Origin of the sequence: Asaia siamensis (assembly GCF_014635085.1) — a bacterium.
GTDB lineage: Bacteria > Pseudomonadota > Alphaproteobacteria > Acetobacterales > Acetobacteraceae > Asaia > Asaia siamensis.
The window spans coordinates 57,672-115,342 of record NZ_BMCH01000009.1 but is presented as its reverse complement, the minus strand read 5'-3'; the positions used below and the strand labels follow the sequence as shown (position 1 = coordinate 115,342).

50 protein-coding genes (2 of these 50 cut by a window edge) are annotated in these 57,671 nt (G+C 58.3%); 28 read left to right on the top strand and 22 right to left on the bottom strand.

All coding sequences use genetic code 11. The annotated features are described in order from the left end of the window. The 4 genes from IEV53_RS14185 to IEV53_RS14175 all read left to right on the top strand — a co-directional run. On the top strand, positions 1-239 hold the final stretch of the coding sequence (locus IEV53_RS14185) for an ATP-binding protein (protein WP_229719916.1). Its footprint begins 1,669 nt before the window's first position; 239 of the gene's 1,908 nt are visible here — the last part of the coding sequence; its start codon lies beyond the left edge, outside the window; it ends in the stop codon at positions 237-239. A 6-nt stretch (positions 240-245) separates the two neighbouring features. Next, complete coding sequence (locus IEV53_RS14840; RefSeq protein WP_229719915.1) at positions 246-464, top strand: KTSC domain-containing protein; 219 nt, start codon at positions 246-248, stop codon at positions 462-464. Position 465: 1 nt separating this feature from the next. Beyond that, positions 466-1,503: a hypothetical protein gene (locus IEV53_RS14180; protein WP_188427486.1), complete on the top strand. Its 1,038-nt coding sequence runs from the start codon at positions 466-468 to the stop codon at positions 1,501-1,503. A 425-nt stretch (positions 1,504-1,928) separates the two neighbouring features. Beyond that, entirely contained in the window at positions 1,929-2,552 is a 624-nt protein-coding gene (locus tag IEV53_RS14175; protein ID WP_188427485.1) for a hypothetical protein, read from the top strand. On the opposite strand, the gene IEV53_RS14170 is transcribed toward IEV53_RS14175, so the two are convergent. From IEV53_RS14170 to IEV53_RS14160, 3 genes are all read right to left on the bottom strand, one after another. After that, complete coding sequence (locus tag IEV53_RS14170; protein ID WP_229719914.1) at positions 2,521-3,180, bottom strand: IS5 family transposase; 660 nt, start codon at positions 3,178-3,180, stop codon at positions 2,521-2,523. The two genes, IEV53_RS14175 and IEV53_RS14170, sit on opposite strands and share 32 nt — an antisense overlap. Continuing rightward, positions 3,117-3,317, bottom strand: coding sequence for a transposase (locus IEV53_RS14165; protein ID WP_229719919.1), 201 nt, complete (start codon positions 3,315-3,317; stop codon positions 3,117-3,119). Before IEV53_RS14165 ends, IEV53_RS14170 begins: the two co-directional genes overlap by 64 nt. A 610-nt stretch (positions 3,318-3,927) precedes the next feature. Beyond that, positions 3,928-4,539: a hypothetical protein gene (locus IEV53_RS14160; RefSeq protein ID WP_188427482.1), complete on the bottom strand. Its 612-nt coding sequence runs from the start codon at positions 4,537-4,539 to the stop codon at positions 3,928-3,930. A gap of 38 nt (positions 4,540-4,577) precedes the next feature. On the opposite strand from IEV53_RS14160, the gene IEV53_RS14155 reads away from it, so the two are divergent. Both IEV53_RS14155 and IEV53_RS14980 read left to right on the top strand, forming a co-directional pair. After that, positions 4,578-4,907 (top strand): DUF6691 family protein, encoded by a 330-nt coding sequence (locus IEV53_RS14155; RefSeq protein ID WP_188427481.1) that lies wholly within the window; start codon positions 4,578-4,580, stop codon positions 4,905-4,907. Then, positions 4,858-4,983: a DUF6691 family protein gene (locus IEV53_RS14980; RefSeq protein WP_371869892.1), complete on the top strand. Its 126-nt coding sequence runs from the start codon at positions 4,858-4,860 to the stop codon at positions 4,981-4,983. Before IEV53_RS14155 ends, IEV53_RS14980 begins: the two co-directional genes overlap by 50 nt. Positions 4,984-5,197: 214 nt before the next feature. Here IEV53_RS14980 and IEV53_RS14150 read toward each other — a convergent pair whose 3' ends face one another. The 4 genes from IEV53_RS14150 to IEV53_RS14135 all read right to left on the bottom strand — a co-directional run bounded on the left by IEV53_RS14150 (position 5,198) and on the right by IEV53_RS14135 (position 12,024). Beyond that, entirely contained in the window at positions 5,198-7,528 is a 2,331-nt protein-coding gene (locus IEV53_RS14150; RefSeq protein WP_188427480.1) for a beta strand repeat-containing protein, read from the bottom strand. Between the two features lie 892 nt (positions 7,529-8,420). Beyond that, the gene (infC, locus tag IEV53_RS14145) at positions 8,421-8,942 is read right to left on the bottom strand and encodes a translation initiation factor IF-3 (protein ID WP_025885897.1); all 522 of its coding nucleotides are present in this window, start codon (positions 8,940-8,942) and stop codon (positions 8,421-8,423) included. 196 nt (positions 8,943-9,138) lie between these two features. Then, complete coding sequence (gene thrS, locus IEV53_RS14140; RefSeq protein ID WP_188427479.1) at positions 9,139-11,073, bottom strand: threonine--tRNA ligase; 1,935 nt, start codon at positions 11,071-11,073, stop codon at positions 9,139-9,141. 39 nt (positions 11,074-11,112) lie between these two features. Beyond that, positions 11,113-12,024, bottom strand: a complete 912-nt coding sequence (locus IEV53_RS14135; protein WP_188427478.1) for a glycosyltransferase family 9 protein — start codon at positions 12,022-12,024, stop codon at positions 11,113-11,115. A 69-nt stretch (positions 12,025-12,093) separates the two neighbouring features. Between IEV53_RS14135 and rbsK the strand changes: the two genes are divergently transcribed. After that, positions 12,094-13,059: a ribokinase gene (rbsK, locus tag IEV53_RS14130; protein ID WP_188427477.1), complete on the top strand. Its 966-nt coding sequence runs from the start codon at positions 12,094-12,096 to the stop codon at positions 13,057-13,059. 53 nt (positions 13,060-13,112) lie between these two features. On the opposite strand, the gene IEV53_RS14125 is transcribed toward rbsK, so the two are convergent. Then, positions 13,113-13,940: a tetratricopeptide repeat protein gene (locus tag IEV53_RS14125; protein WP_229719913.1), complete on the bottom strand. Its 828-nt coding sequence runs from the start codon at positions 13,938-13,940 to the stop codon at positions 13,113-13,115. A 17-nt stretch (positions 13,941-13,957) separates the two neighbouring features. On the opposite strand from IEV53_RS14125, the gene IEV53_RS14120 reads away from it, so the two are divergent. Then, positions 13,958-14,812, top strand: coding sequence for a Rossmann-fold NAD(P)-binding domain-containing protein (locus IEV53_RS14120; RefSeq protein WP_188427475.1), 855 nt, complete (start codon positions 13,958-13,960; stop codon positions 14,810-14,812). A gap of 110 nt (positions 14,813-14,922) precedes the next feature. Next, positions 14,923-16,059 (top strand): hypothetical protein, encoded by a 1,137-nt coding sequence (locus IEV53_RS14115; RefSeq protein ID WP_229719912.1) that lies wholly within the window; start codon positions 14,923-14,925, stop codon positions 16,057-16,059. 46 nt (positions 16,060-16,105) lie between these two features. Here IEV53_RS14115 and IEV53_RS14110 read toward each other — a convergent pair whose 3' ends face one another. Genes IEV53_RS14110 through IEV53_RS14100 form a run of 3 tightly spaced genes read right to left on the bottom strand, consistent with a single transcriptional unit; the run spans position 16,106 to position 20,305 of the window. After that, on the bottom strand, positions 16,106-17,605 hold the full coding sequence (locus IEV53_RS14110) for an efflux transporter outer membrane subunit (protein ID WP_188427474.1): 1,500 nt from the start codon (positions 17,603-17,605) through the stop codon (positions 16,106-16,108). A gap of 5 nt (positions 17,606-17,610) precedes the next feature. Next, positions 17,611-18,687 carry an HlyD family secretion protein gene (locus IEV53_RS14105; RefSeq protein ID WP_188427473.1) on the bottom strand — a complete coding sequence of 359 codons (1,077 nt, stop codon included), beginning with the start codon at positions 18,685-18,687 and terminating at the stop codon, positions 17,611-17,613. Between the two features lie 13 nt (positions 18,688-18,700). Beyond that, positions 18,701-20,305, bottom strand: coding sequence for an MFS transporter (locus IEV53_RS14100; RefSeq protein ID WP_195805470.1), 1,605 nt, complete (start codon positions 20,303-20,305; stop codon positions 18,701-18,703). Between the two features lie 141 nt (positions 20,306-20,446). Here IEV53_RS14100 and IEV53_RS14095 point away from each other — a divergent pair, with 141 nt between their 5' ends. The 9 genes from IEV53_RS14095 to IEV53_RS14055 all read left to right on the top strand — a co-directional run bounded on the left by IEV53_RS14095 (position 20,447) and on the right by IEV53_RS14055 (position 29,031). Continuing rightward, positions 20,447-21,403, top strand: a complete 957-nt coding sequence (locus tag IEV53_RS14095) for a LysR family transcriptional regulator (RefSeq protein ID WP_188427472.1) — start codon at positions 20,447-20,449, stop codon at positions 21,401-21,403. A gap of 186 nt (positions 21,404-21,589) precedes the next feature. Further along, the gene (locus tag IEV53_RS14090) at positions 21,590-21,973 is read left to right on the top strand and encodes a glycerol dehydrogenase (protein ID WP_188427471.1); all 384 of its coding nucleotides are present in this window, start codon (positions 21,590-21,592) and stop codon (positions 21,971-21,973) included. Further along, positions 21,973-24,174, top strand: a complete 2,202-nt coding sequence (locus IEV53_RS14085; protein WP_188427470.1) for a pyrroloquinoline quinone-dependent dehydrogenase — start codon at positions 21,973-21,975, stop codon at positions 24,172-24,174. The genes IEV53_RS14090 and IEV53_RS14085 overlap by 1 nt, the downstream gene beginning before the upstream one ends. A 126-nt stretch (positions 24,175-24,300) precedes the next feature. After that, positions 24,301-25,482, top strand: coding sequence for a glycosyltransferase family 4 protein (locus tag IEV53_RS14080; protein ID WP_188427469.1), 1,182 nt, complete (start codon positions 24,301-24,303; stop codon positions 25,480-25,482). Beyond that, positions 25,479-25,667 (top strand): hypothetical protein, encoded by a 189-nt coding sequence (locus IEV53_RS14075; protein WP_188427468.1) that lies wholly within the window; start codon positions 25,479-25,481, stop codon positions 25,665-25,667. The genes IEV53_RS14080 and IEV53_RS14075 overlap by 4 nt, the downstream gene beginning before the upstream one ends. A 13-nt stretch (positions 25,668-25,680) precedes the next feature. Further along, positions 25,681-25,974 carry a putative quinol monooxygenase gene (locus IEV53_RS14070; RefSeq protein WP_188427467.1) on the top strand — a complete coding sequence of 98 codons (294 nt, stop codon included), beginning with the start codon at positions 25,681-25,683 and terminating at the stop codon, positions 25,972-25,974. An 82-nt stretch (positions 25,975-26,056) separates the two neighbouring features. Next, on the top strand, positions 26,057-26,608 hold the full coding sequence (gene dcd / locus IEV53_RS14065) for a dCTP deaminase (RefSeq protein ID WP_025841649.1): 552 nt from the start codon (positions 26,057-26,059) through the stop codon (positions 26,606-26,608). Between the two features lie 264 nt (positions 26,609-26,872). After that, positions 26,873-27,514 carry a gluconate 2-dehydrogenase subunit 3 family protein gene (locus IEV53_RS14060; RefSeq protein WP_188427466.1) on the top strand — a complete coding sequence of 214 codons (642 nt, stop codon included), beginning with the start codon at positions 26,873-26,875 and terminating at the stop codon, positions 27,512-27,514. Further along, a complete protein-coding gene (locus IEV53_RS14055) occupies positions 27,511-29,031 on the top strand; it encodes a GMC family oxidoreductase (RefSeq protein ID WP_188427465.1) in 1,521 nt (506 codons plus the stop codon). Before IEV53_RS14060 ends, IEV53_RS14055 begins: the two co-directional genes overlap by 4 nt. A 159-nt stretch (positions 29,032-29,190) precedes the next feature. Here IEV53_RS14055 and murA read toward each other — a convergent pair whose 3' ends face one another. Continuing rightward, positions 29,191-30,453: a UDP-N-acetylglucosamine 1-carboxyvinyltransferase gene (gene murA / locus IEV53_RS14050; RefSeq protein WP_188427464.1), complete on the bottom strand. Its 1,263-nt coding sequence runs from the start codon at positions 30,451-30,453 to the stop codon at positions 29,191-29,193. A 108-nt stretch (positions 30,454-30,561) separates the two neighbouring features. Continuing rightward, positions 30,562-31,173: a Crp/Fnr family transcriptional regulator gene (locus tag IEV53_RS14045; RefSeq protein WP_229719911.1), complete on the bottom strand. Its 612-nt coding sequence runs from the start codon at positions 31,171-31,173 to the stop codon at positions 30,562-30,564. 291 nt (positions 31,174-31,464) lie between these two features. Here IEV53_RS14045 and IEV53_RS14040 point away from each other — a divergent pair, with 291 nt between their 5' ends. From IEV53_RS14040 to IEV53_RS14010, 7 genes are all read left to right on the top strand, one after another. After that, complete coding sequence (locus IEV53_RS14040; protein WP_188427462.1) at positions 31,465-32,268, top strand: OmpW/AlkL family protein; 804 nt, start codon at positions 31,465-31,467, stop codon at positions 32,266-32,268. Positions 32,269-32,458: 190 nt separating this feature from the next. Then, on the top strand, positions 32,459-34,876 hold the full coding sequence (locus tag IEV53_RS14035) for a TonB-dependent receptor (protein WP_188427461.1): 2,418 nt from the start codon (positions 32,459-32,461) through the stop codon (positions 34,874-34,876). A gap of 143 nt (positions 34,877-35,019) precedes the next feature. Next, positions 35,020-36,132 (top strand): glycerophosphodiester phosphodiesterase family protein, encoded by a 1,113-nt coding sequence (locus IEV53_RS14030; protein WP_371869890.1) that lies wholly within the window; start codon positions 35,020-35,022, stop codon positions 36,130-36,132. Between the two features lie 82 nt (positions 36,133-36,214). After that, a complete protein-coding gene (locus IEV53_RS14025; protein WP_188427459.1) occupies positions 36,215-36,889 on the top strand; it encodes an HAD-IA family hydrolase in 675 nt (224 codons plus the stop codon). Positions 36,890-36,899: 10 nt separating this feature from the next. Continuing rightward, positions 36,900-37,298 (top strand): NUDIX hydrolase, encoded by a 399-nt coding sequence (locus IEV53_RS14020; RefSeq protein ID WP_188427458.1) that lies wholly within the window; start codon positions 36,900-36,902, stop codon positions 37,296-37,298. A 76-nt stretch (positions 37,299-37,374) separates the two neighbouring features. Next, positions 37,375-39,243 (top strand): molecular chaperone HtpG, encoded by a 1,869-nt coding sequence (gene htpG / locus IEV53_RS14015; RefSeq protein WP_188427457.1) that lies wholly within the window; start codon positions 37,375-37,377, stop codon positions 39,241-39,243. Positions 39,244-39,448: 205 nt separating this feature from the next. Then, positions 39,449-40,759 carry a serine hydrolase domain-containing protein gene (locus tag IEV53_RS14010; protein ID WP_188427456.1) on the top strand — a complete coding sequence of 437 codons (1,311 nt, stop codon included), beginning with the start codon at positions 39,449-39,451 and terminating at the stop codon, positions 40,757-40,759. Positions 40,760-40,803: 44 nt separating this feature from the next. Here IEV53_RS14010 and IEV53_RS14005 read toward each other — a convergent pair whose 3' ends face one another. From IEV53_RS14005 to IEV53_RS13990, 4 genes are read right to left on the bottom strand one after another with little or no spacing between them, the layout of a single operon-like run. Next, a complete protein-coding gene (locus IEV53_RS14005) occupies positions 40,804-42,354 on the bottom strand; it encodes a PepSY-associated TM helix domain-containing protein (RefSeq protein ID WP_188427455.1) in 1,551 nt (516 codons plus the stop codon). Beyond that, the gene (locus IEV53_RS14000; protein WP_188427454.1) at positions 42,351-42,659 is read right to left on the bottom strand and encodes a hypothetical protein; all 309 of its coding nucleotides are present in this window, start codon (positions 42,657-42,659) and stop codon (positions 42,351-42,353) included. The genes IEV53_RS14005 and IEV53_RS14000 overlap by 4 nt, the downstream gene beginning before the upstream one ends. Further along, positions 42,656-42,940, bottom strand: coding sequence for a hypothetical protein (locus tag IEV53_RS13995; RefSeq protein WP_188427453.1), 285 nt, complete (start codon positions 42,938-42,940; stop codon positions 42,656-42,658). Before IEV53_RS13995 ends, IEV53_RS14000 begins: the two co-directional genes overlap by 4 nt. Further along, positions 42,937-45,234: a TonB-dependent siderophore receptor gene (locus IEV53_RS13990; protein WP_188427452.1), complete on the bottom strand. Its 2,298-nt coding sequence runs from the start codon at positions 45,232-45,234 to the stop codon at positions 42,937-42,939. Before IEV53_RS13990 ends, IEV53_RS13995 begins: the two co-directional genes overlap by 4 nt. A 236-nt stretch (positions 45,235-45,470) precedes the next feature. On the opposite strand from IEV53_RS13990, the gene IEV53_RS13985 reads away from it, so the two are divergent. After that, positions 45,471-46,403, top strand: a complete 933-nt coding sequence (locus IEV53_RS13985; RefSeq protein WP_188427451.1) for a bifunctional helix-turn-helix transcriptional regulator/GNAT family N-acetyltransferase — start codon at positions 45,471-45,473, stop codon at positions 46,401-46,403. A 22-nt stretch (positions 46,404-46,425) separates the two neighbouring features. On the opposite strand, the gene IEV53_RS13980 is transcribed toward IEV53_RS13985, so the two are convergent. Then, a complete protein-coding gene (locus IEV53_RS13980) occupies positions 46,426-47,193 on the bottom strand; it encodes an N-acetylmuramoyl-L-alanine amidase-like domain-containing protein (RefSeq protein WP_188427450.1) in 768 nt (255 codons plus the stop codon). A 394-nt stretch (positions 47,194-47,587) separates the two neighbouring features. Here IEV53_RS13980 and IEV53_RS13975 point away from each other — a divergent pair, with 394 nt between their 5' ends. Continuing rightward, positions 47,588-50,239 carry a Hint domain-containing protein gene (locus IEV53_RS13975; RefSeq protein ID WP_188427449.1) on the top strand — a complete coding sequence of 884 codons (2,652 nt, stop codon included), beginning with the start codon at positions 47,588-47,590 and terminating at the stop codon, positions 50,237-50,239. Between the two features lie 205 nt (positions 50,240-50,444). Here IEV53_RS13975 and IEV53_RS13970 read toward each other — a convergent pair whose 3' ends face one another. From IEV53_RS13970 to IEV53_RS13955, 4 genes are read right to left on the bottom strand one after another with little or no spacing between them, the layout of a single operon-like run. Then, a complete protein-coding gene (locus IEV53_RS13970; protein WP_188427448.1) occupies positions 50,445-51,227 on the bottom strand; it encodes an L-iditol 2-dehydrogenase in 783 nt (260 codons plus the stop codon). Between the two features lie 25 nt (positions 51,228-51,252). Next, entirely contained in the window at positions 51,253-52,503 is a 1,251-nt protein-coding gene (locus tag IEV53_RS13965; RefSeq protein WP_188427447.1) for a D-tagatose-bisphosphate aldolase, class II, non-catalytic subunit, read from the bottom strand. Next, on the bottom strand, positions 52,500-53,495 hold the full coding sequence (locus IEV53_RS13960) for a tagatose kinase (RefSeq protein ID WP_229719910.1): 996 nt from the start codon (positions 53,493-53,495) through the stop codon (positions 52,500-52,502). The genes IEV53_RS13965 and IEV53_RS13960 overlap by 4 nt, the downstream gene beginning before the upstream one ends. 54 nt (positions 53,496-53,549) lie before the next feature. Then, positions 53,550-54,320, bottom strand: a complete 771-nt coding sequence (locus IEV53_RS13955) for a DeoR/GlpR family DNA-binding transcription regulator (RefSeq protein WP_188427446.1) — start codon at positions 54,318-54,320, stop codon at positions 53,550-53,552. Between the two features lie 683 nt (positions 54,321-55,003). On the opposite strand from IEV53_RS13955, the gene IEV53_RS13950 reads away from it, so the two are divergent. Continuing rightward, positions 55,004-57,671 carry the 5' portion of a Hint domain-containing protein gene (locus IEV53_RS13950; protein ID WP_188427445.1) on the top strand. Its footprint extends 29 nt past the window's final position, so 2,668 of the gene's 2,697 nt are visible here — the first part of the coding sequence; the start codon lies at positions 55,004-55,006; its stop codon lies off the right edge, out of view.

Here is a 57,671-nt window from a genome sequence, read left to right as displayed (position 1 = left end):
AGGCGATCATTCTTGGCGAAGCGGTCCGATTGCCAATGCGCACGATGATCCAAGCCCCGCCTCGAGACCGTCGCCCTGACAGCCAGGATCCGCTTATTTGCGACGAAGCCGCGCCGGACGATTCGATGACGCCTGGCGGCTGGAATCTTCAGACCCATATTGCCGCAGACTATCGCTATTTCGTCGAGAACTGGCTGCAGCAAAACCCCGTATCCTCCCCCCCTCTAAAGAAGGAATGATCATCTATGGCATGGCAAGATTTCGCGCCCTTCACCTCTTCAAATATCGCGGCGATCCGCTACGACGAGGACCAGTTGCTGCTCGAAGTCGAGTTTCTCAACAGCACCCGCTATCATTATTACGAGGTTCCGGTGCATATCGCACAAGCCTTCGACCAAGCGCCGTCAAAGGGTAGTTTTCTAGCCTCAACGGTCAAAGGTCATTATCGTTACGGTAGGGTTTAATATGCCACTTGTTAGCCTCGATCAGAAAAATGGTCGCGTTCAGTTCAGTGCCTTTGAGGTCGAAAACAAGATTTTGTTCGAGTTCTTCAGCAAGGTCGCCGTTGTCGATCGCGACGAGCAGCTCCACAAGGCGCTTTATATAGGCGTCCTGGCACTCATGGAGGACCGGCTCTCGAGCTTCCTCTCGCGGACAGCTAACGAATTGGGGACCGAGCTCGAGAGCCTGAAGCTCATCTTCGATATGAAGAAAGAGATTTTCTACCGGTCGGCAGTGAAGGGTGTGCTCGCCGAAGCTGATATTGCCGACTTCCTGTCGGAGTTTTTCGATCGCCAGAAGCTCGCCGACCGGATCGAGCTGACCGGCGACCGTGCCGGTGCGATCCGCCGAAACAAGACGGGCGACATCGTTTGCCATCTTGCCAACGAGAGCGGCAAACGGATCGTGATCGAATGCAAATTCGACAGGACCATCCGACTCGGCGACATCCAAACCAAGGATGTTTTCACCAAAAAAGCTGATACCGCCTGGAGTCAGCTAATCGAAGCGCAAGCCAATCGCGACGGGCAGGCCGGAATCATCGTCTTCGACGCTTCTCTGGTCGACAACAGCATCCTCTCCGCCGTTCAGGACCTGAAGTTCCTCCCAGGTATCGGCTTGATCGCGATCATTGATTCTCAGAAGGGCGATTACCGCAACCTCGCCATCGCTTATATGCTGGCGCGCGACATCGCGCTCAACGCGAAGACGCTGGAACTCGACACCGACGTCCTCAAGATCCTCGTGAACCGGCTGATCAAGGATGCGCGCGACATGGCGCTGGTAAAGCACCTCGTTACCGCCAATATCGACAATATGAAGCAGATCCTCGCGCAGATCGAGAAGGGGATCCTTCTTGCGGAATTCAATCAGCGCTACCTCATCAAGTTCCTTGCTGAGGGAACCCTGACCAAGGAAGACTTGCTCGCTTTTTACACAGGTGAAGAGGTCAAGGAGCGTTTCCGGCTCGTCGAACGCGAGATCGGCGACCTTTGCGCTTGAGGCGTCAAAATGTCGCCCCTGCGGACGGCAATCCCCCATGTTAGCGCAATGAACTTGCCAGTTAGCTCTCGGCTCCCGTCGGTCACCTCACGATGCCGGTTAGGCAAAAACACTGATCGTCGGCTCCTGCCAAGAACGGCCATTCGACCCAGCGCTCCGGAACGGCAGGATAGTCCTGAAATCTGTCTATCGCGGTTCGCTTGGTAATGTCGGCTTTCGGGCGATGGCCACAGCCGCTTGGATGTCTGACATGAAGGCGTAAGCCGACATACTGCTAGTCCTTCCAATAAGGACCGCGTAAATTCTTTATCACTGTCAGGAGACAGACGCTTTCCAACACGGATAATGACCAACTGCGACCGAATTGTGAGATTTCTGAATGTCCGGTTTTATCTTTCCAACGTTAAAAATTAATGGATCTTACAATGGAAAATAAAATAGAAAAACTAGGTAGATACGAAAAGAAAGAAATACTCGAGTTATTGAAAAGAGCATTAAAAAATGTAAGTGCTGATTATGTTTTGTTGGGACATCCAAGCGAATTAGATATTTTCGTTGAGCGAGTTTTCGCATACGAACTTTATCACCAAATGAGACTTTTGTTTCGGGACAAACACGGAGTTGTGAACGGAGAATATAGAAAATATTTGAAGCTAATTCCCGATATAGACAACAACAAAACATATATACCTGATTTAGTTGTTCATCAGCCGAGCACTTTGGATCGAAATTTTTTGGCTATTGAAATAAAAACCTCCCCTAGTCTCAATAGAAACGATTTAAAAAGGGACCTTGGAAAACTCGAATTTTATACGAGACCTCCTAAATTAGAAGGCCTTGGGTTTCAACTTGGAGTGATGTTGATAGTAAACTATGATATAGAGAAAGAAATAACCTGCGATAAATCTCTTAAAGACGAACTAAGAAGTTTCCTCGAAAAATACCCCAGAAATTCGATTTGGACACTTTCTTTTGAAAAAGAAAAAGACGGTATATTTGTTCCAATAGTAAAAACATTCATGAGTGATAGCCCAATACTTTGCAATTAGCGTTCGTGGATACAGCTAACCCAGCTGAAGCGATTGAGACGAAGCTGAGATAGGACTGTACGGTCTTGTCGTATCTGGTGACGAACCTCCGCCAGTTCTTGAGCCTGTTGAACATGCGCTCGATGCGGTTCTTCAGCTTGTAAGCGTGCCGATCATGACTGGCAGGGTTCCGCCTCCCACGTTTGGCCGGGATCACCGGACGGGCACCGGCATAGGCGATGTCGGCGGGGATCTGGCCGGCGTCGTAACCGCGATCCGCCAAGAGCTTGTCGAGACGCCCGCTGATCGCTTGGAACCGCGGTCCAGATCCCTGCTGATCATGAGCCTGTTCGGGCGTCAGGATGAAGGCGAGCGGTAGCACCCGGGCGTCGCAGCGGGCATGGCGTTTGGTTGTGAACCCTCCCCGTGATCGGCCGAGCCCCTCGGTCGGCCCAGCATCTTTTTTATCCTGGCAGCGCAGTGATGTTCCCGAACCAAGGTACCGTCGATTATGTCTGCCGACCGGTCGCGGCCAACCAGTTCCGCCAGCGTCTCCAGCAGCGCATTGAACACACCCTGCTCGACCTAGCAGCAATAGCGCCAGAATATAGTGTTCCACTTGCCGTAGCAGCTTGGAAGATGGCGCCATTGCGCGCCTGTCCGCGCCATCCACATCATACCGTCGAAGAACCGCCGATTGTCACCAACCGGACGGCAGCCACGCCCCGTCTCAACCGGCAGAAACAGGCCGATCAACGCCCACTCCGCACCCGTCGCCCCAATCATCTCGTCCAATGCCGCCTCCAAGTGGCAGCGTTGAATCAATCCCGCTCACCCACGTCAAGCTTTGTCCACGAGCGCTAGAGGCTTGTTATCGTATCTCTGTGGCAAGAATTCTGCACCAAGCAGATGCGCTCAGCATCGACGGAACAAATCGTTAGGTGACATATTGTCCTGCCTGCCATGAAGCGCCATTACACCAGCTCTGACGGCAAGTAAGCGGGCATTAGCAGGCTTATCTTATAACGCGCCTTCAGAAGCTCTTGGTGGGTATTTTATGTGGGACGAAGATTTACAAATTATATAAAACTTATTATTATCAATATGATAAGAAATATTCGCGGAGGACACTTTCTCCGCCAGTGCCTTTACAGTAAAAATTTTAGGTTCCCACTTTGTGGCACATCTCAGTGCTACCCTAGGGACCTCAGATTTTGCAGGCTCCCGGCATGATTAGACGGCATCACATATGGTATGTCCGCATTCGTGTCTCGGCTAACCAATGCCAGATTCCAGAAGAAAATATTCAATTTTTACAAAAATTACGTGTGTATAATAATCTTCTTTTTGTACTGATTAATATATGTTGGGGAAGATTTACTTCCCCGCTTTGGTCTCACTGAAGATTCAGAACGGTGGTTCCAAGCCCTGTAGCGCAACAATTCGGGTCACTGTCTTTTTTGAAATGGTAAGTGACCTTCACTTTTGATGCAGACAAGAATTTTACATCCTTATCTTCTGGTGCTGGAGCATCTGCATAAGGCTTCTGGAAGACCTTCACCAGCTTCCAGCCACCATAGTCCTTGAATTCCGCATACTGTCCAAGGTGAACAGTACCTTCTGTTGGAAAGCCAAAGACCCATGCAACAGCAGTAGTCTTGTCGGGGCCATAAAAGACCCTGTAATTCATTTCCCTGCCCTGACAACTTCCACCAGGGCTATCACACGGGATAATCTTACCCGCATCAATAGCGCTCTTCACGGCCCTATCCGCTGGACTATTGGTATCACCAGGAAGTGAGCCGGCAAAAGCCATAGCTGGCATAAGAGAAATAGTAAAAATAGCGAGGATTTTTCTCATTTTCGAATACCTCTGATTTTGCTCAAAGATTGCCCTGAAGCTTGTGTGCAGAATTGTTTCGAAGTCAATGTGCGGCACCTCATTGCGAACATCCCATCCCTCGCCTGCTTTCTCGCCACGGGGATGCTCACGGCCACGCTCTCCCATCTCCTCACAGGCAGCACACGACCATGAAGCTCATTCATTTGGCCAGCTTCGCCTGTGGCACGATTTTCAGCCTGGAACTTATTGAAGGGAAAATGATCGATCCGGCTTCTGTGGCGGCATTTCTGGATCTCCGAGGCGAGTGGAAACCCGCACTCGTTTTTGTTCTCGCTGGCGCGTTTGCTATGGCATTAGGCGGCGTTCAGATAAGCCGTTACATGAGGCGCCCCTTGCTGGATGCGCCGTTCCAGTTTCCGACGACAAAAACGATCGATCGCAACCTCATCATCGGCAGCATGCTGTTCGGACTGGGCTTGGGGTCTGGTCGGTTTCTGCCCCGGCCCTGCTGTCGCAGCCCTTCTGACAGGTAACGCGAAAGGGCTCGTTTTCCTGGCAGCGCTCCTTGCGGGAATGGCCGCATTTTCCCGATGGTCGCGACGGAGATGAGCACGACGCAACACATCGCTGCTTTCATAGCACGCCAGGACAAGAGCGCGGGTAGGCAAGGCGCATTTGCGCCTGAGAAGCTTTCTACAACAGCGCGATTGATTGTCTGCACGTAGAAAGCGGGGATACGATCATGCCCCCGCTTCCCCGCAAACCCAGCTACCTGTGGCCCCGCCAGGCCTGCGGGCTGGCGGGCTCTGTCTCAGCACATGGTTTAGCTGATAGTGAAATCAGACACCTTCAGATCGGTTACACCCAGGAATGTAATCTTGGCCGTACCATCAATCATGACCGACGTATTACCGCCAGACACGGTAGCAGTATTCAGAATATTCTGGGCCGCGGCGTCGCTGCTGGAAGGCTTGTAATTATACAGGAAGAACTTGTTATCTGCTGCCCGGAAGTCAGTGATCGTGAAACTGCCTGCCGTATGGTTGGCCAGCATACCAAACATATTGCCTGCGCCCGATCCACCAGTCACCGTTGCGGCAACCGTTGAGGACGAAACCCCCGTAAAGGCCGTTCCGAAATAGAACTGATCCGAAGCCGTTCCGCCAAGAACAGTCTGCTGGCCTGCGCCAGTCCAGGCAGAAAGCCCCCCTGCAACATTGCGCCCGTCGATCATCTGGTTGCCGGTTGTATAAGGCTGGTTCGCCGTGAAAAGCAGACGAGAAGCCGAGCTGAGGGTAGCCACCAATCCATCTGCGCCGAAAATCGTGCCGCTGCCCGCAGCAATCGAGGTCTGGCCCGTACCCGAGATGAAAGTCAGTGCCCCAGAGACGCTGATATTCTGATTGCTACCATGAACGACCTGCAGATTACCTGCAGCCGAGATGGTGTCGCCCTGCGTACCCGTCACCGTTGCCGAGCCGGAGCTCACATTCACGACTGACGACGTTCCGCCATAAACCGAACTGTTATCGCCAATTGTGATGTTATTGCCCGAAGAGAAATCCATGACAGCAGCATTGGTCTTCAGATTGGCAACCGAATTGCCTCCCTGCAGGGAGACTGTATCAATCGCGCCAGCTGCGCCGTAAATGGTGTCCGTGCCAACAGAGGTGACGAAGTTATTCGATCCACCGAGATAGATCACGTTGTTACCGGTGCCGCCCGTGATCGTATTGGTCCCGCTCGCACCGTAAATCGTATCGTTGCCTGAGCTCGTGGCGATGTTCCAGTTGCCAGTCGAGTTGGAGGCATTGAAGACGTTATTGCCCTGCGTACCTGCGTAGCTGCCTGAGCTGTTGCCCACCTTCACGGTCGAGCCATACTGATCAGCTGCAACGATATTCAGATAGCTGGCTGTGTTCTGGGTCGTATCGAGCGTGACCGCACCACCAAGTGTATTGCTGCTCGTCGAGGCAATCACGATATTCGAGTAGTTTCCGGAAACCCCGTAAGAGCCAGCCGTGTCCACGATCGCCTGAGACGCTTTCTGGGAAGACACGAAGCTGTTCGAACCCGTCGTCAGGATGGAATTGTCGAGAGACCCGGCAGCGATCAGTGACTGCAGGCTGGATGCATAGCTCTTGGCCATCGCACCGGCAGTATCCGAGGTCACATAGGGAACATAGACAGTGTTGTTGACACCTTTGACGACGAGATTGGGCATGCTGACCTCTGATTTTGTTGCTGTTGTGGTGCTGCCGGTGCCTTCTTCCGGCGTCATCGAGACGATGGGGGCGGTATTCGACTGATCGGCATAGCTGACCGTCTTCGAGGTATCGTAGGTAATGGTCGGGTCTTCGACGTTGTAATTTCCGGTCACGTCGGTCGAGAGACCGGTACCCGTTGACTCGACGCCGATATAGGTTCCACTCAGATACCAGTTACTCAGGTCCTGCAACTGGCTCGCCAGGCTGGGATATAAACCCACCATTGCCTTGATGGCTGCCATCAAACCCTGGTTCAGATCGATTGTGGTCTGGTACATGACCCCGTTATTCGAGGGATCATTGGGATTGATATAGGCTGCCTGCGAGCCCGAGACATTATAGATTGAACCACCGAGAGACTTGGGCAGGCTGACATAGGTCTGCGGAACACCCTTGTAATCGACGGTCTCAAACTGCAGGAACAGCCCGAAATTCATTGTCGCGCTGTGAAAATTAATCGTGAAATTGATACCAGCCTGATAGGTACCGGTCGTGCCTGAGTAGTTGCTGATACCCTGATTGAAAGTCGCGGTCAGCTGGTGATTGAAAGAGTATTGCCCGTCTACCGCCTTTACGGCCGAAAGCTGAACATCCAGCAGCTTCCCACCCTGTGCAGCGAGCTGATAGATGTAATGCCCATTATCCGGGTCACGAAATACGTTATAGCTCGTCTTGCCAGCTACCGAGGTGGAAGAGCCCTGGGTCCAGTGACCGACAGAATAACCGAAATTGTCGTCCCATACCTGGCTGTCGTCCCCGGCAGACGGATCAAGTGCCGTTGCACCGTTCCACTGGATAATAGCCCAGTCAGGCGAACTCCCCCCATCAAGATCGGACAATTCGTCATTATAAACGATGGCACCATTCACGACCTGCTGAGTATTCATGATAAGATTGGGGCCGTCTACACTAGGGTCAGTATAGACATCAGTCAGTGTCTGTTGGTTACTGGTGCTCATCGTTAATCCGACTTTCTATCAGCTATATGTGACATACACGCTTCAAACTCACGCTAGTTTGCTATTTGTGTCTTTAAAATACCTTAATTTGCAAACAAAATGATCACTGGAATGTGATGATAATTTACATGCCAATACAACAACGATATTTCAAAGATTTCTCAATACTATCTTGTATAGAAATAAGAGATTAAAGAGAAATTTCGAAAAAAACCTCACGCAAAAATGAATTTTGCGATTTTATTATGTATACCGCAGCCATAGTTGTTAAACTTCGTCAACAAATATCCCGACAACCGTCATCTGTAATAAACGATATGTGCTTTATCGACGACTATTTCGGATAACGCTCCGCCTCGGTCCTCATTTGCGGTGATTTCGACTAATTTTTAAATATTGATGAATGGTGACAAATAGGAAATTTTCGAAACTTTTTGAGGCGATTCGAAACGCTTCTTGCGCGTGGGGAGCCCCTCCGTCCTCAAAATGATATTTCTGCCGTCGGGAAATACGGAGTCCCGCCAGCGTCGGCTCGCGATCCCGCCCTCTTTCAGAAATATTTTGTCATAGTTCTGTTGCGATTCTGGAGACTTAGGTTACCTGCCAACCATAAGACCCGGCCAGCTCAGGAACGTTATCTGCACTACGCTGGCATCATCCTGGGTGATTTGAATATTGCCACCTTAAGCCCAGACGCTGGACAGGCCCGGGTTCACGGCATGACAAGGCGGTGCAAATACAACGAGCAGCATAAAAAAAACCCCGGCAGAGCCGGGGTTCTCATATGACGCGGCATTATACCGCAATCACATCGCCATAATCAGCGCGGTGCGAGCACCATGATCATCTGACGATTCTCGAGCTTGGGCATCTGCTCGACCTTGGCCTTCTCTTCCATCTCGACACGGATACGCTCCAGCATCTTGATTCCGAGTTCCTGATGAGCCATTTCGCGACCCTTGAAGCGCAAGGATACCTTCACCTTGTCGCCTTCGGCCAGGAAGGAGTTCATCGCGCGCAGTTTGACCTGGTAGTCATTTTCGTTGGTGCTAGGACGCACCTTGACTTCCTTGATCTCGATAACCTTCTGCTTCTTGCGCGCTTCGTTCTTCTTTTTCTGCTGTTCGTATTTGAACTTGCCGTAGTCGAGAATCTTGACGACCGGCGGCTCAGCCGTGGGGCTGATTTCCAGAAGGTCGAGTCCGACCGAATAGGCGCGTGCAAGAGCATCGCGCGTTGTCATGACGCCAGCCATTTCGCCGTCGGCGTCAATCAAGCGCACCTGAGGAACACGGATTTCCTCGTTAACTCGGGGCCCTTCACGGGTAGGTGCGGCCTGCATCGGTGGTCTAGCTATGGTCGTCTCCTGTCGACGTTTTCGAACAAACTTGCTGTCGGCACTTCAATACGCGCAAGGCCGGCAAAAATTTCATCACCTTAGCGTGACGAAATTAACGTCCTGTTTGCGGGAAGCCCGGTGCCCCGACATAGGCTCGAAACACCGGAATTGCAAGGTTTGCGCGCTCAGTCGTCGCAGGTCAGCCCTGCAGGCGGCGCATGTCCGGCGCCTGTGCCTCTTCTGTCAGTAGGGCAAGCGCCTCGTCGAGACCCAGGATCTCCTGCGCGGCTCCCCCCAGACGACGCAGCGCCACCTTGCCCTCTTCTGCCTCGCGACGTCCCACGACCAGGATCACCGGCACACGCGCCAGAGAGTGCTCACGGATCTTCGCATTGATCTTCTCATTGCGACCATCGACCTCGACCTGCAGCCCTGCTCGACGCAGCTTCTCGGCAACTTCCTGCGCGTAGGGCTCAGCATCGGTCACGATGCTGGCGACCACGACCTGGGTCGGGGCCAGCCAGAGCGGGAACTTGCCTGCAAACTGCTCGATCAGAATACCAATGAAGCGCTCGAAGCTGCCGAGGATGGCGCGATGCAGCATGACCGGGCGATGACGGGCGCTGTCTTCACCGATATAGGACGCATCCAGACGCTCAGGCAGAATGAAATCCACCTGAAGCGTGCCGCACTGCCAGTCACGGCCGATAGCGTCTGTCAGAACGAATTCCAGCTTCGGACCATAGAAAGCGCCCTCACCCGGATTGGTCTCGAACGCCACACCGGCAAGCGCACAGGCTTCCTTCAGAGCATTTTCAGACTTGTCCCATGTCGCATCATCGCCGGCGCGTGCGTCAGGACGATCCGAGAACTTCACGCGGAAATTCTCGAAGCCGAGATCGCGATAGACCTCGTCAAGCATCGCGACAAAGGTCGCCGTCTCCGCAGCAATCTGCTCTTCGGTGCAGAAGATATGCGCATCATCCTGCGTGAAGCCGCGCACGCGCATGATGCCATGCAGCGCGCCCGAGGGCTCATAGCGATGGCAGGCACCGAATTCCGCCATACGCAGCGGCAGTTCGCGATAGGAACGCAGGCCATGGCGGAAGATCTGCACATGGCACGGGCAGTTCATCGGCTTGAGGGCAAGCGTCTTGTCCTCATCCTCGACAGTCGCGATGAACATGTGCTCGCGATACTTGTCCCAATGCCCCGAGGCTTCCCAGAGCGCACGATCCACCAGCTGCGGCGTGCGGACTTCCTGATAGCCATGACGGGTCTGAATACGGCGCATATAGTCCTGCAGCACCGTATAAAGACGCCAGCCCTTGGCATGCCAGAAAATCTGGCCCACGGCTTCTTCCTGAATATGGAAGAGATCCATTTCGCGCCCGATGCGGCGATGGTCGCGCTTTTCGGCTTCCTCAAGCTGGTGCAGATACGCATCCAGCTCCTTCTGGTCGCGCCAGGCCGTGCCATAGATGCGCGTCAGCATGGGGTTGCGATGGTCGCCACGCCAATAGGCGCCCGCCACCTTCATGAGTTTAAACGCCGTACCGATATCGCCCGTGCCACGCATATGCGGGCCGCGGCAGAGATCGAGCCAGGCCCCCTGACGATAGATCGAGATGGTTTCGCTCTCAGGCAGATCGCGGATCAGTTCGGCCTTGAAGCGCTCACCCTTCTCTTCAAAGAAGGCGATGGCCGCATCGCGATCCCATTCCTCACGCTCGAATGGGGCATTTGCTGCAATGATTTCGCGCATCTTGCCTTCAATTGCCTCGAAATCCTCGGGCGTGAAAGGCTGATTGCGGAAAAAATCATAATAGAACCCGTCCTTGATCGACGGCCCGATCGTGACCTGCGTGCCGGGCCAGAGCGCCTGAACGGCCTCGGCCAGCACATGGGCGGTATCATGGCGGATCATCTCGAGAACGATATCGTCCTTGCGCGTGATGAAGCGGATGGCCGCATCTTCGGCGATTTCTGTCGACAGATCGACCAGCTTGCCGTCAAGGCTCATCGCAACGGCAGCACGCGCCAGACCGGGACCGATCGAAGCCGCGACTGCCGTGCCGGTCGTGGCACCGTCGAACGTACGGACGGAACCATCAGGCAGGGTAATGGCAGGCATGGACTTGCGCTCCTGGCGTAAGAAGTAAGTGAAGCTGCTCTAATGGCCCCAGTTCAGGCAAGCCGCAACCCTGGAAACGTCCAGATCACGCAGATCGTCCACCGCCAGAACGCGCATCTGCCCGGGCCGCACCCCGTTCGGAGCCGTCAGACGCGGGTTGCTCTCTGCCGAAAACAGCACGAGTGATGGACACCCCATTGCCCCTGCGAGATGCATCGGGCCGGTATCGTTACCGACGGCAAGCGAGGCGCGCGCCAGTATGCCGCCCAAGGCCAGAAGATCCGTCTTCCCCGTCAGATCGAGCGCGTCGGGAACCTGCTCCAGAATGGCCGCACCAAGAGGACGCTCGGCCTGCGTCCCTGCCACCACGATTGTCAGCCCCTGATCCTGCAGGGATCGCGCGAGCGTCGCATAATGCTGCACCGGCCATCGTTTTGCCGGGCGATGCGGCGCGGCCCCAGGCACGAGCACAGCATAGGGGCCAGCGATCTCAGGCCCTTCGCGACCCAGCCAGTCAAGATCGATGCCCGTCACGTCGGGCACGCCCAGACGGGCCAGTTGGTCGCGCTGTCGGGCGACACTGTGCATCGCATCGCGATAGGGATTGTCGTGGGGATAGGCCCCACCTCTGGCGATACCGCTCCAGCGTTTCTGCCCGGCAAGGAGGAAATAACGCGTCGTGCGGCCTGACGTCTGCAGATCGATCACGAGATCATGCCCGCGCAGCTGGTTTCTGAGACGCAGCAGGCCAGCCGGATTGCTCCAGCGCGGCCGTTCGTCGAGACTGACATGATCGAAATAGGGACTGGCCAAGGCCAGGGCCTCGAAAGGGGCCGTCGTCAGAAGGGTGATATCGGCTTCGGGCCAATGCGCCCTGATAGCCGCGAAGGGGGTCAGAGCCTGAATGAAATCTCCCAGCGCGCCGAGCTTGATCACGAGAATTCGAAGCATGGATAGATCCTAGCCGAGACCGTGTTGCGGTGATACGCCGGGTGTTTCTTGCAAGCCCGGAAAGCAGCCATGTCCGACAGGCCCTCTCATATTCTCTCTTTCGGCAGCGTCAATATCGACATTACGGCGCGCGCCGAGCGTATTCCTCATCCGGGCGAGACGGTTCATGCCGCCAGCTATGCCACGGGGCTGGGCGGCAAGGGTGCCAATCAGGCCGCCGCCGCCGCCCGTCTGGGTCAGGGATGCGGCCTGCGCGTCTATATGGCTGGCCGCACCGGCACCGACCAGTTCGGCACGCTGGCCCGCACATTGCTGACGCCCTTTGGCGTCGATCTCTCTGCACTCAGGGAAGATAAAGCCCACCCGACCGGCGTCGCGCTCATCACGGTCGATGCAAAGGCCGAGAATATCATCACCGTCGCCGGCGGCGCCAATATGGCGCTCGATCTGGGCGACGTTGAAACTCATAGGCCGCTCATCCAGACAGCCTCAGCACTGCTGCTTCAGCTCGAAATACCGCTCGACATCACCATCGCCGCAGCCGAAGAGGCGCGTCGTGCCGGAACACTGGTCATTCTCGACCCTGCTCCTGCGCCCGAGGCAGGATTGCCCGAGGCCCTATGGAACGCGCTCGATATCGTCACCCCAAACGAAACCGAGACCCGTCTTCTAACCGGCATCTATCCGGAAACGGAAAAGGAGGCAGCCAAAGCCGCCCTGAAGCTGCAGGAGCTGGGCGCAACCCATGCCCTGGTCAAGATGGGCGCACGCGGCGTGTATTATCGCAGTGGCTCGGAAGAGGGCTTCGTGCCGCCCTACAGGGTGAGAGCTATCGATACGGTCGCCGCAGGCGATTGCTTCAACGGCGGACTGGCGACGGCCCTGACGCTGGGTAAACCCTTCGCTGAGGCCGTTCGCTATGCGGCAGCCAGCGGCGCACTGGCCACAACGCGCTTGGGCGCAGCAGAATCGGCCCCGGAGTGGCAGGAAGTCGTCTCTCTCGTCACAACCGGCAGCATCTCAGATCACGGCTGAGCCCCCGTAAGGTGCGGCCTGCCCACTTCATCCGGCAGGCCGCACCGGCAGACTCAGTTCTGATCCGGGTCAGAATCCATGACGGCCTCGTCCTGACGGGCGAGATAGGCCGCATGGCCATCAGGCGAGAGCGCGATGACCTGATCCCAGTCATGTCGCGCTTCGGCATAGCGGGCGAGACGCGCCTCCAGAATACCGCGCTCTAGCAATGCCTCGATATTGTCATGCTCAAGCGCCAGCGCCTGATTTGCATCGGCCAGCCCCTTTTCGTTCTGGCCGAGCTGACGATAGGCAGCCGCCCGCATGACGAGCGCACGCACAAGAAACGGATCTGTTGCCCCGCCGGGCACGCCCGGTTCTGGTAAAGTGCCCAGAGCTGCGACACCCCCGGCAAAATCATTCTGCATCGACAGGCTGCGGGCCAGAAGCAGACGCAGGCCAAGGCGGGACGGATCACGTTTCAGCGCCAGCCGCGCAGCCCGCTCCGCCGCCTTGCCGTCACCGGCGAGGAGCCAGGCTCCCGCCTCCTGCTCGGCATAGCCGGCATCCTTTTCCGCTGCGTCAGCCTGCCCCTTCCGCTCATGAGCCGGAACCGCAGAAAGTGCCTGATATTCCAGCGCCGCATCACGATAGGCCCCCAACGCCAGATCTGCCTGGGCAAGACAATCATGGGCCTCGCGCCCGCCGCCATGACGCAGCCATTCCTGCGCCTGTTCCTGCACAAGGTCAGGGGTATCGGGCAAAGGGGCGATACATTGGGCAAGGCTTTGCGCAGGAGCATGAGCCAGAGCAGCTCCTGCCCACAGACTGCTTCCTATCGCCAGAGCACCAAAAGCATGTTTCATACGTTGTGATTGGCGCGGCAGCGCCTCAGCGGTCAAGCGGGAATGGAGCCTTCATGCCACCTCACCTCGTCATTCTCGGTCAGGGCTATTCGGCAAGCGCCGTTTCGACGCTTCTGCGTGCACAAGGCTGGACTGTCACAGGCACGAAACGCGCCCCTGAGGCAGAATCGGGGCTGAAGGCCTTCGATGCTGTCGAAACCGAATTACTCAGCGCTACGCATCTTCTGGTCAGCGCCCCGCCGGGCGAGGCGGGTGACCCGGCCCTGCTCCGCTACGGCGCGATTCTTGAAGAAGCCCCCCATCTGCGCTGGATTGGCTATTATTCAACCACGGGCGTCTATGGCGACAGGCAGGGCGCCCGCGTTGACGAGAACACGTCGGTAGCCCCCGGTCAGACGCGCAGCGCGGCACGGGTCAAGGCGGAACAGGACTGGCAATCCCTTGCTACCAGACGCGGACTGGCCTGCGATATCATGCGCCTGGGCGGCATCTACGGCCCCGGTCGGTCTGCATTCGATACGCTCCGTTCCGGAAAGGCGCGCCTCATCGACGCGCCCGATCATTTCTTCAGCCGCATTCACAGGGATGACATTGCCGAGGCGACGCTTGCCGCCATCGAAACAGCCCAGGGCTGTCGTATTCTGAATTTTGTGGATGACACCCCCAGCCCGCAGGCAGCCGTCTTCGAAGAAGCCGCACGCCTCAGCGGTGCAGCGCTGCCGCCCAGACTGACGCTCGAGGCCGCATGGGAAGAGATGAGCCCCATGGCCAGAAGTTTCTGGGCAGAGCGCCGTCTGGTCGAAAGCGTTCTGACAAAGCAACGCCTCAACAGGGAGTGGCGCTATCCCAGCTATCGCGAAGGACTCGCTGCCATTTTCGACAGCGAAGAAAATCGCTCGGCAGAGTGACGGCAGAAAGCCCATTTCGTCAGCGGCGCGTGAAGAAACCTTCAATGTGGGCTGGTCGCCCCGATCACGGATACGCTAAGGCTTGTGACTTGTGCCAAGCCTCGGGGGCCATGATCATTTCACGTTCCATTTTCTCGCCCCTGCGCGCCCTGTGCCTCGTGATGCTGCCCTGCATGGTCTCTGGCTGCATCACCATCGGACCCTCACGTCTTTCCCATGATCAGCTCGATTATTCCCGCGCCCTTGGCGAGGCGGAAAAACATGCGATGCTGCTCAATATCATCCGTATCCGCTATGCTGACCCGCCAACCTTTCTCGATACAACGCAGGTCATTGCCGGTTATCAGTTCAACCGGTCGGTCAATGGCGGCTTCAACGCCTTTCCTTCCGGCGTAGGCAGCTATCTGTTCGGCGGCAGTACGGCGACACTCCAGGAAAGCCCGACTTTCACCTATCAGCCCGAGACAGGGCAGCAATATGCCGAGAACGTCATCCGGCCGATCTCTCCCGTGGTCATCATGCCGCTCAGCCTTGGCGGCCTGCCGATCGACACCCTGCTGCGCCTGACGGCACAATCGATCGACGGTCTGTCAAATGTCCGCGCCCTTGGCGCGGGCCCGACCGGCGGCGGATCGGTACGCTTCTATCTGCTGCTGCACGATCTGCGTCAGCTGCAGATCCAGGGCGCCATGACGATCCGCATCTCGACCGATGCCCCCAAACCCTCCGGCGATCAGCCCCCCTCCGGCTCGGCAAACAAGCCCTCGGGTTCACAGCCTGAACACGCCTATCTTGTTCTGACGGCGACGTCAGACCCCGCGCTGACCACCATCCAGATGGAAGTGCGCCGCCTGCTGCATCTCGACGCGCATGCCGAGGAAGCCGAAATCGTTTACGGGCCCTATCCCAAGGTGCCCGGACAGATTGCCATCCTGACGCGTTCAATGTTCGCCATGCTGTCTCAGATCGCCTATGAAATGGAGGTGCCTGAAGACGATGTGAAAGAAGGCCGCACCCTGCCGACGATCAGTCCTGTCGGCATCGAGACGCGTCCCGATGTCGTGATTCATTCGGGCAAGACAGCCCCTGAGCATAATTACGACGCCGTCCATTATCGCGGGCGCTGGTACTGGATCAGCGATGACGATTTCCGCAGCAAACTCAGCTTCACCATGATGCAGATCCTGGCCGCCCTCGCCGCCACCAGTCATTCGCCCGGCGCCGTCATCACCATTCCGGCGGGTTGAACAGAAGCTGCAACGGCGCAGCGCGTATCGTAAGCGCCCAGTTCACCTAAGATCGGGTCCAGCCCCCACCCAAGGCCCGATACAGCCGCGCCATCGATACCGCCACCTCGGCCCGCGCATCCGAAAGCGCACTCCGGCTTTCGAGCAGTCCGTTCTGCGTAGTCAAGACGTTGAGAAAATCTCCCGCCCCCTGAGCATATTGCAGCTGCGCTACCTGAACGGCCGTCTCACTTTCGGTAACCGCTTCGCTCAATCGGTCGTGGCGCTCCTGTGCAGTGCCCAGATCCGCCATCGCATCATCAACTTCCTCCCAGGCATGAAGAACCGTTCGCTGAAGCGCGATCGCTGCCTCCTTCTCCTGCAGACGCCGCAAGGCGAGCTGTCCGGCCAGTTTCCCGCCCTCGAACAGCGGGATGGTCACTGTCGGGCCAAAACCGTATTGGCGCGACGCCCAAGAGCCAAGACCGCTGAACTGCAGCGCCTGAACATCCAGACTGCCCGATAGGGTGATGCGCGGGAAAAAATCGGCCATGGCCACGCCGATCGTTGCCGTCGCCGCATGCAAACGCTCCTGGGCGGCGCGTATATCCGGCCGTCTTTCGGCAAGCTGCGAAGGTAATCCTACCGGAATGGACGCCGGGAGCGGAGGAATGCTCCCATGGCCTGCAAGGCGCTGTGACAGGGCGCCCGGTTCGCGTGCCATCAGAAACGCCAGGGCATTGAGGAGATGCACCTCTTCGCGATGGAGCTGGGGCAGACGCGCCTCGAACCCGTGAAGCTGCCCACGCGCATAGGCGAGGTCGAGTTTTGTTGCCGTGCCCTGCGTCACGCGCAGAACAGTCAACTCGACACTATGATGGGCGATGTCGAGGCTTTGGTGCGTGATCTCGGTTTGCGCCTGCACATTGCGCAAGGCGATGTAATCCTGCGCGGTCTCGGCCATGAGCGAAACCAGCGTGTCACGCTGCATCTCCTGCATCGCTTTCATCGAGGCTGTTGCGGCTTCGACCTGACGGCGCACATGTCCCCACAGATCGACCTCCCAGGACGCACTGAGCCCATACTGGGGCAGGTTGAAGGCAGGATTTCCCTTCGGCCCGGCTGCGGCAGCGGGACCGAACCCCTGCGTTCCATCCGCTATCTGCGCCGGGTCACGGTCCGCTTCAGTGCCGAGCAGGCTCAGGATACCGTTCGTGCTGGCGCGTTCGCGGGCATAAGAGGCAGCGCCCTGCGCATGGGGCAGACGCGCTGCAGCCGCGATCCTGCGTTCGGCGCGGCTCTGTTCGAAATGGAGGGCCGCTTCCTTCAGGTCGAGATTGGCCGTCAGCACATCCTGTTCCAGCGCCGTCAAAACCGGGTCCTGATAGAGTTTCCACCATTGCGCCTCGACAGGCGCGGTTTCATCCGGATGGCTTTTCCGAGGCGTCACGCTCTCATGCCAGTGAGGCGACACCGCAGGGTCGTGCTTCTGGAAATCAGGCCCAACAGAACATCCGCCAAGGATCACAGGAAGGATCAGCCCAGCCGTGCGGGACAGGTGTTTCATACCCCTCACTCCCACACAAAGCGCGCGTCGGCGGCATGAGCGCCATCACGAGACGAGCCAGTATCGATCATGGCCTCGACAGACATGCCGACGCGTACACGCCGTGCCAGAGGCTGCCCGCCGTCAAAGACCAGCTTCACCGGCATCCGCTGCACCACCTTTGTGAAGTTTCCGGTCGCATTATCCGGCTGGATAAGCGCGAAGGCGACATTCGTCGCTGGCGCGACACTATCGACACGGGCATGGAGAACCTCACCCGGGAAACTGTCGACCCGTATCTCGGCTTTCTGGCCGGTCTGCACATGGGCCATCTGCGTTTCCTGGAAATTGGCGATCACATAGGCCTCGCGAACGGGCACGACAGCCAGAAGCCCTGTTCCGGGGTGGACATACATCCCGACACGAACGTCACGCGCTCCGACCACCCCGTCGACAGGGGCAGTAATGGTGCAATAGGTCAGGTTGAGCTCGGCTTGACGTACAAGGCTTTTCGTCTGGGTCAGCACACCTTGCGCACGCTCACTCTCTGCGGCGAGCACAGCAAGCCCGGCGCGATCGGCGTTCAGGGTTGCCTTGTCGCGAGCAAGCCGCGCAACCGCCTCGCGCTGACGATCCTCGGCCGCCTGCTGCTGCTCGATCGTACTGGCACCTCCGGCCGAAAGAGCGCGATAGCGTGCTGCATTCTGTCGAGCGAAGAGCAGGGCAGCCTCATCCGCCTCGATTGTCGAGAGAGCCGCGTCGATCGTGGCTGACTGACGCTGCTGCGCAGCTGCGAGATTGGCGATATCGGCTTCGGCTGCGCGGTTCTTTCCCTGAGCCGTATCCAGCGCCGTGCGATAATCGTCATCTTCTATATGTGCCAGCAGATCGCCCGCATGCACTTTCTGGTTGTCTGCAACAGGCACCCGGTCAATTCGCCCCGCGACCTTGGGTGCCACACGCGTGAAATCTGCGGTGATATAGGCATCATTGGTCGATTGATGACGACCATCACCGATAAAGAAACGATCAGCGCTCCAGGCCAGACCGGTCAGAACGAGCGCGGTGCATCCCGCAAGCAGAAGCGGTTTCTTGTAAGCCATCTGAATAATTCCGTTACTGTGCTGCGAGAGAAGAGGGCACGGCCTGCGGCGAAGGCGGCGCAGGCAAGGGGGAGCCACGATCGGCTGGTGCCTTGCCGGGGGGATAGACGCGCCCGGGGAGAATGGCCGTCAGCACGACGAAGGCGGCGCAGATCACGACCACGACAAGCAGGATATCGACCAGAGCAAGCACCAGAGCCTGGCCAGACAGCATTTCGTGCAGGCGACCGGCCATATCGGCGCCGTAAGGGTCATGAGCCATGCCGGGATGATCCAGCAGCATGGTCGAATGATATTGTTCGCGACGGCGCAGCAGAGTCGAGAACAAGGCGAATGCCAGTGCATTGGCCATACCCTTGAGCATATTGACCATGCCCGAAATGAACGGCCCGTCGCTCGGCCCGAGTGCGAGCGTGGCCAGCATCAGCACCGGAATGACCACCATGGGCTGACCGAAGATCTGAAGAGCCTGGATGAGATAGAAATTGTCGCGCACCCATTCGGATGTCAGACCCAGCCCGAGCCAGGCAGACAGCCCCAGAAGGGTCATGCCGATCCCGAGCACCCATCGACAGTCGACCCGACGCATGTTGCACAGCGCCGCAACCAGAGGCAGCACGACAAGCTGGGGCAAAGCGACGGTCAAGGCGACGGGAGCCGCCTGAACAGGGCGGTACCCCTTGATCTCTTCCAGAAACGTCGTCGTGACCTCATTCATCAGGGCGCAGACGATCAGCACCGCCACGAGTGCCAGCAGAGACATCGTGATATTGCGGCTCTTCCAGTATTGCAGACGAAAGAACGGACTGTGGTGATGCCATTCATGGATCAGAAACCCGAGAAAGAGGGCCCCGCCCCAAAACGTCAGATGGGTGATGAGAGGCGACCGAAACCAGTCGAGCCGGTCACCCTGATAAAGAACCGTCACGATGCAGAGGATTGAAGGCGCACCGATCAGAAATCCCCGCCAGTTGAAGCCACGAAAACGCGAGAGCTGAACCGGGTCCTGCGGCAGCCCCCATGCGATCATGACAAGCGCGAGTGCGCCGAGCGGCAATACCTCCCAGTAGAGCCAGTGCCAGCCAAGGCGTTCGAAAAGCAGGGCTTCGAAAGGTATGCCGAGATTGGGGCCAAAGGTCGCGCTCATCGCGTAACCGCCTATGCCGAAAACCTTGAGCGGCGGTGGGAGATATTTCAGCATGACCGTCATGAGAATGGGCGGCAGACAACCGGCGCTCAGCCCCTGCATGGCGCGCAGGATGCCGATCGAGACCATATCGGTCATGAAGGGAAGTGGAAGCGACAGCAAAGCCAGTGCCGCCGTCATGAACAGGGCAAATCGATAGATCGAAAAGGTCATGTAGAACCAGGGCGTGAAGGCCATCGCCGCAATGTTGCAGGCCTCATAGACCGAGATGAACCAGGTTCCTTCATCGTGACCCAGATGCATGGCCCCGCGCAGATCGGACAGACCCAGCTCCGTCACATGTTCATTGAATCCCGCGACATGCACAGCCAGCAGCATGCCCAGACATCCGGTGATTGTCCGAAGCCCGAACGGGGGTATGGCGGCAGGAGGTGGCGAGGTCTTTGCCTCCTGCCCTGTGGGTGCGCTCATGCGGGGGTATCCTTTCCGCATGGTCTCTAGCGTCGCCCTGCCGTGCCAATAACCCGCAATCCAGGTAAAAAACCCTTCCACCTGGCGTAAGGGTGCGGCAGATCTCTTGCATTCCGTGCAGCACATCCGGAGCCACACCTCATGACCAGAAATCTGCCTGCCAAACGTGGCTACTCGCTCGATCATCTCCGATGGCTTCAGGTTCTGCTTGAAGAAGAAAGCGTCACGCGTGCCGCGAAAAGGCTCAAGGTGAGCGAGGCTGCCACAAGTCGCCACCTTGCATCCTTGCGAACGCTTTTTGGCGACCCCTTGCTGGTCCTCTCGGGAAGGCAACTCGTCCCGACGCCTTTCGCTACTGATCTGCTGGGAAGGGTACAGACGGTTCTGGCTGAGGCGGAAGCACTTGTCAGCGCGCGCGCCCATCTAGATCTGTCACAGATTGCACCGCATTTCACGATCCGCGCGCGTGACCTCTTTATCGGGGCTTTTGGCAGCGCCATTGCGCAGAAACTTCGGGAAGCCTCTCCACGCTGTCAGGTCGTTTTTTCACCAGAAACAGAAGATTCGATCGGCGATGCACTCAGACGCGGCACGATAGATCTGTATATCGGCGCCACCCAGGATCTGCTGCCCGAAATCAAGAAACAGACCTTGTTCCAGACACGGTTCGAGGCGGTTGTCCGTGCCGGGCACCCGATTCTCGATCAGGAAATCACCCCACAGACTCTGGTTGCCTATGATCACATCAGCACCTCTCGCAAGGGGCGTGCACATGGACCTATCGATACCGTTCTCGCCGAAAGATATGGTCTTGAGAGACGGATTGCGCTGGTCGTACCCAGTGACTACGCCATGATCGAAACCATGCGCGAAACCGACATGATCCTGCCCTTGCCGGAGATCATCATTCGTCGCCTCCCTCTTGAAGGTATCGGGGCAAAGGCCTTTGCCTTTCCTTTTCCGCTTCCGGATCTGGTCAGTTTTCAGGCCTGGCACCCACGACTCGATAATGACCCCGTCCATCGCTGGCTCCGTGAAACCATCCTCTCGACGGTGCAGTCAGTGGTCAAAGCCCTGCGTGATCGACAGGGGACATGAAGGAGGTGGCCATACGGCTCGTTCTGCGAACACGAACCAGAAACTTCTTGCGAATAACCTCCAGACGATATCCTGTGATCGACAAACTGAGCATCTCATCAAACGTATCAGAGTTTTCACCGATATGTGTTGCTCTGTTCTGTTCGCGTTCAGGATAGGCTGCACACCCTGTCTCAAGGAGGATTCATGACGTCTCGTTCCAGACCCAGGCGCATTGGCGACTGGGCAACACTGGGCCTCGCCATCCTGATCGTTATTTTCGGTCTCATCTTTGTCGGTGGTGGCGGCTATCTTCTGAGCCTTGGCGGTTCTCCCTATTACCTGATCTGCGGCATCGTTCTGCTGGCATCGGGGGGGCTCATGGCCATGGGCCGTCTGCTTGGCGCCTATCTCTTCCTTCTTGCCTGGGCGGCAACGCTCGTCTGGACCATCTATGAAGCTGGTTTCGACTGGTGGGGCTGGCTGCCGCGCCTTTTCGGCCCGACGCTCATCGCCATTCTGGTCGTGCTCAGCCTGCCGGTTCTGCGTCGTCAGGATACGGTTCGTCCAGTTTCCCGTGGAGCCGTCTGATGCGTAAACCAGCCCTTCTGACCGCCACCATTCTGGGCGGCATGATTTCCGCCTCAATGGCTTTCGCGCAGATTCCGCCGTCCAACAGCACACCCGGCGAAGAAACGACTACTGCGGCCACGGCGCATAATGCCGGCGCAGGGCGCTTCGGTGGGCCGGCGCCCTCGGCCCCGCAGGCCCCCGGCGTCAATGCCGCCAATCTGCCCGACATCTCTGAGATCGGCATCAACGAGGTTCCGGCCGCTGTGCCGCAGATCGACGCGACACCTGCCCGCGAAGACTGGCCAGCCTACGGACGCGATTCCAGCCAGAACCGCTACTCGCCGCTCGACCAGCTGACACCCGAAAACGTTGGTCAGCTCAAGCGCGCCTTCGTCTATCATACGGGCAGCAAGCCCGGTCCGGGTCAGGCCAATAAATGGGCCGCCGAGACGACGCCGATCAAGGTAGGCAACTCGCTCTACATGTGTTCGGCCATGAACGACATGATGCGCATCGACGCTGCCACCGGCAAGGAAATCTGGCGTCATGATGCGGGTGTGAAATACCACTCCATTCCCTACACGGCTGCCTGCAAGGGCGTGACCTACTACACCTCCTCGACCGTTCCCGAGGGTCAGGCCTGCCATACGCGCATCATGGAAGCCACGCTCGACATGCGGCTGATCCAGGTCGATGCCGAAACCGGCAAGCCTTGCGAGGGCTTCGGTTTTGGCGGCCAGGTGAACCTGATGCAGGGCATGGGTGAGTCCGTACCGGGCTTCGTCTCCATGACGACCCCGCCTCCGGTCATCAACGGGATCGTCGTGGTCAATCATGAAGTCCTCGACGGTCAGCGTCGCTGGGCACCGTCCGGCGTGATCCGTGGCTATGACGCAGAAAGCGGCAAATTCGTATGGGCCTGGGACGTCAATAATCCCGACGATCATCACCAGCCCGAACCGGGCAAGTTCTACAGCCGCGGTACGCCCAACTCCTGGGCCGCCATGACCGGTGATAACGAACTGGGTCTGGTATACGTGCCAACAGGCAACTCGGCCGCCGACTATTACAGCGCCATGCGCACGGACAAGGAGAACGCCGTTTCCTCCTCGATCGTCGCGATTGACGTCAAGACAGGTGAGCCGCGCTGGGTCTTCCAGACAGCGCACAAGGATGTCTGGGATTATGACATCGGCTCGCAGGCCACCAAGTTCGACTATCACCACGAAGACGGCACGGTCACCCCGGCCCTGCTGGTGCCCACCAAGCGTGGACAGACCTTCGTGCTCGACCGCGCCACAGGCAAGCCGCTGCCGGAATTCCCGGTGGTCGAAAAGCCGGCTCCTGCCAGCACGATGTCTGACGACCCGCGCAGCCCGACCCAGCCCTGGTCGACCGCTTTCCCGCGTCTTGCCTTCCCTGATCTGAAGGAAAGCGACATGTGGGGCATGTCGCCCATCGACCAGCTCTATTGCCGCATCATGTTCCGCAAGGCGCGTTATGTGGGTGAGTTCACCCCGCCTGCCCTCGACAAGCCGAATATCGAATATCCCGGCTATAACGGCGGCAGTGACTGGGGCAGCATGGCCTATGACCCGGAATCGGGCATCGTCATCGCCAACTGGAACTCGACGCCGATGTATGACCAGCTCATCACCCGCAAGAAGGCGGATGCGCTGGGCCTCAAGCCGATCGACAACCCCAGCTACAACCCGGCTGGCGGCGGTGCAGAAGGCAACGGCGCTCAGGCCGACACGCCTTATGGCATCGTCGTGACCCCGTTCTGGAATCACTATACGGGCATGATGTGCAACAAGCCGCCTTACGGCATGATCGAAGCGATCGACATCAAGACCAAGAAGGTTCTGTGGTCACGTCCGCTCGGCACGGCACGCGCCAATGGTCCGTGGAACATGCCAACAGGTCTGCCGCTCAATATCGGCACACCCAATAATGGCGGTTCGGTCGTTACCAAGGGCGGTCTCGTTTTCGTCGCGGCAGCGACCGACAACCAGATCCGTGCCATCGATATCCGCACAGGCAAGGATGTCTGGTCTGACGTTCTGCCCGGCGGTGGCCAGGCCAACCCGATGACCTACGAAGTCAACGGCAAGCAGTACGTCGCCATCATGGCAGGCGGTCACCACTTCATGATGACCCCCGTGTCTGACCAGCTCGTGGTCTATGCTCTGCCTGATACGGCAGACCAGAAGCACTGAACCGCCAGGGGTCTTCCCCTTTGACGGTGCATATCGAAAAGGGTCGGGGGTTTTCCCCGGCCCTTTTTTGATGGCGTCCTCCCGTTTCCTCTCCCTGCGGCGCGCGCTTCATGCTACCGCCAGACCATGTCGCGTCTCTGCCCTCATATCCTTCAGGTTCTTCCGGCCCTCGGCACGGGAGGTATCGAGCAGGGCACCCTAGAGATGGCCGAGGCAATCATCGCCGCAGGAGGGCGGGCGCTGGTGGCAGGCGCCACAGGACCGCTCGTGCCGAAGCTGCTCTCCATCGGCGCCCGTCATATCGATCTGCCGCTCGGGCGGAAATCACCCTTTGCCATCTGGCGTCATGCAAAGGTGCTCGCCCAGCTCATCAGGGACGAACGCATCGATCTGGTCCATGCGCGTTCCCGTGCACCGGCATGGGCGGCGTGGCATGCCACACGGCGCACGGGCACCCCGCTCGTCACGACATGGCATGGTGTTCACAAGGCAGGCTTCCCCGGCAAGAAACGCTATAACGCCGTTCTGGCGCGCGGCAGACGTGTCATTGCCATCAGCACCTACATCGCTACCCGCCTGAGAGAGGAATATGGCGTGGGCGATGACCGGCTGCGCCTGATTCCACGCGGGGCCGACATGACCCGCTTCGACCCCGATATCGTCAATGGTGCACGGATTCAGGCTCTTGCAGAAAAATGGCAGGTGCCGCCGGGTACGCCGGTCATCATGCTTCCCGGTCGTCTGACACGATGGAAGGGGCAGCTTCTCCTGCTCAGGGCCATGGTTCATCTTCAGACGCAGCTTCCGGGACCTTGGCTCTGCGTTCTGGTTGGCCCGGCCGACCCCAAGGACAGCTATGTGCAGGAGGTCGAGGCCACCGCCATCCGGCTGGGCCTGCGCGAACGTCTGCGTTTTGCCGGGCTGTGTCAGGACATGCCCGCCGCTTATGCACTGGCCGATGTCGTTGCCGTACCGTCCCTGCGTCCCGAGCCTTTCGGGCGCGTAGTGATCGAGGCGCAGGCAATGGGGCGTCCCGTGGTGGTCTCGGCTCAGGGTGGTGCCATGGAGACGGTCATTCCCTTCCGCACCGGGCTTCTCGTGCCTCCTGACGATGCCACGGCACTGGCCGAGGCGCTGGCGCAGATCCTGACCCTGTCAGATGGCGCTCGCACCCTTCTGGCAGAGACCGCGCGCCATCACATTGCAGAAAACTACACCACCCGGCAGATGCAATCAGCCACACTCGCTGTCTATGATGAACTGCTCGGTGGCTGCCTGTCAGACCGCTTTCTGGGACTCACCTCATGACCACGCCGCCACGCACCACCCTGACCGAAAAGGCGCAAGCCGATCTGGAAAAGCGCCAGGCGCGTGAGGCCGCTGCCCTGCGTGCCAATCTGCTGCGTCGCAAGGCGCAGGTGCGCAATCGCGCGGTCAAGGCCCCCGAAGACCAGGAAGCACCGACAGGCCCCGGCCCGGCTTCATCCCCCTGAAAGGAACATGATCATGTCCAAGGTTCTTTATGCGACCATGCGCGCCCTGCCCGGCAAGCGCGAGGAAATTGCCCGACTGCTGACGTCTCTTGCCGATGACGTGCGCAACGAACCCGGCAATGAGCGTTTCGTCGTCTATACGCTCGAAGAAGATCCCGATTTCTTCCATGTCGAGGAAACCTATCGCGACGAAGACGCCTTCAAGGCCCATATGGGCATGGAACATGGCAAAATCTTCAATAATGCCATCAAGACCCTGGTCGAGGGCGGCGGCTCGAAGGTTGTCTTCCTGACCCATATCGCCTGATCATCCCTGGCGGTTTGCAGAGCCGTGGCGCTGGCGCTAGACCTGCAAACCCCGTTCTCCTCACCGTACTGGAAATCGCGCCATGCCCATCATGCCAGATAGCTGGATCCGTCAAATGGCCCAGGAAAAGGGCATGATCGAACCCTTCGTCGAGGCCCAGAAACGCGAAGGTGTCATTTCCTACGGCCTGTCTTCCTATGGCTATGACGCCCGCGTTGGCGAAGACTTCAAGATCTTCACCGATGTCGATAATGCCGTAGTCGACCCCAAGCAGTTCGCTGCCAACAGCTTCGTCACCCGCACAGGCGACATCACCATCCCGCCCAACAGCTTCGCTCTGGCTCATACGGTTGAATATTTCCGTATCCCGCGCGACGTCCTCGTGGTCTGCCTCGGTAAATCCACCTATGCGCGTTGCGGCATCATCGTGAATGTCACCCCGCTCGAACCCGAATGGGAAGGCCAGGTCACGATCGAGATCAGCAACACCACCAAACTGCCTGCACGCATCTATGCCAATGAGGGCATCTGCCAGTTTCTGTTCTTCCAGGGCGCCTCTCCCTGCGAGACCAGCTATGCCGACCGCGCCGGCAAATACATGAAGCAACTTGGCGTCACGACACCACGCCTCTGAAACCTGGTTGGCAGAGGGCCTTGCCCCTCTGCCTCTCCAAAAAGGCGCTGCCCCTTTTTCATTCCCTTGAGGAGTAAAGGAGCGACGGCGCGTTTGCTGGAGAGCGGGGGAGCGCGCACCCCCATTCGTCTGACAACGAACCCCCTTCCCAACGCCAAAGATGATTTTGAGAAGCATTCTCAATGACTTGCCGGAAGAGGTGCATTGGCAACTTTCGCCACTCCGGGCATGTTAGAGGCGTCATCACGGTTTTGGGAACGTACCATGAGCCAGACTTCTCTGCCCCCCGCCATCGACCCGGATTATCTGGCGCTGCTGGATTCCGATCGTATCTCGGGCCGCACCCGTCAGGTCATGGAGGAACGCGCCCAGACCAGCGACGCAGGCTACAAGCCGCGTCATCTCTCACAAATCGCCTATGACGTGCTCGGCGCCCTGTCGGCGCGCGTCCTTCCCCAGGCCGCCATCCTTCCGGATGCCACCATCAATATCGCTGCACGCATCGATTCAAGACTTGGATCGGCCGGAGATGGCTGGCGTTTTGCTTCCCTGCCACCAGATATAGAGGCCTATGAACTGGCACTGACCGGGATCGATACCGCAGCCAGGCAGCGTCATGGTGCCGGTTTCACCGGGCTCGACGCCGAATTGCAGGACAGTCTCGTCCACACGATGGCAGAAGGCGCCCTCAGCACGGAATCGCTCGATGCGACCCAGATGCGCGCCTGGTTTGCGGATCTGCGTGCGGATTGCGTGCAGATCTTCATCAGTCACCCGGCCGTCCAGGCGCAGCTCGGCATTGATGCCGTTTTCAATGGCGGCGATGGCGTATTCCAAGGCTTCTCCGCAATGGGAGAAGGCGTGAGCGAAGCGTGGGAACCCGAAGTCAAGGAGCGCGCCCGATGAACAGACGCCGCTTTGACGATCATGACGTGGTCGATGTCGTTGTTGTGGGAACAGGCGCCGGTGGCGCCCCACTTCTGGCCGAACTCGCCCGGTCCGGGCTGAAGGTGGTGGCGCTCGAGGCAGGCCCGCGCTTCGATCCGCGTCAGCACACGCCCGATGAGGCGACGGCCTCTGAAATCTACTGGCTGGAGGAACGCCTGTCTGGCGGAGCCAACCCGATGGCATTTGGCGGCAATAACAGCGGCACAGGCGTTGGCGGGTCGATGCTCCATTTCGGTGCCTTCATGCCGCGCATCGACGCGCGTGACATGCGCCTGCATACCGAAACAGGAAAAGGCGTGGACTGGCCTTTCGGTTATGAAACGCTGCTTCCCTATATCGAGCGTGTTGAACGTGAAATCGGAGTTTCCGGCCCCGAAAACTACCCGTGGGACCCCGAACGCCGCTATGCCTACCCGCCGCCGCAGCGCAATGGTGCCGCGCAGGCCATGGCCCGGGGGTGCAACGCGCTTGGTATTCGCAACGCCGATGGTCCGACCGCCCTCATCACCCGTGACTGGGGCAATCGCAAAGCCTGTGTCGGCTGTGGTGCCTGTCATCAGGGCTGCCGCAACGGCGCAAAATCCGGCACCGACGTTACCTATCTGCCGCTGGCCGTTTCTGCCGGGGCCGAAATCCGGCCGAACTGCTTCGTCCATGGTATCGAACGCGACAGCGCAGGTCGTGTGACAACGGTCGTCTATCGTGAGAACGGCGAAGACCGCAAGCAGCGCTGCGCTGCGCTCGTTCTTGCTGCCGGCGCGGTCGAAACAGCGCGTCTGCTGCTTCATACCGGGCTCGCCAACCGCAGCGGCCAGGTCGGGCGCAACTATATGGCGCATATCTCGACGCAGGTCTGGGGACGGTTCGACGAGGTCATCCGTCCCAACAAGGGCTATCCGTCGCTCACCATCACAGAAGACATGATGCGCCCCAAGGATGCCGATTTCGCAGGCGGCTATCTCATCCAGTCACTTGGCATGATGCCTCTGACATGGGCCACGGGCGTGGCACGAGGGCGTGGTCTCTGGGGCGAGGCCCTGACCAATTATCTGCGCGGCTATAACTATATGGCCGGGCTCGGTGCTCATGGCGACTGCCTGCCGAATGACAATAATCTTGTCACGCTGTCAGACGAGATCGGTCGTGCCGGTGTGCCCAAGCCAAAAATCACCTTCAGCTATGGCCCCAACGAACAGGCCATGCACGAGCATATGGCCCGCACCATGACCGCCATCTGGGAAGCAGCCGGGGCGAGGGATATCTGGGCCATGGACCGTGCCGCCCATATGATCGGCACCTGTCGTATGGGCACCGACCCTGATGACTCGGTCGTCGATCCGTTTGGTCGCAGCCACGATATCGATAATCTCTGGATCAGCGATCACTCGATCTTCCCGAGTGCTACGGCGGCCAATCCGGCACTGGCGATCATGGCTCTGAGCCTGCGCACGGCCCAAGCCATCAAGGCGAAATAAGGGGTTTCCGGAGGACGATGGCCCTCTGGCAGGGTATAGGGCCATCGCTTCCTTTTGAGCCTCGCGGGGCGCTGCCCCGCCCCTCGGAAAGGGGCGCGCCCCTTTCATCCCCTCTTTCGGAAAGCTCTTTCTTCTGATCAGAGAGACGGTCGAGCTTGGTTATTCGCTGATGCGCTCGATATCGGCGCCCACGGCGGAGAGCTTGCGATCAACGGCTTCATAGCCACGGTCGAGATGATAGATGCGGCTTAGTGTGGTCTCACCCTGCGCACCGAGACCCGCAATGATCAGCGAGAAAGATGCACGCAGGTCGGTTGCCATCACCGGCGCACCCGAGAGATGATCGACGCCACGGATAATGGCGGAAGAGCCATGCACATTGATGCGCGCGCCCATACGATTCAGCTCAGGCACATGCATGAAGCGGTTTTCGAAAATCGTCTCCGTCACCATTGAGGCGCCCTCCGCAACGGCAAGCATGGCCATAAACTGGGCCTGCATATCGGTCGGGAAGCCCGGATAGGGCTCGGTCATAATATCGACCCCCTTGAGCGGGCCATTACGACGCACACGAATGGCGTTTTCTTCCTCGAGCACTTCGACGCCCGCTTCCTCAAGCGTGCGCACCACGGCACCGAGATCGCGAACGCGGCCACCGATCAGGCGCAGATCACCGCCCGTGATACCCGCTGCGCAGGCATAGGTGCCGCATTCGATACGGTCGGCCATGATGGCGTGTTCGGCACCGGTCAGCGCCTCGACGCCATCGATCACCAGCGTACCGGTACCAGCACCAGCGATACGCGCGCCCATGCGGTTGAGGCACTCGACCAGATCGCTGATTTCCGGTTCGCGCGCGGCATTGACGATCTCCGTGCGCCCCTTGGCCAGCGTCGCCGCCATCAACAGGTTCTCGGTAGCCCCGACAGACGCGAAAGGCAGAAGGATGCGATCGCCCACCAGACCGCCAGGGGCACTGGCATTGATATAGCCGTTTTCGAGACGAATCTTGGCGCCGAGGGTTTCGAGGCCCTTCAGATGCAGATCGACCGGACGTGTGCCGATGGCACAGCCACCCGGCAGCGACACACGCGCCTCATGCGCACGCGCCAGAAGCGGGCCAAGCACCAGAATCGAGGCGCGCATTTTCGACACGATATCGTAAGGCGCTTCGACGGATGTGATAGGGCCACCGATCGACAGTGTGCGCCCTTCTGCATCCACCGGCTCAACCGCAATACCGTGCTGGCGCAAAAGCGTCTGCATGGTCTCGATATCGGCAATTTTCGGTACGTTGGAGAGAATGAGGCGTTCAGAGGTGAGAAGCCCCGCGACCATGAGCTTGAGACCGGCGTTCTTGGCGCCACCGATCACGATCTCGCCTTCAAGACGCCTGCCGCCACGTATAATGAAACGGTCCATGATCTGTCGCTCCTGAAGGATGAGGCTCTAACGGGAAAGTGTCTTCTCTCCCCCTTCATCATGGCGGCGTCAAGGCATCAATTGGGCAGGCGTCGCCTGGCTCGCAACTCAGCCACCACGGGCCAGAACTTCAAGCGCTGGCAGGTTGAGCAGGGTGATCTGCGTGACCTGGCTGATCGCTATCAGCTTTTCGCGCTGAAGCGCATTGAGCGTGCGGCTGACCGTCTCGATGGTCAGACCGAGATAATCGGCAATACCAGTACGACTCATCGGCAGATGAATGACGATTTCACGGGTGGGCGAGCGTTGATGCTGCTCCAAAAGAAAGCTGGCCAGACGCTCGCGTGCCGTCTTGCGCCCGAGCAGCATCATGCTTTTCTGCGCCTGAACCAGCTCACGCGAGGCTTCTTCCATCAGACGGTTCTCGAGATCGGGAAACTCGCGCCGCAGGAGAGCGAGGCCCGAACGGGAGAAGCGACAGAGCGAGAGCGAGCCCAGAGCTTCTGCGCTGAACGCATAGGTTGCGCCGCTGGCCAGCCCGAGAAAGTCACCCGCCTGAGCGAAGCCCATGATCTGACGCCGACCATCGGGCATCAGCGAGAAAAGCTTGGCGTGACCCGAGGTGACGATGAAGAAATCGCTCGCCGCTTCCCCTTCCTGAATGAACGTCTTGCCCGGCGAGACAGCAAGCCGATGAGAGTATTGAGCGAGTCGCGCCATGTGATCCGGATCGATCACGGAACAAATACTGCGTGATCGCGCTTCGCAATGGAGGCACTGCCCGCAACTGCCGCAAGATCCGAGCATGCTGATACTTTCCCTCGTCTGGGCATCCATGGCGAAAAACAGTCCTCTTTTTTATTCTTATTCTTGATTCGTTAACATTAAGTCATATACTGTTGCTAATTCCCCACGGTCATCAGCAACGTTGTCATGGCTTTGATATGGATCAAGGCGTCGCATCATAGCGCATGGTGAGTGAACGTCACTGTTTAATCACGGATGACGTCGATGAAGACCTCTTTCAAACTTTCAAGCGCTCTCCTGACCGGTTTCGTCGCTGCTGCTGTCGCAGCACCGGCCGCTCAGGCCCAGACGACCCCGGTCGTCAATACGCCGGTGACGACCAATATGGTTCTCGCCCCCCAGGCTCAGGCCATGGCTGCGCCCCATTCGTCGAGCGACGATTGTGGCCTGTTCAAGACCTGCTCCACCACCAAGATCGGTCTGGGCAAGGGCGACTTCATCGTCCGTCTGTCGGCTCTGGGCGTCATCCCGCAGGATCGTGACAGCAAGCTCTGGCTGAACGGTGCCGCCATTCCCGGCCGCGTCAAGACCACCAGCCAGGTCATGCCGGAACTCACCTTCGAGTATTTCTTTACCGATAACATCTCGATCGACCTGATCGCTGCCAGCACCCGCCACGAAGTGGCTGCCAAGGGCACGCCGCTCGGCAACATCGATGTCGGCAGTGCCTGGGCGCTTCCCCCCACCATCACGCTGGCCTGGCATTTCCGCCCTCACAAGCGCTTCAACCCCTATGTTGGCGTGGGCGCAACGCTTGCCTGGTTCCACAACGTGTCGCCCGCTGGCGGCCTGGTGCAGAAGCTCAATGTCGGCGTGACGGGTGGCCCGTCGGTCAATGTCGGTTTCGACTACCAGCTGGTCGGCAACTGGTTCTTCAACGTCGATGCCAAGCAGATGTTCATGCGCATGCATGCCTGGGCCAACGACCGTGGGTCGGGCGCCTTCATCAAGGCTCATGACTCGCTTGACCCGACGGTTGTCGGCGCCGGTATCGAATACCGCTTCTGATTTCTCCTCCCCGGGAACATTGGAATGGAAGAGGCTACCCGTCAGACGGGTGGCCTTTTTTTTGCGCGAAATTGCCGCCAGGCCCTGTAACAGGCCTGTCATACCCAAATCACCGAAGCTTCACACACCGTAACGAACTCTCCGAATAGGGTGCGCCGCGTTCGAGCCCGCCTTAAAGGAAAGTTTACTGATGAAGCTTCGCAAGCAGCGCCATGCCCTTACGCTGTCTCTCTTCTGCTCTCCCCTCGCTTTGCTGAGCGCAACCGCTCATGCCGCAGAAGCGAAGCTTCCCGTTCATCAGAATACGGCACCGGCCTCGCAGGTCCACGCCCAGAATGCCTCGCGCAAGGCAAAGGCTCTGGTTTCTACCGCACCGGCGGAAGAGGTCATCGCGACCGCACGCCGCACCCGCTCGGAGCAGAGCGTCGGCCACACGCAGCTTCAGCGTATCCTGCCGGGTGTAAGCCCGCTCAAGGCGCTGCAGATCCTGCCCGGCGTCGTCTTCAACAATGCCGATCCCTGGGGCAATAACGAGCAGAATTCCTCGCTTTTCATCCATGGCTTCAACCAGAACCAGCTGGGCTATACGCTTGACGGCATTCCGCTGGGTGACCAGGCCTACGGAAACTATAACGGCCTCTCACCGCAGCGCGCCGTGATCAGCGAAAACGTGGGCAATGCCACAGTGGCGACCGGCTCTGGCGCCCTCGGCACGGCCTCAACCTCCAATCTGGGCGGCACATTGCTGTTCTCCTCGCTCGACCCGAAGCAGAAGATGGGCGGTCAACTCGATCAGACGTTCGGCAGCTTCTCGACCTTCCGCACCTTTGCCCGTTTCGATACCGGCAATTTCGGTAACGGCAACTCGGCCTATATCTCATGGGCCCGTCAGGATGCCCGCGCCTGGGATTTTGCCGGTCATCAGGGCGGCAATCAGGTCAATGCAAAATTCGTGCACAAGGGCAGCAAGGACAAGATCACCTATTTCTTTGACTGGTCCGACAAGGTCGAACCCAATGAAGACGGGATCGTGCTACCCAACGGCTATGGCACCTATGTGCGCCCCTTCACCTATCCCGATTTCACCTACGCCAAATCCTATCTGAACTCGGCTGCCTACAAGAATGCCGGGCTGAATTATCGCAATTACTACTCAGCCGCCCAGCGTGAGGATTTCCTGACCTATCTGGGCTGGCAGCATGATTTCAACGCCAATCTGCATTGGGACAACAAGCTCTATTACCATCACAACCTTGGTGAGGGTGTGGTGGCGGGGCCGATCACGGCTGCCGGTCTGCCCACGCTGTTCAGTGCCTATTTCCCGAACCAGAGTGCCAGCCAGCTCAGCAACGTGTTCGGCGGGTCGGGCTATGCCACCCGCACGACGGAATATTGGGATAACCGTGGCGGCCTGCTCACGACGCTGCGTTACAAGCTGGGCCATCACGACCTTGAGGTCGGGGGCTGGTACGAGCGCAACAACAACACCCAGGCCCGTCGCTGGTATCCGCTGGATGCCAATAATCCGACGACGCCTTATGATCGCCAGCAGGATGCGCTGATCAAGCAGTACACCAACTATTTCTATACCAACACCTTCGTCACACATCTGCAGGACAGCTGGAAAGTCACGAAGAACTTCACGCTCTCGGCAGGCTTCAAATCCGAGCTGGTCTACACCAACGGCACGCTGCCTGTGGCTGGCAAGCCAGGCTCACTCTCACCTGCCACCGCCGTGACCGTGCCTGGCGGCACGATTGCCGCGGCCAAGCCGTTCCTGCCTTCATTCGGTGCCTTGTGGAACATCACGCCGAACGAGCAGTGGTTCGCCAATATCCAGGAAAACATGCGCTCCTATCAGAGCGCCGGTTACGGCAATGCCACCCCCTGGGGTGCCACAAGCCAGGCCGCTTTCGAGGATTTCAAGAAGAACGGCAAGGTCGAGACCTCATGGACCTATGAGACCGGCCTGCGTACCCATCACCATGTCAATCTTGGGCCGCTGACCGATATCTCGGCACAGGCCGAATATTACCACGTGCATTTCTCGAACCGTCTGGTCGCCATTGCCACCACGCAGTCGCTGTCTTCCATCATCGGTTCGGCCACGACGCTCGCCAATGTGGGCTCTGTCACGACAGACGGTATGGATTTCTCCTTCACCGCGCAGTTCGGGCCGCATTTCTCGCTCTATAACGGGCTGAGCTATAACAAGTCGGTCTATAACGACAATTACAACTCCGGCACGTCCACCATCCGCATTGCAGGCCGCAATGTGGCCGGTCAGCCTGACTGGACCGAGAAATTCGTCGCCACCACCAACTGGGGCAATTTCTACGGCCAGTTTATCGGTGATGTCATGGGCAAGCGCTACACGACCTACACCAATGATCTCTGGGCCTCGCCGACCGCGCAGTTCAGCATGAATGCGGGCTACACCATTCATGGTATCCCCCATATTCCGGCCTTGCGCGTTCAGGGTAATATCACCAACCTGACCAACACCAAGGGATGGTCCACGGTCAATGTGAACCAGGTTTCAAACCAGTTCACCGCCTTCCCCATCGCGCCGCGCATGTATTTCTTGACCCTTAGCGCCACCTGGTAATCCGGTTCGGACCCAAGGCGACATAAAGCCGGGACCACAAAACAGGAGCGCCATCTGCCACCCGGTCGGGCAGCATCGCTCCTGTCGTCACACCGCCTCTTCCCGGCCGGGTCATGACGGGGACAGGCTTCAGGAGAGCTGATTTGCTGTCACGTCGTCATACCCTGTTTCTCGGCCTCGCCGGGATCAGCGCCCCGAGCCTGACCACGAAAGGGTTCGCTGCTCCTTCCCTGGCACCGAAGCCGCTGGTCTTCGCGCATCGCGGCGCCTCCGCCCTGCGCCCCGAACACACGCTGGCCTCCTATGCCAAGGCGATAGAAGACGGTGCCGATTACATCGAGCCTGATCTGGTCATGACAAAGGACGGCGTGCTGATCGTGCGCCATGAGAGCAATATCGCCGATACCACCGATGTCGCTTCGCGCCCTGAATTTGCCACCCGCAAGCGCAGCTTGACCATTGATGGACAGAAAGAGACTGGCTGGTTCACCACCGATTTCACCCTGGCAGAACTCAAGACCCTGAGGGCAAAAGAGCGCCTGCCGCAGCTTCGCCCGCATAACACGCGCTATGACGGGCATTTCGATGTGCCGACCTTTGAAGAGGTCATCGATTTTGTCGCTGGTGAATCTGCCGCGCGCGGCAAGGTGTTCGGTCTTATTCCCGAAATCAAGAATTCCACCCATTTCCACAGCCTCGGTCTGGACCCGGAAACCGCGTTCCTGCGTACCATTGCGGCGCATGAATACACCCGTCAGGCCCCGCTGGAACTTCAGTCCTTCGAGACAACCAATCTGAAGGCGATCGGCGACAAGACGCGCGCGATCAACCCGCAGGCACGGGTCATGTTCCTGATGGGCGAGCCCGGCCAGACACCGCCCGATCTGCTGGGCAAGAGTGCCGCCCAAACCTTCGGCGACTTCATGAAGCCCGAAGGCCTGCGCGCCATACGCCGGTTTGCCGATGTCATCGGCCCATCCAATACGGATCTGATTCCGCGCAATCCGGACGGGTCCTGGGGCACCCCCACCACACTGATCACCAATGCGCATACGGCCGGATTGCTGGTTCATTCCTACACGGCGCGTCCGGAAAACTACTGTCTGCCCAAGGAATTGCGCGATGGTGGCGCGCTGAATGCCCGCAATCCGCAAGGCATGATTGCCGAAGTCAAACGCTATCTCGACATGGGGCTGGACGGATTCTTCACCGATGACCCGGCCCTCGGCCGTCTTGCCGTCGACACGGCGGGTTGATCTGAATCAAGCTTGTCTGCGTTACACAGGTCATGCAGGGTCTCCCACCCTGCTGACCCTGTTCTCATGACGGAGATGTCTTTTGGCCGAGCATGACCTTTTTCCCGGACGTTCCTTCGATGCCTTCCTGTTCGACATGGATGGCACGATCCTGACCTCGATTATCGCGGCAGAACGCGTCTGGACCCTCTGGGCACAGAAGCACGGTCTGGATGTTGCCAAATTCCTGCCTACCATCCATGGCGTGCAGACCATCGAAACCATTCGTCGCCAGAAACTGCCGGGTGTCGACCCGGCTGAGGAAGCGCACTGGATTACCAGTCGGGAGCTGGAAGACACCCATGGCATTGACCCCATTCCCGGCGCCACGGCTTTTCTGAACAGCCTGCCTGCAGATCGCTGGGCCATCGTCACCTCGGCCTCCCGCGATCTTGCGCTCAAGCGCATCCAGATTGCAGGCCTGCCCCTGCCGAAAATTCTTATCACGGCAGAAGACGCGCCAAACGGCAAACCCGCCCCGGACTGCTTCCTGCTTGGCGCGCAGCGTCTCGGTTTCGAAGCCAAGAACTGCGCCGTGTTCGAAGATGCGCCAGCCGGCATCAAGGCGGGTGAAGCCGCCAATGCCAGCGTGGTGGTGATTACCGCCACCCATACCCATGCAGTCGACGTCCCGCACCCGACCGTTCCGGGATATGAGGCCCTCAAGGCCCATCAGAACGAGGATGGCCGTCTGAGCATTCTTGGCGAGACAGTCTGACTGCCTGACAATGCCTGTGATCCATATTGCTGCCGCCCTGCTTCATGACGGGGCGGGGCACCTCCTTCTCGTGCGCAAGCAGGGCACTGCGGCCTTCATGCAGCCCGGCGGCAAGATCGAACCCGGTGAAACACCCTGTGCCGCCCTGCTTCGTGAACTTGACGAAGAACTTGGCCTTCAGGCCTCGGCAGAAGCCTGTCGCTTTCTGAAACGGATTGAGGCCCCGGCGGCGAATGAGCCCGGCCATACAGTACGGGCCGAACTCTTCGCCTTGCGCTGGACCGGCGCCATCAAGGTCGCCGCTGAAATTGCCGAAGCGCGCTGGGTCACGCCTGACGATGCCGTTTCGCTCTCCCTCGCGCCCCTGACGCGCGATTGCGTACTGCCCTTATGGCCCTGCCTCTCTTGAAAAAAGAGACGCGCATTTCTACTTCTCCCTGCAAATAGGCGTCGTTACGGCGCCATCACAGTCTCAAGGGATATCCATGACCGAAAACACAGAAAAAGATCAGGTCCAGGGCGCCGAAAAACATGAGTTCAGCGCAGAAGTCGGCCGTCTGCTCGATCTCGTCGTCCATGCCCTCTATTCCGAGCGCGAGATCTTCTTGCGTGAACTCGTGGCCAATGCTGCCGATGCTTCGGACAAGCGTCGTTTCGAGGCTCTGACCGACGCCGCCAAGGCCCTCCCCGCCGATGCCGCCATTCGCATCCACCCCGACAAGGATGCCCGTCTGCTGACCATCAGCGACAATGGCGCCGGCATGAGCCGTGAAGAGCTGGCAAGCAATCTGGGCACCATCGCGCGCTCGGGCACGCGCGCTTTTGGCGAGAAGCTGAACAGCGCCAAGCCTGAAGACCGCCCCAGCCTGATCGGCCAGTTCGGCGTCGGCTTCTATGCAGCGTTCATGGTGGCCGACAAGGTGGACGTGATTTCACGCCAGCCCGGTTCCGATCAGGCCTGGCAGTGGTCGTCTGACGGCAAGGGTGCCTATACGATCGCCCCTGCCACGCGCGAGCAGCCCGGCACAGACATCATTCTACATGTCAAAACCGATGCCGACGAATTTCTCGATGCCTGGCGTCTGCGCTCGATCATCCGCAAATGGGCCGATCATATTTCCTGGCCGATCACACTGCGTGAAGGTGAGGAAGACAAATCGGCCAATGAGGGCACGGCTCTGTGGCGCAAGTCGAAATCCGACATCACGCCCGAGCAGTACACCGAATTCTACCGTCACGTCGCCCATCAGTTCGACGAGCCCTATGCAACCCTGCACTGGAGCGCAGAAGGCACGACGGAATTCACGGCGCTCCTGTTCATTCCTGGTGCGCGCCCGTTCGACTTCATGGAGCAGTCGCGTGAGAGCAAGGTGCATCTGCATGTGCGCCGCATGTTCATCACCGATGACGCCGAGCTTCTGCCGGCCTGGCTGCGCTTTGTGAAAGGTGTTGTCGACACCGAAGACCTGCCGCTGAACGTCTCGCGTGAAATGTTGCAATCAACGCCGGTGCTGCAGCGCATTCGGAAGGCCGTGACCAAGCGCGTAATGACCGAAATCAAGAACCGCGCCAAGGACACGGAAAATGCCGAATCCTTCGGCACGTTCTGGGAAAATTTCGGCCCGATCATCAAGGAAGGCATCTGGGAGGATTCCGAGCACCGCCAGGAACTCGCCGCCCTGTCTCGCTTCCGCTCCACGGCGTCTGACGATCCGACTACGCTCGACGCCTATCTGACGCGCATGAAGCCGGGTCAGGAATCAATCTATTACCTGACGGGTGAAAATGCCGAGGCCCTGGCTGCTTCGCCGCAGCTCGAAGGCTTCCGTGCCCGTGGCATCGAAGTGCTGCTGCTCTCCGATCAGGTGGATGGCTTCTGGCCCGATCGTCTGTCTTCCTATGAAGACAAGACCCTGAAATCCATCAATCAGGCTCATGGCGATCTGGAGAAGTTCGAGGCTCCCACGCCGGAAGGCGAGGCTGCGGATCTCGAGAAGCTGATCCCGGCGCTCAAGGAGGCCCTTGGCGATGATGTGAAGGATGTACGCGGCACCGTGCGTCTGGTCGGCAGCGCCGTGGTCATCACGAGCGAGGGCGGTCCGGACCTGATGATGCAGCGCCTGATGCGTCGCTCAGGTCAGGGCATGCCGCCTTCTGCGCCGATCATGGAGATCAACCCGCACCATCCGCTCATCCGCGATCTGGCGGCCCGCGTTGAAAAGGGCGAAAGCGTTGCCGATTATGCACGCGTCCTGCTCGATGTGGCCCGTATCCAGGATGGCGAAACCCTGCCCGACGCCGCCGGCTTCGCGCAGCGCCTGACCGCCATGCTCACCAGCGGCATTACGGTCTGATATCAGATTACGCGTTACCGCCCCCGGAGAGCACAGTTTCTCCGGGGGCAATCTGCCCCGGCCCTGTGCGTAGGCGCGGCCTCCAGCCGGGCACCGATCTGATGAAATGGGCGTGACCTTGCCCCTTTGAGACTCACCCTTGTCGTCAATCGCGGTCAGAATTCCGCTGACCGTTTCGGCAAGAACAAGAAGGGTCTCTCATAAAATGCAGATCAGAACAGTCAGCCTTCTTTGCGCTCTCCTGCTTGGCAGCACTGCCGTAGCCAGAGCCAGTACCGCCGGTAAGGCGTGTCATAAACTCGGCCTCTCATCCTGTCCGACACCGGCCGACAAGACATTGCCTGCGGCCAAAGACATGCTCACCTGGGGACAGGCACAGCGGGTCATCGGATTTCGCAATGACTGGCGCATGTATGAAGGCGATGTCTTCAAAGCCGGCACGCCGTCACCTCTCCCCGTTGCCCTGCAGGATCTCTCGGCGCTTCACTACGAGGTCGACGCGAAACGCTACACGCTTGCGGATTATCTGAGCCGCAACAACGTCACCGGCCTGATGGTCATCAAGAACGGCCGGATCGTCTATCGCTATTATGGCAGCGGCAACACGCCAGACACGCTCTGGACCTCGCGTTCGCTTGGCAAATCCGTCGTCTCGACCCTGATCGGTACCGCCCTCAAACAGGGCCATATCCAGTCGCTCGATGACAGGGTGAGTCGCTATGACCCGCAATTCGAGCACACGGTATGGGGTAACATCACGATCCGCCAGTTGCTTCAGCATGTCTCGGGCGTCGCGTGGAACGAGGATTATACAAACCCGGCCTCCGATTTCTCACAGCTGACAGCCTGTGAGGCGGGCAAGGACCCCTATGCCTGCGTCACAACACTGGTGAACACGCCAGACCGCAAGCCGGTCGCGGCACCCGGTAACGAATGGTCCTATTCCTCAGGCGGCGCTTGGGTTCTGGGCGACGTTCTCGAAAAAGCGACAGGCAAGACCCTCGCACAAAACTTGCAGGACAACATCTGGCAGCCCTTCGGCATGACCCATGACGGCGTCTGGCACAGCTATTGCAAAGGCCAGCATGATGTGGGTGCCCACGGCTTCAACGCCACGCTGGAAGACTGGGGGAAGTTCGGGCTGTTCGTAATGAATGAGGGGGTTCTGCCCGACGGCCGCAGGATGCTGCCCAATTCATGGCTGAAAGAATGCAGCGACTGGACACGCGCGCTGCATTCGGTCACCCCGTCTCACCCCAATGGCACTTACGGCTTCGAGTGGTGGCACAACGATGTTCCAGCCACTGCCAGCCATGTCGCCCCCCGAAACGGCATGACTGCCGCCCGGACGCTCTGGGCCATTGGTATTTTCGGCCAGCTTATCGCGATCGACCCTGAACAGAAGCTGGTGATCGTCCAGTGGTCGACTTGGCCAGAGGCAGAACCCTCTTTCGCCAAACAACCGCTGGAGGCGTCCCTCATGTTCAACGCCATAGCCAACGGACTGCAGAAATGAAGTCTGCTTTCTCTCGGACAGCTTCTGGCCGAGAGAAAGGCTCGTCACGCTGCGCGCGACCGCTGACGCCGCAGGGCATGGCGGCATAGCGCGACGCCAAGAGCCAGTGAAACAAGGGCGACAGCCCAGCTGGTCGTCATGTCGCGTCCGCCATGCAGAAAAACGAGCACGGTCAGCAGCAGGTAAAAGACGCCACAGACCGCCAGAAGGGCCCGCTCCTTTATCTGCGGGATAAAGGCGCCAAAAACGAACAGCCAGAAAACGACCTGATACACCGTCATGGCGTGATGATCAGAGACCCAGCCCGGTCTGACGAGCGCCGTGTCGAGCAACATCGCAATACCGGCCATGCATCCTACGCAGCACCCGGCGGTCAAGCGGCCAAGGAACCACGTTCCGCGCGTATCGGTCTCAAGCCCGGTCGCCTTTTCCTTTCGTCGGCGGACCGCAATCCAGAGGCGGTTGCCCGTATAAAAGAGAAACGCCCCGGCAAAGCCGAGCACCAGATAGGCCCAGCGTATGGGTGCGCCACCATAACTGCCGAAATGCAGCGCGAAAAAGCTGGTAAGCGCCGCAAAGCCTCCCGGCTGGAACCCGGGCAGATAATCACGCCAGATCAGACGACCCGAATAAGGGTCCATGGTCGTAAAACCGCTGCTCGGTCCGCGCATGAGATGCGCGGGGTCATGGCCTGCAACACGCAGCATCATGGCGCCATTTGGATGCGTTGAATAATCGAGCGTATCGGGCTTGAAGCCGGGCGCCTCATGGGCAAGACGCGAAACGATTTCGGCCGGAGAAAGCGGCACAGCTCCCTCGGGCGGACGAGAGCCATGGGGCATTCCAGCCATGGCGCGGCCCGCATGTCCCCCCCGATGGGCGTCGCTCTGCTCATGGGCAAGAAATTCCGCCTGCAACGTAAAGATGACATCGTGGAAGGCAAACACCACGGAGGTCAGCGCCATGATGATATGAAACGGCAGTGAGCAGAAACCCAGCAGATTATGCAGGTCGAGCCATTTGCGGCGGACACTGCCCTCCAGCCTGACCGCGAAAAGCGCCCGAGCCAGAGCTGGCAGAAAAACCAGCGTGCCGGAAACAAGCGCCAGCGCATAACCGAGAGCGATGAAACCCATCACGATCATGGCGATCTCGTGAGGCAAAGGCAGCCCCATCTGCTGATGCAGCGTATCGATCAGCTGCGCCACTTCCGAGGGTTTGCGCTGCGCTGTCACAAGCCCACCCTGCTCATCGAGCGCGGCCATCATGACAGACTGCGCCCCATGGCCGTGACGCGATGCGGTCAATGGCCAGACCATGCGGGCGGGATGATCGGCATCGGGAGCGACCACGATCGTGTAATTTTTGCGGCTTTCGGGAAAAGCCTCGAACACCTTCTGCGCCAGCTCAGGCGTCCGGTCGAGCGATACCGCCACAGGAAGCGAGACACGCGGCGTCAGCCAGGATTCCAGTGCAGGCTCGAACATACTGATCGCGCCGGCATAAAACGCGATGAACAGGAAAAGCCCCGCCACGACGCCCACCCAGCTATGCAGCTCGCGATAGACGGTCACGATGTCGGCACGCAATTTCATGACCCACCTGCCGCGTCAAAGCCCGTAAGGAGCGTGTCGATCAGCCAGACAAGGCAGGCCAGCCAGCCAAACCCGAGCCATGCCCCCAGCCCCGTGCGGAACAGGAAACAGAGACTGAGACAAATCACCCAGAGCAGGGCTGCAAGCCACATCAGCCATTGCGCCGACTGCGTCATCGGATTGCCCGTGCTGCCACAGACATGACCGATCAGCACCATTATCCCCAGAGAGAAAATCGCACCGAGTATCAGACCCGCCAGAACCTTCGCGGGCCATTGCCGGTTATCGATGACGCGTTTTTTCATGAGGGGCGCCTTTTATGGATCGCAAGCGCCACGACCAGCGGAAACAGGCTCGTGACCGTCATCAGCGCGACAACGCTCATGAAAATCCCGACCAGAGGGCTCGTCGCTGCAGAAAAGGCCAGACAGGTAAGTACACTCAGCACTATGCCTCCTGTCACCCCAGGCCTGAATGGCAGGCGTCTGGGCAAGATCTGCTGCTGGTGCGACGCCAGATAAAACAGGACACCCGCCCCAGATGACAGCACCACACCCGTCAGAACGAAGAGCGGTGCGTGGCTCACCAGCGATACTCCAGACGCATCGTCAGGCTGCGGCCCTGACCGTAATAGCAGGCTGACACTGCAGTGCAGGTCGCAACGAAGCGCTTGTTCGCGATGTTGCGCATGTTGAGCGAGAAAGAGAGCCCGTCATAGCGTGGCCGCGCCACACCGAAATCATAGCGCAGGAACATGTCAAAAAGCGTGTAGCCGGGGATTGAGAGCGTATTGGCCGTATCGCCATAGGAATGGCCGGTATAACGCACACCACCGCCAAAACCGGCACCACGCATCGGACCATGAAGCAGACGCTGATCGACGAATAGCGACGCCATCCATTTCGGCGCGGCATTCATGTAATTGCCGACCTGCGACAGCGTGTTGGATTCCGTGATCTTGGCATCGCTGCGCGTGCCGGTGAAAATGACGGCCATATCCCAGGGCAGGGTCGCCCGGCCCTCAAGCTCGAGGCCACGTGCCCGCATTTCGCCCGTCTGCACTAGGCAGGTCGCGGTGCCGCACAGAACCCCGCTCGGGGCGGGCGTGGTCACATTGCGCTGCTTGATCTGATAGGCGCCGAAAGTGACATAGATATTCTTGCCGTACTGATAGCGCAGACCGGCTTCATACTGATCGCCCGTTGTCGGCTTGAAAGGCTTGTTATCAAGCGCGGTCGACGGATCGGAGACCTGAGGCTGGAACGAAGTCGCATAGCTGAAATAGGGGGCCAGACCGATTTTCGTGCGGTAGACCGCACCGGCCCGCCACGTAAACTTGTCATTGTTATTCTGATAACGCTTCTGGGTCAGGATATTGAGCGTGTTGTCACGCGCCCAATCCTCTCGCCCACCCACGGTAATATAGAGGTTCTGGATCTTGATCTGATCCTGAAAATAAATGCCGTTCTGCTGTGATTCAGTCGCACCATAGACCTGCGGTGCTAGTCCGGCCGAATAACCCGTCGTGCCACGCGCGACCGGATCGAAAATATTGAGCATGGGCAGCACGAGCGCTGAATTCACCAGATCGCGGGAGCTTTCCCAGTTCGTGTAAAAATAATCTGTGCCGACGAGCAGCGTATGGTGAACGATGCCTGTCTTTGCCTTCGCCTCAAGCTGGGTGTCAGTTGCGACGCCCTGTGACCGTCCACGCCCCTCAACCGCACGGCGATTGACGGTGTCATAAGGGACGCACCCCTTGATGGCGGCGGTACATTTGGTGAGCGTATCGCCCGAGAGCACGGTCGAACGATAGAGGTTATCGAGATAGGTATAACGCGTATTGTTCCGCAGCGTGAAAATGCGGCTGAAGCGATGCTCGAGGAACGAGCCTGCCAGCGCCTGCGTGCGGTCGAAATTATTCCAGTCCGGCTCGCCGATATTTGCATCATTGGCGATATAGCGCCCCTTCGACGGCACAAGCGTGCCAGTCATGGGCAGGAACTGGAAAGTCGAGCCGCCGGTATCGCGCTGATACTGCGCGAGAAGCGTCCAGCTCGAGCCGGGCGCATAGGCCCAGGTCAGGCTGGGCGAGACATAATAGCGGCCACTATTCACATCATTGACCTGCGTACCGCCGTAACGTGCCACCGCAACAATACGACCACGGACCGTTCCGGACTTGTTCAGCTTGCCGGAGACATCACCCGATGCCTGGCCCTGCCAGTTGCCAAGCTTGGTGTAGCCGATGGTTTGCAGGAAAAATTCGCCATGCGATTTTTCGGTCGGGCGCTTGGTTGTCAGATTGACGATACCCCCAGGCGCTGTCTGGCCGTAAAGCGCACCGGACGGCCCCTTGAGCACCTCGATCTGCTGCAGGGCAAAGGGGTCGAATGACGTACGTGTCCATTGCCCGCCCGAAGGCAGGCGCAGACCATCGACGAAGTTGTTGTTGGACGAAAATCCACCAGCACCGAAACCGCGTACCGACACTTCATCCACCCGATTATCGATGCCTGAAGGCTCTGCCTGCACACCCGCCATGTAGGAAAGCGCGTCGGCGATGGTCGGCGAGGCCCGCAATTCGATTTCTTCACGCGTAACGATCGAGATCGTCTGCGGAGAGTCGATGATGGGCGTACGTGTTTTCGTCGTTGCTCCTGCCTGCGAAAGCCCGGTAGCCGAAACGACAATTACCTCATCGGCCTTGTCCTTGTGCGCCTTGTCGCGCTTCGTTTCGGCCTGTTTTTGCCGATCCGTGTTTTTAAGCGCCGGTTTCTGCCGCAGGACAGAGTCCGGCTGGCTGTTTTCTGCCTGAGCGGCAGTCAGGGAAGAGGCACTTGCAGCGGCAAGGGCGACGAGACCGATTATCCTGCGCATCGCTTTAAATTTCACATCAAACTGTTCAAAACCCGCGCAGGACTTCTTTCAAATGCGATTCATTGTCAATTGCATACTACCTGAAGAGTCAGCTTTCGCTTTGAGGGTGCTACGCCAAAGCCACACCTCCCTGCCCAGTCCCGGCAAGGTGACGTGACACACCCCATGCGGCCGCCTAGAATCTGGTTGTACAAAACCCCGGAATGAAAGCGTCCCGCGAGAAGGAGGCAGGCAACATGAACGAGAAGATCGAGACCATCCGGCGGTTCAACCGGTTTTACGTTCAGCATGTCGGCGCAATCGATGCACATTTTCTCGGTTCGGAAGTGAATACGACCGAAGCGCGGTTGCTTTATGAAATCGCCCATCGCGCGCCGGTTCGCGCCACGACGCTGCAGGATATCCTGCAGATCGATCCAGGCTATCTCAGCCGCATGATCACGCGTTTCGTCCGCAACGATCTCGTCGAACGGGACAGTTCGGCCCATGATCGGCGCGCGCGCCCTGTTTCCCTCACCAACAGAGGGCGGGTACTCCTTGCCCAGCTCGAAGAGCGGATAAACAGTGCGCTCGCGCAGACCCTCAATGCCCTGCCCCCGATCGAACAGAATGATCTCGTGCACTCCCTTTCCCGCGCGCATCGTTTGCTGGCGCCTGTCAGCGAGGCCCGGTTCACCCTGCGCTTGGCAGGAGCGGGAGAACCAAGTCTGATTGCCTCACGACAATCGGCGCTCTATGCCGAAAGCCATGGCTGGGGACACAAGCTCGAATGCCTGATCGCCGAAACCGTTGCCAGCTACCTGCGCCATTTCAACCCCGATCGCGAAGCCTGCTGGGTGGCAGAACTCGACGGCGTGATGGCAGGGGCCGTCTTTCTGACCGATGAGAGCGGTGGCACGGCGCGGCTGCGCCTGCTGCATGTCGAGCCTTTTGCACGCAGGCGCGGCGTCGGTGACGCGCTGGTGCAGAACTGCCTCTCCTTCGCACGTGACAAGGGGTATGAGCGCGTCATTCTGTGGACCCATACCGTACTTGAAACGGCACGCCGCCTCTACGCACGAAACGGGTTTGTGTGCATCGCAACGGCACCGCACGATCTCTTTGGCGTGCCGCTTCAGGGGGAAGACTGGGAATGCCGCCTCACCCCGGACACAACATCCTCTCCCTGAGGGAGTGAGATCTCGGCGTGACTCAGCCCGCCTCCATCATGCGCAGGACGAGAAAGCCCGGCTTGCCTGCCAGATAGGCGGCAAGCGGTGTGTCAACCACTTTCATATTGGCCTTGAGCGACGAGGCGTTGCGGAAATACAGCACGCCATCTTTCCAGACGGCCAGACCGGTATGGGTCACGTCCAGCCCGTCCAGCTTCGTATAAATCCCGATCACATCGCCTGTATGGATTTTCGCAGCCACTTCCGGCGTGAGGAATTCCGGCGCCAGATGCGCAATCTCGCGCGGATGAACCGGCAACCCCTGGATATAGACGCCCCCATCGGCCCGACGATTGAGATCCTTGTGCGTCACCACGACATGAGGCGAAAGCGCCCGGGTGATGTCACGCGCATTCTGCGGTGTAAGGGCCACCCAGTCCGTCAGAAAATGGCGCCGGTCCAGATAGGCAACATGGCCATTATGATAACGGGTTTTCTCGAGCGCCCTGATAAAACCGGCTTCGTTTTCTGACAGGGTGAGCGCCCGCACCATGTCGACAAAAGTATAGCAATCAACCCCGTCAAAACGCACGACAAGCGCTTCGGCAGTCTCAGGGCCGCCGATCAGCGTATTCGCACGATAGGGCGTACCAAGAAACATTGCCGATGCCAGCGCTACACGCTCGGCAAACGGTCTGACGGGCACCAACTGGCGCTCGATCACGGCAAGGCGCGCCTGATCTTCCGCTGAAAAGCGGCCTTCGGCAGCCTGAGCCGAAAGAGGAACCAGAGCAGCAAACGCCGCCATGGCCACTCTTTTCCACAAACCACACTCACCCATGTCACCCCTCCTGCATCTGGCAGTCCCTGCGCCGCAAAATCGCAAGGAAAAACGGCAAGATAAAGAGCCTTCTTCCCCGGTCAGGATTTACGCTCTCGCGCTCAATACCAGGTCGTGCCGGGTAAAAAAATAATTTACATGTTTGGCGCATAAAACAGAATCTTGTACGTACATGAAGTACTGAGACGAATCAAAAACCCTATGTAGACTCCGAAATCCATAGAAAATATGGAAGATAAACTACAAACTTCTTCTTTCAAATATATGTATAATAATAAACTCACATCGTTTTGAGTTGAATCCAAACAGACTCTGGGAAAAAAGCTCGATTCTTAAAATTTCATGAATTTGGAGTCGATTCATGGCAACCTTACCATCGGGAACCTGGTCCGCCGTGCTAAACGGCGCAGATACCGTCTACCAGAGTGGCACTACCGTTGTTTCCGCCCCCGTGAGTCTGGCAACAGGCGTGACGCTTATCGTCACAAGCGGGGCGATTGCGTCCAATGTGACAGGCAGCAATCAGAGCACCGTCAATATCGCCAGCGGCGGCACATTGATCAGCTCCTACCTCAGCAATGGCTATCTCAACGTCAGCGCCGGCGGGATCAGCACCGCAAACGTGCTTGATTCCACATTGACCTACGTCTTCTCGGGCGGAGCCTCGACGGGCGACACATTCAACAACGCGAGTAACGCGGGCGTTGATACGGCTGTCATTTCGAGCGGCGGTATGGTTTCCAATGTCACGGTCCAGTCCGGTGGCAGCATCCAGTTCCAGTCCGGCTCTGTTGCGCACGGGGTCGATCTGTCGAGCGGTGGCACCCTGAATATTGCCAGCGGAACAGTTGATGGTCTTGTTGTCAGCAACGGGGCTGTCGCTACATCGAATGGGGTCACCTATTCGGGCATCACCATCAGCAACCAGCCAGACATCAATACGGCTGTCGTACTCTCCGGCACATGGAGCGCCGTTCTGAACAATGGCGTCACCCTCTATCAGAGTGGCGGTGTCAGCTATCAATGGCCGGTCGCCCTCGCAGCAGGGGCCACACTCAACGTCATGAGCGGCGCCGTCGCGGCAAGAATTTCAGGCACCAACCAGAGCACCGTCAATGTCGCCAGCGGCGGCACGCTGGTCAGCTCCTATCTCAATAACGGCTATCTCAATGTCAGCGCAGGGGGTTCAAGTACAACCAACACCCTCGATTCCACACTGACCTATATCCTCTCGGGCGGGTCTTCGGTCTCTGACACATGGAACAATGCCGGCGGCATGGGGATGGATTATTCGATCGTCTCGAGCGGCGGTGTGGTTGTTGATCCGGTTATCGGTTCTGGCGGCTACCTGTCGGGCAGCGTCGGCGCAACGCTCAGCAATGTCTATGTCAGCTCGGGCGGTTCGTTTTCCACTGTTGCCCCGATCGGCAGTTCGGTGACAATCCCAGATTTTATGCAGGTTGCCCCCGGCGCATCCGTCATGAGCGGCACGTGGATCGCGACCGTACAGAACGGCAAGACAGTCTATCAGAGCGGCGGCGTGACGCTCGTCGACCCCGTGGCCCTGGCCTCGGGAGGCAATCTGACAATCCAGAGCGGCGCGATTGTTTCGCATCTCTCTACAGGTCAGGGGGCCGTGGTCACTGTCGCTTCCGGCACTCTGGTCAGTTCCTACATCGATAACGGTATCGTCTATGTCAGTTCCGGCGGTATCACCAGCGGCAATGCATTCAACTCCACCTGGTCGATCACGTCATCCGGCGGGGCCTCGATTGGCGATACCTGGTTTGCAAGCGGCGCGGGACGCACGCTTGAAACCTCTTATATCTATTCGGGTGCGACCATGACCGACGGATCGGTCGGGTCAGGTGCCACCATGGTCGTCAATAGCGGCGGCGTCACCAAGGACCCTTCGGTCGCAAATGGCGGCACCCTTACCATCCAGAACCAGGGTACGAATGGCTGCTTCCTTGCAGGGGCGCTCATCCAGACGCCTGGAGGCGAGGTCGCCGTTGAAGAACTCGCAATCGGCGATACCGTCATCTGCCTTGAAGACGGATGCGAAGTCAGTCGACCGGTGACCTGGATCGGTGTCAGTCGCAACAGTTTCAGCCCGAAACAGCCCCTCGATCTGGCCGGTTATCCAGTCAGGGTTCGACAGAACGCCTTCGGTGAGGCCATGCCCTCACAGGATCTTCTGGTCACAGCTGAACATTGCTTCGTGTTTGAAGGCGCTTTCATCCCTGTGCGCATGCTGGTGAATGGCAGCAGCATTCATTACGATCCGTCGATAACTGATCATGATTACTATCATATCGAGCTGGAGCGTCATTCTGTCATTGTCTCCAACAACGTCGCGACCGAAAGCTATCTGAACACAGGCAGCAGACGATACTTTTCGAGCGGTCACAACATTGTCTCGCTGCACGAAGAGACCAAGGCCTGGAACCGGGATTCCGCCCTGCCGCTCTGCGTTGCACGAGACGCCGTCGAAAAGATCCACCAGGCATTGGCCCTGCGTGCCGGGGAACTCGGTCTTGCGTCAGAAGAAACATCCAGCTTCCTGACAGACGATCCGGCCCTTTGCCTCGGCCTGCCGGATGGGCGGATCATCGCCCCCATGAGGCAGACCGGCGGCGCGTATATCTTCTCGGTTCCCTCCGGTGTGCGAGAGGCTACATTGATATCACGTCAAAGCCGCCCTTGTGATGTGATCGGCCCGTTCCTGGACGACCGACGCCCATTGGGCGTGCTCGTGGGTGAGATGACCCTGTTCGGCAGCAGGCAGACCCTGGACCTGACCGACCATCTCAGAGAGGGCGTTGTGCAAGGCTGGCATCCTGTCGAGATGCCCGGCTGCCGCTGGACGACAGGCGCGGGATGCATCGCCCTGCCTCGAGAGAAAGGGGACAGCAACGCCATTCTCAGCGTCGAAATCCTGCAAGCCGGCCCCTACAGACTGGGCGCGCTGGCTGGTCCCGACAACCAGATGCCTGCCCATCAAGCCGCCTGAAACCCGGCCTTCGCTTCAGGCCAAAGCCTGGTTTTCAAGGACCGCAAGCAATCGCTGCCTTGTGGCCCTCAGGAAACGAACGGAACGGCTCAGGCGCTTCGAAGGCTTTCCCGGCAGGAGCCGCATGAAAAAGGGTGGCATCGACAGCTGCGATGCCACCCTTTCCGGACGGTTGGTCTGAGAAGGATCGCGCTCGCGACTACCCTCAGCTCATCCAGTTACCACCATCGATATTATAGGTCTGCGAGACGATATAATCGGCGTCTCTGGAAGCCAGAAACACTGCCAGGCCGCCGATTTCATCAGGGCGTGCCATGCGCCCAAAAGGTACAGAAGCGCCGACAAGGCGCTTTTTTTCGCCAAGGGGCAGATTTTCGTACTGCGCAAAACGACGATCTACATCATCCCAGTGCTCGTTATCGACCACACCCGGCGCAATCGCGTTGACGTTGATGCCGTATTTGATGAGGTCCAGCCCGGTGCTCTGGGTGAGCGAAATGACAGCGGCTTTCGACGCGCAGTAAATGCCGACAAGCGGCTCACCGCGGCGCCCCGCCTGCGAGGCAAAATTGATGATCTTGCCGCCCTCGCCCTGCGCGATCATCTGACGGGCCACGGCCTGCAACGTGAAAAGCAGACCTTCGACATTGACCGCAAAAACGCGATGATAGCTTTCCCGCGTTATTTCCACTGTCGGCGCCAGATCGAAGAGACCGGCATTATTGACGAGTATGTCGATGCGACCATAGCGCGCAATGATCGCAGCCAGAGCCTCATCGATTGATTCCTGACGCGTGACATCCAGCTTTACGCCCAGATGTCCCTCGCCTAGCGCCGCAGCGGCACTGATGGCGCCCGCTTCGTTCAGGTCGCCGATCACGACCTTCGCGCCTTCCTGCGCGTAGCGCTCGGCCAGAGCCCGGCCGATGCCACGCGCGGCACCGGTGATAAGAGCAACACGATCCTGCAACGTCTTGTTCGTGCTCATGTGTCTATTCCTGCTGCTGTGCCAGTCACAGCGTTTCGTAGCGATCCAGGACATCCCGGACCGACTGGATCAGAAAATTCCCGGCTTCTGGGGCAAGGGCGCCCGCCTGAACGCGCTCGAAAAACCGGGGCAGATACTGGCTGACCATCGTCTCGGGCAGTGAATCCTGCCCCAATGAGCGCATCAGATCCTGTACTGCTTTTTCAGCTTCAGGCACCGGCCAGTAATAGCGAATGCGATCACTATAGCTGAAATGGCGCAGAATACGCTGTTCCTCTGCATCGCCATGGTAATGGCTCTGCCAGTTCGCCGGCGCTGCCAGCATCACCCGCTCCATGGTCTCAACAAGCGAGGTCGCCTGTGGCTGGCGAAACCGGTTGATCGCGTCAAGTCCATACAGCGCTTCACGCAGGGCGAAGCTCAGCTCGGGGCCTACCTTGAGAATGCAGAACCCATCGCGCTTGAGTTGCGCCAGCGAAGCCCCCGGCTGATAATCGGTGGAATGGGCCTCGAAAACGAGCCCCGGCAGATCGGCCATACTCGCTACCAGCGCCCGGGCGGCCTCAGGCTGATAGACCGCCACATCGTCATGACCGAATTCCACACCCGGCTGCACAACAATGCCGATCACACGAGACCAGGCTTCGGGCAGAGCCGCGCGAAAAGCCGCTTCATGCACCGCATAGGTTGCGCGCACCGCTTCCGGCGTGGTCGGCACCACATGGTCGAGCGCCTCTGTCGCCCCGCCCGGTGTCGGAATTTCAGTACCGATCACATAGACAGCCTGACCGGGCGCCACGGTTTCTGCCCTTCTGGCAAGCATCACCGCACGCTCGGCCACGACGGCATCGGGCAGATGCGCGGCTTCACCTTTGCACCCCATGCTGGCATCGAGATGCAGTTTGGTAAAACCCGCCCCGGCATAGGCCGCAATCATGTCGGATGCTTTTTGCAGCGCCTCTTCAGGCGGCAGGGACTTCCACGGATTGGGGCCGAGATGATCGCCCCCCAGAATGATCTGCTCTCGTGCAAAACCGACGCGATCGGCAATGCCAAAAACATAATCCCTGAAACCTTCAGGGGTCATGCCCGTATAGCCGCCCTCCTGATTGACCTGATTGCAGGTTGCCTCAATCAACGCAGGTTGGTTGCGCGACGCTGCATGCAAAAGCGCCGCCTCAATGACAACCGGATGGGCCGAGCAGACGGAAATGAGAGCCTGGCCCTGACCCTTGTCGTATTGAGCACGCAGCATGGACAGAGGTGACGCGATCATGATGCGGCTCCTGCCGGCTTTTGCGCTGCGATTAGCTGGTCAAGCTCTGCGAAGCTCGATGTCCCTTCCATCGGCCCGAAGACCGATACGGCACGAGCACCGGAAGCGCAGGCATAGCGCAGGGAATCCTCACGGGTCTTGCCAGACAGGCGACACGTGACATAGGTGGCGCCAAAGCAGTCGCCAGCCCCTGTCGGATCGACTTCCTGAGCAGTAAATGCCGCATTGCGCAGCGTCTTGTCGGCGCAGAAACACGTTGCTCCTTCAGCGCCCTGCTTCAGCACGATTTCGGAAACACCCATATCGAGAATTTCCCTGATGGCTTCTTCCTGAGTCGTACCGGTGCAGAACAGCAGCAATTCGGGCCCGCTGGGCAGGAAGATATCGCATTCCTGCAGCATCAATTCGAGGGCGGCCCGCATATCCGGGATATCGAGCATTTCCTTGCGGATATTCGGATCGAATGAAATCGTACCGCCCTGCGCCTTCACCTGATGCACGGCCGTCGTCACCGCATCGATAATCGGGAAGGAAAAAAGAGACGACCCCATGACATGAAAATGCGTGGCACGCTTCAGTAGCCCCCGGGCCGCTTCATGCAGGCCAACCTGCGAACAGGCCGATTGACGTATATTATAGACAAAATCCCGACTGCCATCCGGGCGGTAACGCACGAACGCACTGCCGGTAGAATAGGACTCCGCACGCAGAATGGCCGAGACATCGACACCGTCGCGTCTGAGGCGCTCGACATTCAGTGTCCCGAAATCGTCATGTCCAACCGCGGAGATCACACCACAATCTCCACCAAGCTTTGCCACCTGATCGATGAAGATCGCAGGAGCGCCTGAGGGATAAGGGCCTTTCAGGGTCATGGGCTCAAGAAAGCCGACGCCCTGCGTCTCGGCCATGATCTCGACCACAATCTCGCCAATCGTGACGATACAGCGTGGCGCTTCGGGATCGAGATCCATCAGAAAACTGGATGCCATGGTCAGATATCCATCCGGGAAGAGAAAAAGAGAAACAAAGAGCGCAAAAGCCCCTCAGTCGGGCGATGACTGCTTGTCAGCGAAAACGCTCCAGTCCTGACACAGCACGGCGCCGTCGGGCGGGCTGCCGCCATGCAGAACCGACATCGTGTCACGCCATTCGAACAGCTGCGCCTCCTCATCGACACGATCGAGCCGGTCGGTGAGCAGAAAAACCTGCTTTGCCTGATAGATAGCGGCGTCGAGGCAATTCCCTGTCTGGTCGAGACACGAAAACCCGGTCTTGCCGATCTGTGAGACCGAGATCACTGCAAGATCGAGATCATAGAAAGAGAGAGCATGATTGGCCGCAGGGCTGATCAGCGGATAGCCAAGCCGGTCATATTCGCCGCCAAGCAATGAGACTGCCGCATCGCTGCATCGGCTCGCCAAATGATAAGTCTCGAAACTATTGACCACAAAACGCAGATTTTCAGCGGTCGCATGAACCGGCACGAAAGACGCTGCCTGTGAATTATCAAGAAAGACGCATTGTCCGGGCTGCAACCGGAAAGCTACCGCCCTTGCCAGCGCCCGGGCTTCGAACAAAGTCGGCGCTTCATCAAGCGGCGCATTGACCGCGTAATCATGGGCCGGTCGCGCACCGCCATTAGTTCTGATCACAAGATTCTGGCTTTGGAGATAGGCCAGATCTGATCTGATCGTCACCATGGAGACATCAAACTGATCCGCCAGCGCCTCTGTGCGCAGGAACCCGGCCCGCCTGACAGCATCGATGATGCCAAGGCGGCGTTTGAGAGTCGCGCTATTAACGCCCATGGACATCAGAAACGATCTTTCGAAACGAAAATTCTATTTTCGTTTTGTAGGCGATCTTGCCCCGCTTGTCAGGAGGCTCCGACGTTTAACACGACAACGTGTTCGTGCCTTGCAACCCGTTAGAGCTTTACACAGACAGATGCCGATCGTTTCCACCCCCTCCTCCTTAATGGTGGAGATATGATCGGCAAAAAAATACCTCATCCCTCTCTTAGTTTTTTAGACACAATACAGATATATACATGTATCGGAAAATACATTAATGACATTTCTAGTACATTTCATAAAATATATACTTACAGAGCTATTTTTTAATATTTTCCCCCATGCGACATTTGCTTGTGTATAAATTTACAAAAAATTAACATCCAACTGGTGAACTATATTTTATTTACTTAGATATTTCTATATCAATTCAATTATAGATTTCTATATATTCCATTTTTTTTGCATATTTTACATAAAAAATGAGAATGCTGAAATCGCAATCTCACTACGACACATTAAAAAAAGGTTTTGTCATTGGAATCGTCGGTGCCGATTGTTTATATAATCGCAACCTCACTAGGGGGAACCTGACTTGTCCGACATTTTTACGTCGTCGCAAGTATCAAAACAATAATAAGCGCGTAGAGAGCAACAACTCTACCGGAACGCAGTATTGCGGTCTGATGACGGAGAATTAAGAGATGGCCGACGTTACCTCGAGCGTTACAACTAACGCTGCCAACGCTACGGTGACGCCACGCGCGGTCGGTACAACTCTTTCTGCTGGCACATGGTCGGCTGTCAAAGTGGGAACCGAAACGGTATTCGTGAGTGGTACTGTCACCGTTTCGGCCCCGGTCACCCTCGGCGCCGCAACGCTTAACGTCACCTCCGGTGCCGTTGTGGATGGTCTGGTCCAGACCAAGGGCGGCATCATCAATGTGCAGAACGGTGGCGTTCTGCGTAATTCGACGCTGACTGACGGCACGACCAATATCCTGAGTGGCGGACTGACCTCAGGCAATATTGGTGACTCGCAAAAAACAACTGTCAGTGCCGGTGGCAGCTCAGTCAATGATCAGTTCAAGGCTGTTGCCGGAACGGCCGATACGGTCACGGTCATGAATGGCGGCTATATTACTGGCACGGATCTGGCCAACACCACCATGTCCGCCGCAAGTGGCGCAAGCGTGGGCACGTTCACCAGCCACGACGGCGGCACCGTCAGCATTGCAAATGGCGCCTCGGTGGGTACCGGCTCAACAGTTACCCAAAACCTTGCGACGGATGCCCAACGCTATAAGCAGGCTCTGCTCAATGGCTCGACTTGGTCCGCCGTCAATGTTAACGGCACCACGGTTTATCAGAGCGGAGGAGTGACCGTTTCGGGGCCTGTCGTTCTCAATGCCAATACCACGCTTATCGTGACATCCGGCGCCGTTGCTTCCGGTGTCCTGGGCGCCGCCGCTACCGGCACACCGCGTATCACCGTCATGAGCGGTGGCTCACTCATTCATTCGACTGTCAATAATGGTGTCATCACGGTCAGTGCTGGCGGTTCGACTGCAAACAACGAATTCAATAGCAACACCATCACCTATGCGACGGGTGCGAAATCGCAGAATGATGATTTCTACGTAGCGGGAACAGGTACTAGCACTGTCACGGTTCAAAGCGGCGCGACAGTTACAAGTGCCGTCGTCAACACAAATATCAGACTTTCCGCCGTAAATGGCGCGACTCTGGATGGCATCGTCGTCGGATCGGGTGGGCGAGTCACATCGGCTGGCGTTATCATTTCTTCCAATACCAGCAATGTGACGCAGAACCCCAGCCTGGTCACAAGCAATAATGCCTATACAAACGGCAATCTCAGCGGAGGCACCTGGTCCGCCGTCAATGTCAATGGCACCACCTATTATCAGAGTGGCTCCGTTAGCATCACCGGCCCCGTCTTCCTGACCGGTGCCAACCTTGTCATCACGTCTGGCGCAACAGTCGACGGTATGCTGCAGGCGCAGTTGAGCAGCCCGACCATCACGGTCCAGAATGGCGGTAAACTGCTCAACTCGACCCTCAATAATGGCTACGTCATCGTTCAGTCTGGTGGCTACATGTCAGGAAATTACGGCAACTCTGCCGACGTCATCATCTCTGCCGGCGGCAGCTCGGTCAATGATACCTTCTATACGACCTATGGCGGCAACGACACCGTCACGGTGATGTCGGGCGGATCCATTACCGGCCCGTCCATCTCGAATACGACCCTCACAGTTTCGAGCGGCGGTACATTGGTTCAGCCACTCAATGTCGGCTCTGGTGGCGTCGCTAATATCTATGGCGGGTCGCAGGCCTGCTTCCTCGCAGGGGCCATGATCCGCACGCCGTCCGGCGAGACCGCTGTAGAAGATCTGTCGATTGGCGACGAAATCCTGACCTTCGATCCCAAGACCGGCGCGACAATTGCTCGCCCCGTTACCTGGATTGGCAGTGGCGAAATTCACGCCAGCACCGTTCTGCCTGCTGATCTCTCCGGCTTCCCGGTGCGCGTGCTCAAGGATGCTCTGGGTGATAACGTCCCGCACAAGGATATGCTCGTTACGGCTGAGCACTGTCTCTATCTCGATGGCGCTTTCGTTCCGGTGCGCATGCTCGTCAATGGCAGCAGTGTTTTTTACGATATGAGCGAGGCCCAGTTTCGCTACTATCACGTCGAAACCGCTTCACATTCGGTCATCTGGGCAGATGGCGTGCTGACAGAAAGCTATCTCGACACAGGCAACAGCCTGCGTATGGACCGAAACGATACGGTGGTGCGCCTTCCGAAAAAAGGAATCACCTGGGAGACTCACGCAGCAGCCCCGCTCACAGTCGAGCGCTCTGTCATCGAGCCCCTCTATCGCAAGATCGAAGCGCGAGCAGCCCAGATGGGTGTGGCAACGAAAATCAATCAGCCAGCCCTGACCGCTGATGCCAACCTTCATCTTGTTACGGAAGGGGGCAAGATCGTTCGACCGGTGCGGCATAGTAACGGCCACACCATCTTCATGGTGCCGTCTAACCAGAGAAAGTTCAGCCTTGTTTCCCGCACAAGTCGCCCTGTCGATACAATCGGCGCTTTTATCGATGATCGACGCGAACTCGGTGTTCTGGTTGGTGAGATAAGCGTGTTCACTGCACAGGGTACCCTGCGCCTGACCGATCATCACGAAATCGCAGCGCTCAAGGGCTGGACTGCTCTGGAAAACGATCAATCCAGATGGACGACAGGCAACGCCGAGATCACACTGGACATCGACCTTCCGGTCGGCGGCAGCATTCTCTCGGTGCAGGTTCTGGCTGCTGGCCCCTATCTTGCCGACAAGGATG

Coding starts and splice junctions, on each gene's coding strand:
- IEV53_RS14840 (WP_229719915.1), top strand. CDS start 246: ATGGCATGGCAAGATTTCGCGCCCTTCACCTCTTCAAATATCGCGGCG.
- IEV53_RS14180 (WP_188427486.1), top strand. CDS start 466: ATGCCACTTGTTAGCCTCGATCAGAAAAATGGTCGCGTTCAGTTCAGT.
- IEV53_RS14175 (WP_188427485.1), top strand. CDS start 1,929: ATGGAAAATAAAATAGAAAAACTAGGTAGATACGAAAAGAAAGAAATA.
- IEV53_RS14170 (WP_229719914.1), bottom strand. CDS start 3,180: ATGGCGCCATCTTCCAAGCTGCTACGGCAAGTGGAACACTATATTCTG.
- IEV53_RS14165 (WP_229719919.1), bottom strand. CDS start 3,317: ATGATTGGGGCGACGGGTGCGGAGTGGGCGTTGATCGGCCTGTTTCTG.
- IEV53_RS14160 (WP_188427482.1), bottom strand. CDS start 4,539: ATGGGAGAGCGTGGCCGTGAGCATCCCCGTGGCGAGAAAGCAGGCGAG.
- IEV53_RS14150 (WP_188427480.1), bottom strand. CDS start 7,528: ATGAATACTCAGCAGGTCGTGAATGGTGCCATCGTTTATAATGACGAA.
- infC (WP_025885897.1), bottom strand. CDS start 8,942: ATGCAGGCCGCACCTACCCGTGAAGGGCCCCGAGTTAACGAGGAAATC.
- thrS (WP_188427479.1), bottom strand. CDS start 11,073: ATGCCTGCCATTACCCTGCCTGATGGTTCCGTCCGTACGTTCGACGGT.
- IEV53_RS14135 (WP_188427478.1), bottom strand. CDS start 12,024: ATGCTTCGAATTCTCGTGATCAAGCTCGGCGCGCTGGGAGATTTCATT.
- rbsK (WP_188427477.1), top strand. CDS start 12,094: ATGTCCGACAGGCCCTCTCATATTCTCTCTTTCGGCAGCGTCAATATC.
- IEV53_RS14120 (WP_188427475.1), top strand. CDS start 13,958: ATGCCACCTCACCTCGTCATTCTCGGTCAGGGCTATTCGGCAAGCGCC.
- IEV53_RS14115 (WP_229719912.1), top strand. CDS start 14,923: ATGATCATTTCACGTTCCATTTTCTCGCCCCTGCGCGCCCTGTGCCTC.
- IEV53_RS14110 (WP_188427474.1), bottom strand. CDS start 17,605: ATGAAACACCTGTCCCGCACGGCTGGGCTGATCCTTCCTGTGATCCTT.
- IEV53_RS14105 (WP_188427473.1), bottom strand. CDS start 18,687: ATGGCTTACAAGAAACCGCTTCTGCTTGCGGGATGCACCGCGCTCGTT.
- IEV53_RS14100 (WP_195805470.1), bottom strand. CDS start 20,305: ATGAGCGCACCCACAGGGCAGGAGGCAAAGACCTCGCCACCTCCTGCC.
- IEV53_RS14095 (WP_188427472.1), top strand. CDS start 20,447: ATGACCAGAAATCTGCCTGCCAAACGTGGCTACTCGCTCGATCATCTC.
- IEV53_RS14090 (WP_188427471.1), top strand. CDS start 21,590: ATGACGTCTCGTTCCAGACCCAGGCGCATTGGCGACTGGGCAACACTG.
- IEV53_RS14085 (WP_188427470.1), top strand. CDS start 21,973: ATGCGTAAACCAGCCCTTCTGACCGCCACCATTCTGGGCGGCATGATT.
- IEV53_RS14080 (WP_188427469.1), top strand. CDS start 24,301: ATGTCGCGTCTCTGCCCTCATATCCTTCAGGTTCTTCCGGCCCTCGGC.
- IEV53_RS14075 (WP_188427468.1), top strand. CDS start 25,479: ATGACCACGCCGCCACGCACCACCCTGACCGAAAAGGCGCAAGCCGAT.
- IEV53_RS14070 (WP_188427467.1), top strand. CDS start 25,681: ATGTCCAAGGTTCTTTATGCGACCATGCGCGCCCTGCCCGGCAAGCGC.
- dcd (WP_025841649.1), top strand. CDS start 26,057: ATGCCCATCATGCCAGATAGCTGGATCCGTCAAATGGCCCAGGAAAAG.
- IEV53_RS14060 (WP_188427466.1), top strand. CDS start 26,873: ATGAGCCAGACTTCTCTGCCCCCCGCCATCGACCCGGATTATCTGGCG.
- IEV53_RS14055 (WP_188427465.1), top strand. CDS start 27,511: ATGAACAGACGCCGCTTTGACGATCATGACGTGGTCGATGTCGTTGTT.
- murA (WP_188427464.1), bottom strand. CDS start 30,453: ATGGACCGTTTCATTATACGTGGCGGCAGGCGTCTTGAAGGCGAGATC.
- IEV53_RS14045 (WP_229719911.1), bottom strand. CDS start 31,173: ATGGCGCGACTCGCTCAATACTCTCATCGGCTTGCTGTCTCGCCGGGC.
- IEV53_RS14040 (WP_188427462.1), top strand. CDS start 31,465: ATGAAGACCTCTTTCAAACTTTCAAGCGCTCTCCTGACCGGTTTCGTC.
- IEV53_RS14035 (WP_188427461.1), top strand. CDS start 32,459: ATGAAGCTTCGCAAGCAGCGCCATGCCCTTACGCTGTCTCTCTTCTGC.
- IEV53_RS14020 (WP_188427458.1), top strand. CDS start 36,900: ATGCCTGTGATCCATATTGCTGCCGCCCTGCTTCATGACGGGGCGGGG.
- htpG (WP_188427457.1), top strand. CDS start 37,375: ATGACCGAAAACACAGAAAAAGATCAGGTCCAGGGCGCCGAAAAACAT.
- IEV53_RS14010 (WP_188427456.1), top strand. CDS start 39,449: ATGCAGATCAGAACAGTCAGCCTTCTTTGCGCTCTCCTGCTTGGCAGC.
- IEV53_RS14005 (WP_188427455.1), bottom strand. CDS start 42,354: ATGAAATTGCGTGCCGACATCGTGACCGTCTATCGCGAGCTGCATAGC.
- IEV53_RS14000 (WP_188427454.1), bottom strand. CDS start 42,659: ATGAAAAAACGCGTCATCGATAACCGGCAATGGCCCGCGAAGGTTCTG.
- IEV53_RS13990 (WP_188427452.1), bottom strand. CDS start 45,234: ATGCGCAGGATAATCGGTCTCGTCGCCCTTGCCGCTGCAAGTGCCTCT.
- IEV53_RS13985 (WP_188427451.1), top strand. CDS start 45,471: ATGAACGAGAAGATCGAGACCATCCGGCGGTTCAACCGGTTTTACGTT.
- IEV53_RS13980 (WP_188427450.1), bottom strand. CDS start 47,193: ATGGCGGCGTTTGCTGCTCTGGTTCCTCTTTCGGCTCAGGCTGCCGAA.
- IEV53_RS13975 (WP_188427449.1), top strand. CDS start 47,588: ATGGCAACCTTACCATCGGGAACCTGGTCCGCCGTGCTAAACGGCGCA.
- IEV53_RS13970 (WP_188427448.1), bottom strand. CDS start 51,227: ATGAGCACGAACAAGACGTTGCAGGATCGTGTTGCTCTTATCACCGGT.
- IEV53_RS13965 (WP_188427447.1), bottom strand. CDS start 52,503: ATGATCGCGTCACCTCTGTCCATGCTGCGTGCTCAATACGACAAGGGT.
- IEV53_RS13960 (WP_229719910.1), bottom strand. CDS start 53,495: ATGGCATCCAGTTTTCTGATGGATCTCGATCCCGAAGCGCCACGCTGT.
- IEV53_RS13955 (WP_188427446.1), bottom strand. CDS start 54,320: ATGTCCATGGGCGTTAATAGCGCGACTCTCAAACGCCGCCTTGGCATC.